Annotated in this window: 54 protein-coding genes and 2 pseudogenes (2 of these 56 only partly in view); 17 read left to right on the top strand and 39 right to left on the bottom strand. The window is 47.2% G+C overall.

What is annotated here, in order from left to right:
* From NIES2104_RS29355 to NIES2104_RS29240, 25 genes and pseudogenes are all read right to left on the bottom strand, one after another.
* On the bottom strand, positions 1 to 86 hold the 5' portion of the coding sequence (locus tag NIES2104_RS29355; protein WP_059002501.1) for an NAD(P)H-dependent oxidoreductase. 583 nt of this gene lie to the left of the window's left edge; 86 of the gene's 669 nt are visible here — the first part of the coding sequence; its start codon is at positions 84 to 86; its stop codon lies off the left edge, out of view.
* A gap of 122 nt (positions 87 to 208) precedes the next feature.
* Positions 209 to 796 (bottom strand): ester cyclase, encoded by a 588-nt coding sequence (locus NIES2104_RS29350; RefSeq protein WP_059002499.1) that lies wholly within the window; start codon positions 794 to 796, stop codon positions 209 to 211.
* 152 nt (positions 797 to 948) lie between these two features.
* Positions 949 to 1,677, bottom strand: a complete 729-nt coding sequence (locus tag NIES2104_RS29345) for an alpha/beta fold hydrolase (protein WP_059002498.1) — start codon at positions 1,675 to 1,677, stop codon at positions 949 to 951.
* Between the two features lie 73 nt (positions 1,678 to 1,750).
* Positions 1,751 to 2,068, bottom strand: coding sequence for an alpha/beta hydrolase (locus NIES2104_RS33665; protein WP_202815254.1), 318 nt, complete (start codon positions 2,066 to 2,068; stop codon positions 1,751 to 1,753).
* A complete protein-coding gene (locus NIES2104_RS33660; RefSeq protein ID WP_202815240.1) occupies positions 2,005 to 2,571 on the bottom strand; it encodes an alpha/beta hydrolase in 567 nt (188 codons plus the stop codon). The genes NIES2104_RS33665 and NIES2104_RS33660 overlap by 64 nt, the downstream gene beginning before the upstream one ends.
* Positions 2,572 to 2,834: 263 nt before the next feature.
* Positions 2,835 to 3,461, bottom strand: coding sequence for a thioredoxin domain-containing protein (locus NIES2104_RS29335; RefSeq protein ID WP_263971077.1), 627 nt, complete (start codon positions 3,459 to 3,461; stop codon positions 2,835 to 2,837).
* A gap of 184 nt (positions 3,462 to 3,645) precedes the next feature.
* On the bottom strand, positions 3,646 to 4,278 hold the full coding sequence (locus NIES2104_RS29330; RefSeq protein ID WP_059002658.1) for a response regulator transcription factor: 633 nt from the start codon (positions 4,276 to 4,278) through the stop codon (positions 3,646 to 3,648).
* Positions 4,279 to 4,283: 5 nt separating this feature from the next.
* The gene (locus NIES2104_RS29325) at positions 4,284 to 10,145 is read right to left on the bottom strand and encodes an AAA family ATPase (protein ID WP_059002496.1); all 5,862 of its coding nucleotides are present in this window, start codon (positions 10,143 to 10,145) and stop codon (positions 4,284 to 4,286) included.
* Between the two features lie 322 nt (positions 10,146 to 10,467).
* On the bottom strand, positions 10,468 to 11,319 hold the full coding sequence (locus NIES2104_RS33165; RefSeq protein WP_225895353.1) for a chlorophyllase: 852 nt from the start codon (positions 11,317 to 11,319) through the stop codon (positions 10,468 to 10,470).
* 117 nt (positions 11,320 to 11,436) lie between these two features.
* Positions 11,437 to 12,480 (bottom strand): annotated as a pseudogene (locus NIES2104_RS33160) (ScyD/ScyE family protein); the annotation flags it as partial.
* A gap of 98 nt (positions 12,481 to 12,578) precedes the next feature.
* A complete protein-coding gene (locus NIES2104_RS29310; protein ID WP_202815239.1) occupies positions 12,579 to 13,586 on the bottom strand; it encodes an alpha/beta fold hydrolase in 1,008 nt (335 codons plus the stop codon).
* Between the two features lie 110 nt (positions 13,587 to 13,696).
* Positions 13,697 to 14,107 carry a hypothetical protein gene (locus NIES2104_RS29305; RefSeq protein WP_059002491.1) on the bottom strand — a complete coding sequence of 137 codons (411 nt, stop codon included), beginning with the start codon at positions 14,105 to 14,107 and terminating at the stop codon, positions 13,697 to 13,699.
* Positions 14,108 to 14,459: 352 nt separating this feature from the next.
* Positions 14,460 to 14,783: an FAD-dependent oxidoreductase gene (locus NIES2104_RS33655; protein ID WP_263971088.1), complete on the bottom strand. Its 324-nt coding sequence runs from the start codon at positions 14,781 to 14,783 to the stop codon at positions 14,460 to 14,462.
* Between the two features lie 56 nt (positions 14,784 to 14,839).
* The gene (locus NIES2104_RS33650; protein WP_059002486.1) at positions 14,840 to 15,406 is read right to left on the bottom strand and encodes an NAD(P)/FAD-dependent oxidoreductase; all 567 of its coding nucleotides are present in this window, start codon (positions 15,404 to 15,406) and stop codon (positions 14,840 to 14,842) included.
* A gap of 35 nt (positions 15,407 to 15,441) precedes the next feature.
* Positions 15,442 to 15,762, bottom strand: a complete 321-nt coding sequence (locus NIES2104_RS32090) for a hypothetical protein (RefSeq protein ID WP_156427159.1) — start codon at positions 15,760 to 15,762, stop codon at positions 15,442 to 15,444.
* 152 nt (positions 15,763 to 15,914) lie between these two features.
* Positions 15,915 to 16,394 carry a hypothetical protein gene (locus NIES2104_RS29285; RefSeq protein ID WP_059002483.1) on the bottom strand — a complete coding sequence of 160 codons (480 nt, stop codon included), beginning with the start codon at positions 16,392 to 16,394 and terminating at the stop codon, positions 15,915 to 15,917.
* Between the two features lie 57 nt (positions 16,395 to 16,451).
* Positions 16,452 to 17,141, bottom strand: coding sequence for an alternative oxidase (locus tag NIES2104_RS29280; protein ID WP_059002481.1), 690 nt, complete (start codon positions 17,139 to 17,141; stop codon positions 16,452 to 16,454).
* Positions 17,142 to 17,161: 20 nt separating this feature from the next.
* Positions 17,162 to 17,869, bottom strand: coding sequence for an alpha/beta fold hydrolase (locus NIES2104_RS29275; RefSeq protein ID WP_059002479.1), 708 nt, complete (start codon positions 17,867 to 17,869; stop codon positions 17,162 to 17,164).
* 51 nt (positions 17,870 to 17,920) lie between these two features.
* A complete protein-coding gene (locus NIES2104_RS29270; RefSeq protein WP_225895346.1) occupies positions 17,921 to 18,391 on the bottom strand; it encodes a cupin domain-containing protein in 471 nt (156 codons plus the stop codon).
* A gap of 28 nt (positions 18,392 to 18,419) precedes the next feature.
* Positions 18,420 to 19,061 carry a DUF2808 domain-containing protein gene (locus NIES2104_RS29265; RefSeq protein WP_059002474.1) on the bottom strand — a complete coding sequence of 214 codons (642 nt, stop codon included), beginning with the start codon at positions 19,059 to 19,061 and terminating at the stop codon, positions 18,420 to 18,422.
* 244 nt (positions 19,062 to 19,305) lie between these two features.
* Positions 19,306 to 20,061, bottom strand: coding sequence for a glucose 1-dehydrogenase (locus NIES2104_RS29260; RefSeq protein WP_059002472.1), 756 nt, complete (start codon positions 20,059 to 20,061; stop codon positions 19,306 to 19,308).
* Positions 20,062 to 20,081: 20 nt separating this feature from the next.
* A complete protein-coding gene (locus NIES2104_RS29255) occupies positions 20,082 to 20,462 on the bottom strand; it encodes a hypothetical protein (RefSeq protein WP_059002470.1) in 381 nt (126 codons plus the stop codon).
* A 32-nt stretch (positions 20,463 to 20,494) separates the two neighbouring features.
* The gene (locus tag NIES2104_RS29250; RefSeq protein WP_082690180.1) at positions 20,495 to 21,070 is read right to left on the bottom strand and encodes a BBE domain-containing protein; all 576 of its coding nucleotides are present in this window, start codon (positions 21,068 to 21,070) and stop codon (positions 20,495 to 20,497) included.
* A 1-nt stretch (position 21,071) separates the two neighbouring features.
* A complete protein-coding gene (locus tag NIES2104_RS29245; protein ID WP_156427158.1) occupies positions 21,072 to 21,275 on the bottom strand; it encodes a hypothetical protein in 204 nt (67 codons plus the stop codon).
* A gap of 299 nt (positions 21,276 to 21,574) precedes the next feature.
* Positions 21,575 to 21,853, bottom strand: coding sequence for a hypothetical protein (locus NIES2104_RS29240; RefSeq protein WP_059002467.1), 279 nt, complete (start codon positions 21,851 to 21,853; stop codon positions 21,575 to 21,577).
* A 7-nt stretch (positions 21,854 to 21,860) separates the two neighbouring features.
* Here NIES2104_RS29240 and NIES2104_RS29235 point away from each other — a divergent pair.
* A pseudogene (locus NIES2104_RS29235) lies at positions 21,861 to 23,074 on the top strand (IS256 family transposase).
* Positions 23,075 to 23,094: 20 nt separating this feature from the next.
* Here NIES2104_RS29235 and NIES2104_RS29230 read toward each other — a convergent pair.
* The 10 genes from NIES2104_RS29230 to NIES2104_RS29190 all read right to left on the bottom strand — a co-directional run bounded on the left by NIES2104_RS29230 (position 23,095) and on the right by NIES2104_RS29190 (position 34,047).
* A complete protein-coding gene (locus tag NIES2104_RS29230) occupies positions 23,095 to 23,379 on the bottom strand; it encodes a cupin domain-containing protein (RefSeq protein ID WP_202815238.1) in 285 nt (94 codons plus the stop codon).
* Positions 23,380 to 23,518: 139 nt separating this feature from the next.
* On the bottom strand, positions 23,519 to 24,082 hold the full coding sequence (locus NIES2104_RS29225) for a cupin domain-containing protein (protein ID WP_059002464.1): 564 nt from the start codon (positions 24,080 to 24,082) through the stop codon (positions 23,519 to 23,521).
* Positions 24,083 to 24,203: 121 nt separating this feature from the next.
* Positions 24,204 to 24,527 (bottom strand): AraC family transcriptional regulator, encoded by a 324-nt coding sequence (locus tag NIES2104_RS29220; protein WP_072218275.1) that lies wholly within the window; start codon positions 24,525 to 24,527, stop codon positions 24,204 to 24,206.
* Positions 24,528 to 24,644: 117 nt separating this feature from the next.
* Positions 24,645 to 25,253, bottom strand: coding sequence for a DsbA family protein (locus NIES2104_RS29215; RefSeq protein ID WP_263971076.1), 609 nt, complete (start codon positions 25,251 to 25,253; stop codon positions 24,645 to 24,647).
* 178 nt (positions 25,254 to 25,431) lie between these two features.
* Positions 25,432 to 25,770: a response regulator transcription factor gene (locus tag NIES2104_RS33740; protein ID WP_304608018.1), complete on the bottom strand. Its 339-nt coding sequence runs from the start codon at positions 25,768 to 25,770 to the stop codon at positions 25,432 to 25,434.
* The gene (locus tag NIES2104_RS33735; protein WP_304608017.1) at positions 25,727 to 26,059 is read right to left on the bottom strand and encodes a response regulator transcription factor; all 333 of its coding nucleotides are present in this window, start codon (positions 26,057 to 26,059) and stop codon (positions 25,727 to 25,729) included. Before NIES2104_RS33735 ends, NIES2104_RS33740 begins: the two co-directional genes overlap by 44 nt.
* On the bottom strand, positions 26,056 to 31,962 hold the full coding sequence (locus NIES2104_RS29205) for an AAA family ATPase (protein WP_059002460.1): 5,907 nt from the start codon (positions 31,960 to 31,962) through the stop codon (positions 26,056 to 26,058). Before NIES2104_RS29205 ends, NIES2104_RS33735 begins: the two co-directional genes overlap by 4 nt.
* 86 nt (positions 31,963 to 32,048) lie before the next feature.
* Complete coding sequence (locus tag NIES2104_RS29200; protein ID WP_156427157.1) at positions 32,049 to 32,780, bottom strand: hypothetical protein; 732 nt, start codon at positions 32,778 to 32,780, stop codon at positions 32,049 to 32,051.
* Positions 32,750 to 33,253 carry a hypothetical protein gene (locus NIES2104_RS29195; protein ID WP_072218274.1) on the bottom strand — a complete coding sequence of 168 codons (504 nt, stop codon included), beginning with the start codon at positions 33,251 to 33,253 and terminating at the stop codon, positions 32,750 to 32,752. The genes NIES2104_RS29200 and NIES2104_RS29195 overlap by 31 nt, the downstream gene beginning before the upstream one ends.
* A complete protein-coding gene (locus tag NIES2104_RS29190) occupies positions 33,253 to 34,047 on the bottom strand; it encodes a DUF4058 family protein (RefSeq protein ID WP_059002455.1) in 795 nt (264 codons plus the stop codon). Before NIES2104_RS29190 ends, NIES2104_RS29195 begins: the two co-directional genes overlap by 1 nt.
* A 233-nt stretch (positions 34,048 to 34,280) precedes the next feature.
* On the opposite strand from NIES2104_RS29190, the gene NIES2104_RS29185 reads away from it, so the two are divergent.
* The gene (locus NIES2104_RS29185; protein ID WP_059002454.1) at positions 34,281 to 35,282 is read left to right on the top strand and encodes a tyrosine-type recombinase/integrase; all 1,002 of its coding nucleotides are present in this window, start codon (positions 34,281 to 34,283) and stop codon (positions 35,280 to 35,282) included.
* A gap of 369 nt (positions 35,283 to 35,651) precedes the next feature.
* On the opposite strand, the gene NIES2104_RS29180 is transcribed toward NIES2104_RS29185, so the two are convergent.
* The gene (locus tag NIES2104_RS29180; RefSeq protein WP_082690179.1) at positions 35,652 to 36,650 is read right to left on the bottom strand and encodes a ParB/RepB/Spo0J family partition protein; all 999 of its coding nucleotides are present in this window, start codon (positions 36,648 to 36,650) and stop codon (positions 35,652 to 35,654) included.
* Entirely contained in the window at positions 36,643 to 37,437 is a 795-nt protein-coding gene (locus NIES2104_RS29175) for a ParA family protein (protein WP_059002451.1), read from the bottom strand. Before NIES2104_RS29175 ends, NIES2104_RS29180 begins: the two co-directional genes overlap by 8 nt.
* 366 nt (positions 37,438 to 37,803) lie before the next feature.
* Between NIES2104_RS29175 and NIES2104_RS29170 the strand changes: the two genes are divergently transcribed.
* The 9 genes from NIES2104_RS29170 to NIES2104_RS29130 all read left to right on the top strand — a co-directional run bounded on the left by NIES2104_RS29170 (position 37,804) and on the right by NIES2104_RS29130 (position 48,668).
* Entirely contained in the window at positions 37,804 to 40,245 is a 2,442-nt protein-coding gene (locus tag NIES2104_RS29170) for a type I restriction-modification system subunit M (protein ID WP_059002450.1), read from the top strand.
* A gap of 42 nt (positions 40,246 to 40,287) precedes the next feature.
* Positions 40,288 to 41,343, top strand: coding sequence for a YhcG family protein (locus tag NIES2104_RS29165; RefSeq protein ID WP_059002449.1), 1,056 nt, complete (start codon positions 40,288 to 40,290; stop codon positions 41,341 to 41,343).
* On the top strand, positions 41,336 to 42,538 hold the full coding sequence (locus tag NIES2104_RS29160; protein WP_059002446.1) for a restriction endonuclease subunit S: 1,203 nt from the start codon (positions 41,336 to 41,338) through the stop codon (positions 42,536 to 42,538). Before NIES2104_RS29165 ends, NIES2104_RS29160 begins: the two co-directional genes overlap by 8 nt.
* Positions 42,539 to 42,555: 17 nt before the next feature.
* Positions 42,556 to 42,768, top strand: a complete 213-nt coding sequence (locus tag NIES2104_RS29155; protein WP_059002445.1) for a hypothetical protein — start codon at positions 42,556 to 42,558, stop codon at positions 42,766 to 42,768.
* On the top strand, positions 42,765 to 43,154 hold the full coding sequence (locus tag NIES2104_RS29150; protein WP_059002444.1) for a type II toxin-antitoxin system VapC family toxin: 390 nt from the start codon (positions 42,765 to 42,767) through the stop codon (positions 43,152 to 43,154). Before NIES2104_RS29155 ends, NIES2104_RS29150 begins: the two co-directional genes overlap by 4 nt.
* Before the next feature lie 6 nt (positions 43,155 to 43,160).
* On the top strand, positions 43,161 to 43,388 hold the full coding sequence (locus tag NIES2104_RS29145; RefSeq protein WP_059002443.1) for a hypothetical protein: 228 nt from the start codon (positions 43,161 to 43,163) through the stop codon (positions 43,386 to 43,388).
* Between the two features lie 111 nt (positions 43,389 to 43,499).
* A complete protein-coding gene (locus NIES2104_RS29140) occupies positions 43,500 to 46,619 on the top strand; it encodes a type I restriction endonuclease subunit R (protein ID WP_059002442.1) in 3,120 nt (1,039 codons plus the stop codon).
* Positions 46,606 to 47,343 carry a M48 family metallopeptidase gene (locus tag NIES2104_RS29135; protein ID WP_059002441.1) on the top strand — a complete coding sequence of 246 codons (738 nt, stop codon included), beginning with the start codon at positions 46,606 to 46,608 and terminating at the stop codon, positions 47,341 to 47,343. Before NIES2104_RS29140 ends, NIES2104_RS29135 begins: the two co-directional genes overlap by 14 nt.
* Positions 47,344 to 47,627: 284 nt before the next feature.
* On the top strand, positions 47,628 to 48,668 hold the full coding sequence (locus tag NIES2104_RS29130) for a YhcG family protein (RefSeq protein WP_059002440.1): 1,041 nt from the start codon (positions 47,628 to 47,630) through the stop codon (positions 48,666 to 48,668).
* A 94-nt stretch (positions 48,669 to 48,762) separates the two neighbouring features.
* On the opposite strand, the gene NIES2104_RS29125 is transcribed toward NIES2104_RS29130, so the two are convergent.
* Positions 48,763 to 49,155: a helix-turn-helix transcriptional regulator gene (locus NIES2104_RS29125; protein ID WP_059002439.1), complete on the bottom strand. Its 393-nt coding sequence runs from the start codon at positions 49,153 to 49,155 to the stop codon at positions 48,763 to 48,765.
* A gap of 195 nt (positions 49,156 to 49,350) precedes the next feature.
* Here NIES2104_RS29125 and NIES2104_RS29120 point away from each other — a divergent pair, with 195 nt between their 5' ends.
* The 6 genes from NIES2104_RS29120 to NIES2104_RS29095 all read left to right on the top strand — a co-directional run bounded on the left by NIES2104_RS29120 (position 49,351) and on the right by NIES2104_RS29095 (position 57,059).
* The gene (locus NIES2104_RS29120) at positions 49,351 to 50,622 is read left to right on the top strand and encodes a hypothetical protein (protein WP_059002438.1); all 1,272 of its coding nucleotides are present in this window, start codon (positions 49,351 to 49,353) and stop codon (positions 50,620 to 50,622) included.
* A 28-nt stretch (positions 50,623 to 50,650) separates the two neighbouring features.
* Entirely contained in the window at positions 50,651 to 52,069 is a 1,419-nt protein-coding gene (locus NIES2104_RS29115) for a helix-turn-helix domain-containing protein (RefSeq protein ID WP_059002437.1), read from the top strand.
* 654 nt (positions 52,070 to 52,723) lie between these two features.
* A complete protein-coding gene (locus NIES2104_RS29110; RefSeq protein WP_059002436.1) occupies positions 52,724 to 54,409 on the top strand; it encodes a hypothetical protein in 1,686 nt (561 codons plus the stop codon).
* A gap of 42 nt (positions 54,410 to 54,451) precedes the next feature.
* Positions 54,452 to 55,072, top strand: coding sequence for a hypothetical protein (locus NIES2104_RS29105; protein WP_059002435.1), 621 nt, complete (start codon positions 54,452 to 54,454; stop codon positions 55,070 to 55,072).
* A gap of 228 nt (positions 55,073 to 55,300) precedes the next feature.
* The gene (locus NIES2104_RS29100) at positions 55,301 to 56,422 is read left to right on the top strand and encodes a site-2 protease family protein (protein ID WP_059002434.1); all 1,122 of its coding nucleotides are present in this window, start codon (positions 55,301 to 55,303) and stop codon (positions 56,420 to 56,422) included.
* Positions 56,423 to 56,624: 202 nt separating this feature from the next.
* A complete protein-coding gene (locus tag NIES2104_RS29095; protein WP_156427155.1) occupies positions 56,625 to 57,059 on the top strand; it encodes a hypothetical protein in 435 nt (144 codons plus the stop codon).
* A gap of 345 nt (positions 57,060 to 57,404) precedes the next feature.
* On the opposite strand, the gene NIES2104_RS29090 is transcribed toward NIES2104_RS29095, so the two are convergent.
* On the bottom strand, positions 57,405 to 57,671 hold the 3' portion of the coding sequence (locus NIES2104_RS29090; protein ID WP_192843680.1) for a hypothetical protein. Its footprint extends 48 nt past the window's final position; 267 of the gene's 315 nt are visible here — the last part of the coding sequence; its start codon lies beyond the right edge, outside the window; it ends in the stop codon at positions 57,405 to 57,407.

Raw genomic sequence — 57,671 nt, 5'->3', positions numbered from 1 at the left:
TTTTGAAGTGTGTCGATCGCCCTCTGAAACAATGCTCCATTGAAACTTTTTGGTTCCGGATGGGCAAAAATAATCAAAACCTTCACGGTGTTTCTCCTGACTTCATCAGAGTAGTTTGAGTAGTAGGGTGGGCATCGCTCACCATTTTGTAAAACCCTTCACATTAAGGTTTTGTGGGCACTGCCCACCCTACTGGCTGGCTTTGAGTTCACTCGATCGCGCGATCGATCAGTGCGTTTGAAGGCAAGCTCGGATCGAGTGCCTTGCGTGCACTTTCAATCCCCGCAACGGGTAACCTACCCGGATCGAGCAAGCCGAGTTGAACCAATACACTCGCCTGATCCCAGTAGAGGTGTTCATGGGCGACCTTGCCATCCCGAAATCGAATAATGGCAACCGTTGGGACTTCAACTCGTTTCCCGGTCGGAGCAACACCGGGTAGCATCCAGTCCATCTGAATCGTATGAGTGAACTTACCCACCATTTCATCGACCAGTTGATCCATCCCGATCGTGCGCGAAATTGGAACTAGCTCGAAGTCTGGCGGGATCTGTGGAATGAAGGATTTGGAATAAAACTCACCCACTGCTGGTTTTCCGACTCCTCCGGTCATGACCGGAATGTGGTTCACGTAAGCATCTTCAACCATCGTCGCGAGAGCATCTTCAGTGCTGTGAGTGGCAAACTCGGACTGTATATGTGCTTCCCAGACTGCTTGCAAGGCTTCCTGGGCAGGTGTCAGGTTAGGATCTGCCTGTCTACTATCTGCTTGATTTACAGTTTGTTCTGTGACCATGTTAATGTAGTCTCCTGATTGGTAGTGTTGACTGTATTGTCTATGCTGGCTTTGTCTACAGCTTACTGAGTTCCAATGCGCCTAAATATCGTTCCATGAGGGACTCCTATTGCTATTCTCGGTTTGTTGGATCGACAGACAGATAAATGTTGCTAGTCACGTCCTGCCACAATAATCTTTTCGGCTAAATCGATCGGGTTAGAAAACATGACCTCATGACTACCGGGCATTTGTAGAAGCCGAAATAGCCCCAAGCGGTTAGACATTCTCGGATGCCAACCCCACTGTTCGCCTTGAGGGAGGACATTATCTTCTGTACAGTAGAGGTAACTTTTAGGAATGGGCAGCGAGTAAAACTGCTTCAAGTCCAACTTGTCAATCCACGGTTGATACGGTTCAGGGGATAGTTGTGCGTAGCTCGATCGAGCCAGTTCGAGGTCAGCATCGTTGAGAAACACTTCTCGCCACATCTCAAAAGGGATAACCATCATCTGATCGTTTGATTCTCTAACTAGCTCGTCGAGTAATGTTTGAAGATGCGGTGGAACGTTATCTCTAAGGCTCTCTCCATCGTTAAGAACAAAGGCATCGAAGAAGATGAGCCGTCGAATGCGATCAGGAATCGCTTCAGCAACTTTCGCAATGATTGTTCCGGCAAAACTATGACCTAAGAGAACAATATCGATTAAGTCTTTGCCAACAATGTAATCGACGATCGATTGCATACATTGAGCATGGTTAACGTTTTTATCTACGCTTTTACCATGTCCCGCGATCGTGGGAGCAAAAGCGTGATGTCCTTTGGCTTCTAGCTGATCGATGACAGATGCCCAAGCAGAACCATCATGCCAGGAGCCATGAACTAAGACAAAAGTTGACATAGAATTGCTCCTTAAAGTGATTCAGCGTTCCAATATGAGAAGATGCTTGTAGCCAGATGCGTTTACGCCTCGTCTATGGCGCGGTTGCAGCACGATCGATGAGCTTAGCAACGGCATCTGCATGGGAAACCATCACGACATGGGACGCGCCATTCACCACAACGGTCTCCTTTGAGTTCGCGCGGTTCGCCATGAAAGACAGTGCCGCTGGAGGAATGTTCAAGTCGCGATCGCCATAAATAAACCAGGACGGGGTAGATTTCCATGCGGGCGCACCGGAGGCTTCATTCAGCGCGGCTTCCGCGATCGGGCGCTGAGTGCTAGCCATCAGTTGCGCGTCGTTAGCGGACACATCCGCAGCAAACTGGGCGTGGAACTTGTTCTGTTGAATGTAGAGGTCTTTGCCGCGATCGGGCAGTTCAACGGGTGGCGCGAGTGTTGGTCCGAGTGTGCTGCCCGGATAACGTCCTGAGAGTTCAATGGCAGTCTCACCCGTATCAGGAGCAAGCCAGCAACGTAGACCAATGCTTTCACGTTCTTGTTGCCATTGACCGCATTGGTAATGACCGCGCCTCCGTAGGAATGTCCGACCAGCACGATCGGACCCTTGATGTCTTTAAGGGCGCTGGCAACATAATCTGCGTCGCTCTTCACGCCGCGCAGAGGATTAGCCACAGCAACCATCGGATAACCTTTCGTGATTAGCTTCGTCAATACACTGTTCCAACTAGCAGACTCGGCGAACGCACCATGAACGAACACGATCGTGGGCTTGTTGACTTGTGCATTTGCAGTACTCATGATAGCTCCTAGAGAAGTGATGGTAAGAGTTCCTAAAAAGAGGGTGACAATCAGAAGCAGGCGGATGCTGTTCCTGAAGTTAAGAATGTTCATCGTGTGATCCTCATTTGGTTGTTGACTCCAGATAATCAGTGTTATCAGCTTGTACTGGATAAGCAAGTTTTCAGCAACTCAGCTACCTCTTGTGCGATCGCAATCAGGGTATGATTCACTGAAGAATCGTGAAGAGAATCAGTCTGAGGTGTACCTTCATGCTCAGAATCATTTCTGCTTTGTACTCGTAAATGCGTCATAGAACTACCTTCAACGAAACTGTTTTCGTCTATTGCCAACGTTGATGAGTTATGGAAAAGAGCTTAGTGACTTTTAGCAACAATGGCTGCCGTCAACTCTGTTATTCTCCAGCGCCCGGTGTATCGAATGTTATTGATAAATAGGGCTGGAGCAGTCGTTATTCCACTGTTTTCAGTATCTTCATTGATGTGATCGATATGCACCTGCTTAGACAACTCTTTAAGAAATTGAGGGATATCAAGCCCTAAATTGTTGGCGTACTCTACGAGATAACCATTTTCTAACTTCTGTTGATGAGCAAACAAAGTGTCGTGCATTAACCAAAACTGTCCTTGAGCAGCGGCGGCTTCGGCAGCTTGAGCGGCCCGTTGAGCTTGGAGATGAATCTGTGCTTGCGGAAAATGACGGACGATCAAGCATAAATAATCTTCTCCAAAAGCAGCACTAAGCTCTCGTTTGATCGCTTTAATCATCTTGTAAACGTCTGCACTGACAGAGCATTGATAATCTCCATACATTACCAGCACCACGTCGGCATTGAGTACGCCTTGCATGTGATCCTGTGTTGAAGCTGGAATAGATAACAAACTACGGTCTCGGTCTTGATTCACTTGAACACCTCTGAGGGAAGCAATGGTAATCGCAAGCAATTCAACCCTCTTTCTGCGATCTAGATCAAGCAAACTCAATGCTGTAACTCAATTGCTATTTGTGTTTGCCTAGAACTAAATATAGGCAATTGCCCTCTCACTTGTCGTCACCTGAGAGTTTCGACTTTTGCAACTCAAGCGAATGATGAATCAGTCCCTCTTCCGATGTCATCATCGCTCCCACTCTGGTGGGTCTCTGGAGTCAAACTAAAGGATGACTCGCTCACAAACTGACAATCCCACGTTTCACCGCAACAATCACAGCTTGAGTGCGATCGCTCACGCCCAACTTACTTAAAATTCGATTCACGTGGGTTTTGACCGTATTCTCGCTGATACTTAAAGCCGTCCCAATCTCCAGATTGCTCATGCCTTGCGCCATTAAGCCCAGTACCGCTAACTCTCGTTCCCTCAGTTCTGGATTGTTCAGGCGCTGCACCAGTTTTGCTCCCACATCGGGTGGAATGTACTGCTGACCCCGCGCCACGATGCGAATCGCATTCAGCACCTCATGCGATTTCGTATCCTTGAGCAGATAGCCTTGAGCGCCAGAGTGCAATCCTCGGTAGATATCTTCATCGCCATCGTAGGTAGTGAGGACGATAATCCGGGCAGGCTTAAATTCAGCACAAATCGCGCGGATCGCTTCCACTCCTCCGACTTCGGGCATTCGTAAATCCATCAGCGTGACATCGGGCTGGTGTTCTCGAAAACGATCGATCGCCTGTTGCCCATTTTCGGCTTCAGCAATCACCATCATTTCTGGGTCGCGGTTGATGATTGTGACCAATCCTTGCCGAACAATCGAATGATCGTCAGCAATGAGAACCCGAATGAGCGTGGAGTGACTGGTCATAATCATTACCCTCGATCGACAATCACAATAATTTCTGTTCCTTGCCCTGGCTGGCTCTCGATCGTCAGATGTGCCCCAATCCGCTCAGCCCGTTCACTCATGCCTATCAATCCAAATCCGCCGCTCATCGGAATGCCAACCACGCCAAAGCCCTGTCCGTCATCTTTGACCTGTAAACGACACTGGACATCTTCATAGACTAACTCAATGCTAATTTCATTGGCATTCGCATACTTGATCGCATTGGTTAGGGCTTCTTGTCCAATCCGGAGCAAGTGATTTTCCACCTCGGCGGGTAAGGAATAGGCGATCCCCTCAACTGAGTAAATGAGAGCCGTATGGGTCGCCACTCGCATTTGGTTCACCAGACGCTCAAAGGCAATCGATAAATCACCGTCTTCGAGCAACTGGGGACGCAGTGCGCTCACGGATCGACGCGCCTCACTCAGTCCGGTGCGGGCTAATTCCTCGATCGTGTCTAAATGAGCAAGGGTTGCTTCTGCATCCTCGACTAGCACTTGAGTGGCTGCATCAACCTGGATGAGAATGCCTGTAAACGCCTGAGCGAGTGTGTCGTGAATCTCGCGTGCCATGCGGTTACGCTCTTCCACAATCGAGGTTGCTTCCGCTTGCTTTTGCAATGTAATATCTCGCGCCAGCCAAATCACTTGCTCGTGCCGAATCGGAGCAATGCGAGCCGAAAACCAGATCTCTCGTCCAGCGATCCACAGACTGTATTCAACGGTGAGTATCTGTTGGGTTTTCACCACCTGCTGAATATAACTCAGGAATTTATCAGCTTCTTCCTTGGCATAAAGTTGATGCAGTGTTTTGCCAATACCCTCCTCCCTACATAACAACTCTCCATAGGATGGATTCCCTTTGATTGCACAGACCAATTGCCCTTCAGTGGTGAAGATGAAAAGCGGGTCGGGAATGGCTGAAAAAAGCGCCCGCAGTTCTGCTTCAGAGGCTTGCAACGCGACTTCTGCTTGTTTGAGATCGGTAATATCCGCAATCACCCCTTCGACGTATCCATCGGCTGCATTCAGATAAGAAGAGGTAAGTCCCCAGAAAACTGTCCCATCTCGTTTTCGCAGTTGTGCTTCATAGCTTCGCAGTTCCCCATCCCGCTTCATCAACTCATGGGCGTGTTGGCGATCGCTGGGATTTACAAAATAGTCGATGCTGTGTTCTAGCCCAATGATCTCCTCTGGTGAATCAAAGCCCAACAGGTTGGCAAGGCGTTGGTTGGCATTGAGAATTAATCCATCCGAGATGCGGTTTCGGAAGATGCCAACCTGTGAGTTTTCAAAGATATTGCGGAACTTGGCTTCACTGCGTTGTAATGCTTGAGTTCGCTCTTCTACTTTCCGTTCCAGTGTTTCGGCATAGTCTTCTAGCTGTTCGTATAGGCAAGCATTTTCCAGCGAAATCGCTGCCTGAACCATCAACAGTTTGAGGACTTGTAAGCGATCGCTAGTAAACACTCCAGGACTAAGATTGTTCTCCAAATAAAGGATACCAATCATCTGACTTTGCTTGAGAATTGGCATACAGAGCAGCGATCGCGTCTGTCGAGTTTGAATATAAGGATCAGTTGAAAAAGACGCTTCGCTGACGGCATCATCCAGTACTAAAGTTGCTTGAGTGCGTTCTACCGTGTGAATGACGGAGAGAGAAATCGTTGCACAGTCAGCAATATTCAGCTTTTCTGAATCACACTGTCTACTGCCGCTGCATTGAGCAACTACCGTAAGTTGAGCATCTTCCAGAACAATCAGAGCGCCCCTTTCGGCTCCTACATTCTCTATTACCACCTGCATCAACGTGGCAATTAATTGATCAAGACGGATTGTTTCTGAGAGGGCTTGAGCCGCTTTCATCACCGCCGTCAAATTGATCGCGCTGTCTAAGCGAGCAGAAGTAGTTCCAGAAGTTGTATGAATTGGCGTGTAGGTCACACCCGATGATTGAGGAAAGAACTGCGGATAGCGAGTTTCTAAGTCTTTAACTTTAGCGATCGCGCCCCATCGTTCATAGCAATAGTGCGCCTCTTTCATATAGGTCTGAGCAAACTTTTCTCGACCTCGCGCCAGATAATGTCTAGCCGCTAATTCATAAGCGAGTGCTTCTTCCTGGATATACTCATTCTCGGCAGCACCTGCGATCGCTTGTTCATAAAACTCTTCAGCTTCAGGAAATTGCCCTAAGACTCGTGCTTTCTCTGCCTCAACCAGATGATATTTATGGAGATAATTCGTTGGAGCATGTTCTGCCCACTTTTGTATCTTTTCTTGGTTGGCACTAACAGAACTTAACCAGGCTGCTTTCTCAGCGTTTGAAGCATCAAGCGATAGGCTCAAAAGCGCTAGAGAATGGTAGAAACAGAATAGGGGTACCATCATTGCCGTTGGCATTTCTACATATTGTCTAGCTAAAACAGCATTTTGTGCAGCTTGGTGATACTCCCCAAACAGATAGCACAACACAATTTTGTATAAGTAAAAGTAGTTTACTCCAGTTCCATCTTTAATAGCAATCATCTGTGGTAGTGCTTCTTCATTGTAGGCACTACCCATTAGGCGACTAGGATTCTTAGACCTACCTAATAGATTAAGAATTGTCTGCCACAACATTGCAGTCCAACTAGAGGGAATTTCTCGTCTGATTTGCCCCATCGCTTTGCTGTAGACTGCCGTTTTTTGTTCTAGTTGAGCGAGTTCCTCGCCAACGAAAAATGAGTGATGACACACCCCAAACGCACCATAGCCAGCGAATTCAAAATCCCCAGTTTCTACTCCATTTTGATAAGCCTCAACTAGCATTGGTATTGTTTCCCTGAGATGTATCTTCCAATGCATGATCAGGAGACCCGACAGTATTAATGCTTTAGCATTACTTTGTCTAATGCTTGATCGTTCCGCTAAACTTAGAGCCAATTTGCCAAATTTATAACCGAGTTCAATATCTTGAATAACTCTGCACAGAACACTTCCGTAAATCGCGTAACTTACCGGTGACCAGACAGCATTGCCATAGCTAATTGACAAATTTACCATTTTGCACGTAATCAGTATCGTCAGTGCTGGCGACACAAAAAATGCAGTAGATATAATGCTTCCTAAGATATAAATTGCTGCCAACGGTCTTGGTGCTGTCATCTTTGGTAGATGAATTAAGTTTGCAATTTCTCGTCCAGCTAATCGTGCAGTCGTCTCCTCCAATTCGCTTTGAACATCTAACTGACTTGGATTTTCTGATAGGATTACTCCTAGAAGCTTTAACACTTCCAGTCCAATTTTAAGCACTTCTTCCAAGTTGCCCTGTGACAAAAACGCTTGAATTCTGCTATCGTAAGCCTGCACTTTGTCGATCGCGGTCTTCGCATTGTTGAGTACTTCTTCTACGAACTGCTCCATTTCATCAAAGCAACCCTGAAGATACGCTGCTCCTGCTGCTTCTGAGTACAGCGCTAAGGTAAGGTCATACTCACTCAGCCAACGGTCTGTATCGAGGAGTTTAAGCCCTGTCGTAAAGTACTGAGAAGCTGCTTCATAAGCCGTTGCTGCTTTTGCTTTCTGTCCTGCGATTAAATTCAGTCTAGCAATCTCAGATCGTTCTGCTCGATTTGTAACCAGCTCAATTCCCCGATCGAGATGATCCACAATGGCAAACAGTCGATCGGATTGTTGCTCTGGTGAAGTTTTCTCTAGTAGATTGCGACCGATTTGGAGATGAACCACTTGTTTCTGCGACTCATCAATCAAGGCATAGGCGGCTTGCTGGACGCGATCGTGCGAAAACTTATATTCCTGTACTAACAAGTTTTCATCTAATTCTGACAGCGGTTGAATTAACCCAGCTTGGACTGCTGCGAGTAAATCTTGAGAAATTGCTTGAGGAGATTTTTCACACACGGTTCCTTCGGAGTCGCGCTCTGCGCTAAGCGTCAATGTCTCTAAATCAAACTCAGATTCAACACAAGCCGCGATCGAGAGAATTTGCTGGGTTGCATCCGACAATTTCTGCAACTGACGCAGCAGCAACTCCACTACATTATCCGTGATCTCTTGAGCTTCAATCTCAGCCAAGTTCCATTGCCAACTCAACTGTTGGGCATCAAAGGTCAACAGATTTTCGTCATCCAGCAGCTTCAAAAATTCACCCACAAAGAAGGGATTGCCCTCAGTCTTACGCGCCACCGTTTGGGCAAGGGAGTGAACCGTTCCAGGAGTGTGATGCAATGTCTCAGCTAACAGGTGACTCAACGATTCTAAGGTTAAGGAAGTCAGATTGATGTGCTGAAGCATTGCTCCCTGGTTTCGCAGGCTCTCTAGGGTCAACATTAAGGGATGCGTCGGAGACACTTCGTTCGCTCGATAAGCTCCGATCAAAAACAGAGATTGAGCTTGCTCGTCAAGTAAGATCAGTTCGATGAACTTCAGCGTCGCGGAATCAATCCACTGGAGATCGTCTAGGAAGATGACGAGGGGATGCTCTTTTGCACAAAACACCCGCACAAACTTTTGAAACGTCAGATTGAAGCGATTCTGCGATTCTGTGGCTCCAACTTCAGGTACGGATGGCTGCTTGCCAATAATGAACTCCACTTCGGGGATGACATCAATGATGACTTGTCCGTTGCTGCCCAAAGCGGTGAGGAGCCGCGATCGCCACTGTTGCAACTGCTCATCCGGTTCTCCCAAGAGTTGCTGTACCAACTTTTGTAGGGCATCGACGATCGCGCTGTAGGGGATATTGCGTCGGAATTGGTCAAATTTACCCCAGATGAAATAGCCCCGCTTTTGAGTGATGGGTTTGTAGAGTTCCTGCACCAATACGGTTTTGCCAACGCCAGCATCACCAGAAACCAGCATCATTTCACGGACTCCCTCACTTCCTGCTACTCGGTTAAACGCCGCTAATAATGCTGCCATCTGGGCTGCGCGTCCATACAGTTTTTGAGGAATGCAAAACTGCTCAGACACATCTTGCACTCCCAATGGCATCGACTCAATTCGACCCACTGCTTCTAGTTGTTGAGCGCAACGTTCGAGATCAGCTTTGATCCCCCAAGCACTCTGATAGCGATCCTCCGCATTTTTCGCCATCAGTTTCAAAATCAGGTCTGAAATGGGTTGGGGAATCCTCGCGTTCAATTCGTGCGGCGGAATCGGGGGTCTCGCAATGTGGCAATGAACTAGCTCCAGAATGTCTTGAGTCGGAAACGGCAACTGTCCCGTTAACAGTTCATAGAAGGTGACACCCAATGAATAAAAATCAGTGCGATAGTCGAGCCTCCGGTTCATCCGCCCGGTTTGCTCTGGGGAAACATAGGCAGGGGTTCCTTCGAGCAGATGCAGATTTTTGAACGTGGGATTCGTTCGGCTGAAGCGAGTGGCGATGCCAAAATCAATCAGTTTGACCACGCCCGTCGTCGGATTCAAGACAATGTTGCCAGGATTGATGTCCTTATGAATGACGTGAGCTGCATGGAGTTTGCCCAGCGTATCGGTCAGCGCGATCGCAATATCCAGAAAAATCGACAACGGCATCGGGCAGAAGTCCGATTGCTGCCGCATCCAGTATTCTAAGGACTCTCCACCAAAGTCTTCTAAGAGAATCACCAGGGTGCGCTGATAGTCTTGCTGGCTGTATGTTTTGACGACACCTTCAAGGTTGAGGGAACGGGTAATTTCATATTCTTGCCGATAGCGAGTTAATTCCTGAAGCGAGGGATAATCCTGCTTGAGAATTTTGGCAATCACAGCGCAATTCTCCCGCTCTCTAGTACCGCGATACACAAGCGTTGCCAAGCTCTCATAGATTTTGCTGTGGAACGTGACTCCAGGCAGGGTAATCATGGAACGCTCCCCCGACGAAGGGTTGTCAGCCGTCCTCCAAAGTATACCGCTTGCCAAACTTCAGAAAATTAAGCTTCTTGTGGATTTTTAAGGGCGTTCCAATGACCACACGATCTCGCGATCGATGCTTCTCCCATTGGAGAGACTTCATCGCCAGTAAAAGGTTGCTTCCTCATCGTGTCTAATTCCTGTATGAAAGGCTCTAACAATCCAAACTTTACTAAGTTCCAATGTTTGACTTTTCAGATTCTTATGGTGCTGGTCAATTTCCTGAAAACAGCGTGACGCAGCCGACAACTTCAACAGATACTTCTCTAAGATTTCATATTCCCGAAGTTTGACTCGTGACATTCACGGTCGGATTAAGGTCGCCGCCTGTCTTGTAGACGTAATCGAACGCGCCTGGGTCGCCGAGTAGATGCGAACACGTACCCGTGCAGCGAAGCTCCCGCAAAAACAATCCACTCCAGCGTCCGCGCTGCGAAGCAGATACCGCAAGGGTCGCTCCGTTGGCAGTGGCTTGATCCAAGGTTGGACAAACAGAATCGCGATCGCTATCCTGATTTGTAATGCCGTAGTGGTTTGCACCTTCAACGGTGATCAACGCTTTCGACGGATCTTGAACCTTGACATAGGTTGATGCAACCTCACCGAGATCAGCCACACCATCGAGCGTTCCCGCAATCAAACCCACGGGAATGTCTTGATTGTCAATCGGTGGAAATACACGGCTACTTGGTGGAGTTTGGAAGTTCGTACCGTAGAAGATTCCTGCTTTCAGTTCAGACGGTCGCGTGTAGTTCCCGGAAGAGACAGCCGGATCATTGATATCTTGAATGGAGGCGAGTCCTGCATATCCCCCAAATGAGTGTCCCAATAGTCCAAGCTTGCTTGTATCTACAATTCCAGAAATGGGTGAATTCGTATCTGTATCTTCGATTCTCATCTGTGCTAGCACATCCGTGACTTGCTGTTGGTCTGCCAGAAATCCGGTGATATATGGTTCTGGAGATCCAGGAGGTGCAGTCAGGGTGCGCTCATTATTAGGAACTACCACCACAAATCCATAGCTTGCGACCTCTTCTGCATAGCTGGAATAGTCCGCTTTATCGACTAAAGCACCTTGTAACATCAGCGCAATCGGGAGTTGATCAGGGTTGGAGTTCGGCAACACCGGGTAGTAAACATCGGCTGGATCACCATCGGCTGAAATTGTTGTAGTGTAGTATTTCACTTGATCACAGATCGGATCAGGATTGAAACTTTTACCTTCTAGGCTCAATCGCAGCACTTCTCCTTGTCCAGCCACAAAACCTTTGTTAGAAACGTAAAGGTCGCCATCAGCACCAATTTCTAAGCCTGTGGGAGAAACAAGATCATCTGTGATTGTCGATCGCATTTGCCCATCGGGAGACAGATAGATCAATGCACCCGCATCCCCTTCATTCAGAAGCCCATTCGCATCATATTCCAGCACATACAAACCTCCAGACTGATCAAAGGCAAGATCCACGATGTTTGTAGATCCGCCTGCATAAACCTCCGGTTGACCTTCTGTATTGATGCGATACACTTGTGCTGTTTCAGGTTGAAATGGAAACCCCGTCAATTCACTCACATACAAAGCACCATCGGGTCCAACGGCGGTTGCGGTCGGAACAGACTGTTGTACGATCGCTTCCCCAGTAAATGGATTTGTCGCTTTCCGCGTTGGCAAAACAGCTTCCAAATTGACTTCACTGCTGAACGCTCGTTGACTGAGCAAATCATTCGCCCCTGCATCGACTACGTAAGCTGTATTATCGTTGATCAACAAGTCATAGAGATTCGTATCGACGTTTTGCCCGTCGGGGTTGTTCGCTTGCTCGTATGCGCCAAAATCCCTTAGTCTTGTCCAAGAGCCACCGTTTTCAAAGCTATCGATCGCAATCAACTAACTAAAATCAGGCACTTGCAGGATTGTATCTCGATTGGCGGGATTGCTGCCAAAACCGACGATCGCATAAGCATTGCCATCGGCATCAAACTCAATATCACTCACCCCTGTTGCATCCGTTCCATTTGGTAGCGCCAGTGAGGGAAGCCCAGTGACGACTCGTTCTGCTACACCGTTTTGAATGCGAGTAATCGCGCCCGTTGCGCCATAGAAAACAGACGCGCCTGGTATGGATGCAGAGGGAAGACTGGCTCCCGTTCCGCCGCGTCCGGTTTCGGCAACATAAAGTGCCCCATCAGGACCAAAGCTGAGCTTTCGTGGACTATCCAGATTCGATGCCACCACTTCAATGTGTGATAGTTTCGGCGTTTCTTGTGATGTTTCTACTGTGTTAGACATGATTTTCTTCCTTTAGTATTGATGCCAAGGATTCGATGCTGTACTTCTTTGCTCAGTCAGTTTTTTCACAACCTATAAAGGCAACCGAAATTCCGCTCTCAAGCTCGCTCTGATACCGCTTGCGACAAAAACTCAGCTAGCAATCGATTGACTTCTGTGGGGCGCTCCTGCTGAATCCAATGCCCGGTCTTGGGCAGCATCACTGCTTTTCTCAGATTCGGCATTGTTGTCTCTAGCTGATTGATCAGATCTTGATTCATCGCCGCAGCGATATCAAATTCTCCTCCGATAAACAAAGCAGGTTGCTGGAGCTTTGCAGCACTCAAAAAGGCAGTGAGTTCCCAATCTCTGTCCAAGTTGCGATATCGAGCTAATCCGCCGCGAAATCCGGTGCGCTCAAACTCGCAAGTGAGAAAATCAAGGTCTCGATCGCTGAACCAATTCGGAAGCTGCTCTGGTTCAGATAAACTGTCCAGAAAGCTCTCTGATTTGTCGAATGACAATCTCCATCTTTTCTCAGGCGGGGCTTCTCCAGAAGCAGAATAAAGCATCATGCGAAGAGATTTACGAACGTCGGCTTCTAGTTCTGCCTCTGCTACCCCTTGTTCTTGAAAGTAGGACACGTATAGCTGTTGCTCACCTGCCATTTGTTTCAAGATTTCTGTTGGAGGTTTGCTATCCCCTGCTCTAGCACGATAAGGAACACTGAGTAAGCCGATCGCGCGAAACAAATCGGGGCGTAACAATGCACAATGCCAAGCTAAAGGCGCACCTTGGTCATGCCCAATGACCATCGCTTGTTCGTGATCCAGTGCGTAAACCAGTCTGACAATATCGCTTGTGAGTTGCAAAATGTTGTATGCTTCAACGGACGTAGGCTGGTCAGTTTGTCCATAGCCTCGTAAATCTGGTGCAACCACGTGAAATCCGGCATCTGCGATCGCACTAATTTGATGTCGCCAAGCATACCAACATTCAGGGAATCCATGACACAGGATCACAAGATTGCCTTGCCCCTGTTCCGCAATGTGCATTTTGATGTTGTTCGTCTCAACGAAGCGATGATTGATCGATTGCATCATTTCCTCCATTCGATGAGTACCCATTAACTTTCCTGTTGCAGAAAATAATGTTTACAGAGTTTGCTTGATTAATCGTGGCGCAAGGCATAGAGGTTTCCTATGAATTCGATGAGGCTCAGTATTCTGACACTGAATCAAATATCGATCGCGCTAAACTCGGAAAGAATTTGCTGGTACTTCCCGCTCACTTGCTCTAAATCATAAGTGGGAATCACAGTCTCAACCTTCAATGCTTTGAGTTGTCCAACACATTCACTGGCTTCAGTTAATTGTTCAGCCGTTTGCAGTTTTGTCGTCACCGTCACTTCTGCCGAACAGACTGCTGCAAAAAGACAGGTAACTTTCCAATTTCGGGCATTGCCGATCGTTCCTGCCATGCCTGCTAAGAGTGCAGCTAGGGCACTGAGAATGATATTGGTTGTAATGTAGCGAGTGTTTTTACGCTTGAGTGTATTCTTCTGTGCTTGTGCTTTTTCAAGGCTACTAGCGATTTGCGATCGCAGCGTATTCAATTGTGTTTCTGAAACAGTAGAGTTGTCATTCATAAGATTCTGCTCAGAACTTGAAGGTTATTTGAAGGGTTGCGGCAGCGATCACAACCACAACCAAGTTACTGAAATGATGGTCATGACTCTTCTCTAACCAATTTAGCTAACAATTTTCTAGTGTTGCCGACACTGAAGTGGGCAGTAAGAGGAAAGAAGCTCATCGTTGACTTCCATTACCGTTTAAATTGTACTAAGTTCTGATGCTTGAGTTCTTTCAGATTCTTACACGTTAATCGGCTTACCGAGTGGGATAAAAAGTACGTCACAGTTTAGTTGCTCAATATCCCGAATGTTCGATGCACCGCCTATCCAGAATATCGAGCGACTGCGGGCATCTTGAAGCAACCTGTTACTGATTCAACAGTGCTAGATTTTCTGCAATCAGTACCTTATTGATGAACACGCCTGCCATTGCTCCCTCTGCGACCACAATACTGATGGATGTGAAAAGAGTGACTGTATCTCCTGCTGCATAAACTCCAGGAACAGATGTTTGTTTCTCTTCACTCACTTGGACTGCACCATTGTCAGCTAGGCTACATCCTAACTGTTTTGCCAAATCGCTATGCTGGCGCAGTTGAGGCTGCACAAAAATCCCGCGTCGAGGAATCACGTCGCCTGTCGTCAGCACAATTCCAGTCAAGGCTCCGTTCTCCTGCTCCAATCGAGCAATCTTATCCTCGCGGAGTTCAATGTCCCAAATCGATAATTGTTCCCGTTGGTCATCCGTTAAGCCGAATCGTCATCTGAGCAGAACACGAGATCACGGCTCCAGCCTGTTAGATGTTGCACCATTTCAAAGCTTGCTTCTCCTTTGCCATAAATTGCTAGCGGTTGATCCCGAACTTCCCAACCGTGGCAGTAAGGACAATGAAATACACAAGTTCCCCAAAGTTCAGCAAAGCCTGCGATCGCTGGTAATTGATCCGTTATCCCAGTTGCTAACAGCAGTTTTCGTGTGATGATTTGTTCACCTGTATCGAGCGTGATTTGAAAGCGATCGAGCTTTTCTGATTGCCCAAAAGCTTTAGCCTCAACCACTTTACCCGTCTTAAATCTGACGGTCTCATATTTCAGCAACTGTTCGCGTCCGAGTTGCAGTAGTTCTGAAGGGGAAATGCCATCTCTGGAGAAAAAGCCGTTTGCTGAATGAGAGACAGCATTGCGCGGTTTGCCAGAGTCGATCACGAGGACTTGCTCCAGAGATCGACCTAAAATCAGTGCAGCACTTAGCCCAGTCGGACCTGCACCCACAATAATCACATCTAAAAGAGCAGACGTAGCGTAAGCATTCATAGTCAACTGAAAAAAAGGTTGAGTCGTTCGGAGATTTAGGCAACGGTTCGGAGATTAGAACTGTCTTTACCTCCAATGGGATTCAAGTCTTCGACAAAGTTGAGTAAGTCCACCATCGTAAAGGTTCCCGCCGTCTTAGCAGGCAGAATCGGCTGCCAATCCGGTTGCTGTCCCAAGAACGATCGCGCATCCTCTTGCAAAATTCCAACCAACACTTCCGCCACTGGATCACGCTTTAGTACTGTGGAATGATCTAGGTAGAATTGGCATCTCCGCCCAACAGTGTGAGCAAAACCAGTAGATTTGGTGGTGCTGAAAATGCCGTAATAGCGGGTAAGAACAGCAAGGGCATTCATACATTAGGATTAACCTGACTAAGCATAGAGAACTGAAAAATGAAGTCGTCGATCGAGTCGAGTAACGTATCGTCTTGTACTACCGCCTTTGAGACCTCCAGGGTGGCTGCGATCGACAAGATTTGCAAAATCAAAGACTGTTGTTGAAACCACTACGGAAAGGCAATCTTGGGATCTGCTGCGTGTCCGAGATAGAGATAGGCAGCCGATCGCAATACAATTTCAGAGTAAAGAATCTTTTGAATCTCCAAGCTGGGGACTCGCTTTGCCGTGAAGTTATACGCCGCGATTTCTCCTTCTAAGCTGAAATCTGTATCGCTTAAGTAGTGGTCGTAGTCGTGCATCCCTTGGAAAATGAAGCCGTAAATCGGGTTGGGATAAAGGATGGAATCATAGCTATCGGCAGCGACCCAAAGTTGCCCGCGCTCAATATCGTCAAACATTTCTTTGGCATCTGCATAACGCATATAGTCTGAGAACTGTAGATTCAGTGGCAATTGCTGAAGTTCTGCCATCAGCCAATCACAGAGTTGCACGATCGCTTCATCAGAAATTTCGGCTGGCTTGCCTTCGAGGTAAAGTTTGGCAAGCTTTTCTACTTGAGTCGTTGGTTTTGTAGCTGTGAGTGTCATTTCTTTACCCTCCGCTGGAATTACGATGACTTTGACAAATGCTTTGAGTCACTGAAATCAATTTGTGTTAGTTGTGCTGGTTGCAACTACTTTTACGGGAGTATGAGGACTTTTGAACGTGAGTCGCGCATCCGGTTGCTGAAGTGCCACCATCGTTTTCACGTGTTCACACTCATCATCCCGAATGTTCACAAATACGTCATAGAGCGTATCGACATGAGGACGGCGAAAGGTAGAATCTGGTGTGGTCTGGAATTCTTCAAACATATATAAATCGCCATCTCGATAGTAATCGATCGCAACTTGGGGAGCAGGTTGTTCTTTCAGTGCTGCTTCATGGTTGTTCAAGTAGTCATCATAGGTGTGATAAGCGTGGCTCTCGATCAGTTCCATCAAGTAATAAGCATATTTGGGTAACACCATGTAGAGTGGCACGACAACCCAGTAGTATGCTACTGCAATGTGTTCTGCTACAAAGCGATCGATCCACAGTCGATTGCCGCCGAGCGATTCCATGATTAATAGATGATGCAGTTCGTTCCAGGTTTCAGCAAAGTGAACTTTTAACCAGTCTGCTTTGCGCCAGTAACCCAGCGTTTCGTACAGATGCAGCACAGATAGGTAGGAGAAGTACGGCACACGCGCGATCGTTTCTAGCACATAAAACCGAGCATAGGAACGATTGCCGTACACCCCATCCACCACGAAAACGAAAAAACTGACGATCGCTCGAATTAAAACTTTCATCTTGTTTTCCTCCAAATCAATTAAACAAGTTGAGATGACTCGACAGCAGAGCTTGCTGCTTCAATAATCAAATTGGCAACCTCTCTGGAATGGGAGATGTACGACACATGGCTGGCTTGAAGCTCAGTTGTCTTAGCACCAATTCGGCTTGCCATGAATTGCTGAAGCTTAGGGTGAATGGCTCGGTCTTCCTGAGCTAAGAGATACCATGAGGGAATAGTCTGCCAAGCTGCGCTTTCCACCGATTGCTCAAACGTGATGCTGGCGGCAGGCTTTTGTGTGACTGCTAGCACCTGTGCTTCGGCTGGCGATACATCGTGAGCAAAGACCTCGTGAAACTTCTTACGATCGATGTAAAGGAAGCCACCTGCATCTGGGACAATTGCTGTGAGCAGTGGAGGGGGCGGATATTTGCTAATTAACTGGCGAATGCTATCGCCTGGTGCCAATGCCCAACCCGCAATGTAAACCAAGGCTTTCACTTGCGGGTTGCCAACTGCTGCGCCTGTGATTACCGCTCCACCGTAGGAGTGACCCACTGCAACAACAGCTCCCGGTTGAGCATCAATCACTCGCTTGGTTATAGCAATATCATCTGGAAGAGAAATCAGCGGATTTTGCACAGCGGTTACGTGATAGCCATCCTGAATCAGCAGTGAGATGACATGCTGCCAGGATGTACCATCTGCCCAGCTACCATGAACCAGAACGATCGAGGGTTTGGACATAGAAATTACTCCTTGAGTTGATGGATGGCTTTGCTGTCTGCAATGGATTTACTAAGCTTTTGTAGCAGCGGAGGGTAAGGTTCCGGGTGGTCCCAAAATCTCGTCGCCAATCTCGGCAGAAATGCGGGAGCTTCGCTGTTGCCAAAGGCAATCGAACAGCGCCATGTCCGGTGTTTCTACCTTATTCTGCGTTCCTGTTGCTTCAATTAACCGAGCAAAAGCACTGGGCGCAGCAAGGATCAATCCACGAGCGGGTTGATCACCAATTGCAGCAACAACGTGAGGTGTACCAACCGGAATCAAGAAGTTTTCACCTGTGGTGAGTACAACCTTGTTCTCACCTGACCAAATCGTGAGTTCTCCTTCCAGCACATAGAGTTGTTCAGAATAGCGCATGTGGCGATAAGGAGGAGTCTGAGACCCAGGTGGAAAGTAACCTTCAATGAGATCGTACTGTCCTCCAGTCGTGGTGCGATCGGCAAGGATGGTGAGGTAAGGACCAAAAAGCCAGAAAGATTGCATGATCAGATCGCTCCTGTAGATTAAAATTTTATCTGCTGTAGAAGTTAATGCGTCGGTAGCCCAAGAACTGACCTAGTGCATTTTCTCCAATTGGATAGACAGTCACTCCAAACTCGTACACTCCGCCCCAACTGGGGTTCCGCTGAACTGCTAGTGCAACTGTGACGGTACTACCAGGTTGCACAGGTTGATCAAAGACAAGCGTTATTTCACCTGGACGAGCGGGTTGTCCACCAGTGCTTGCTAAGCGAATTTCAGACCTACTTGCAAATCGCTCACCGAGAGAAGCTTTACTGTTCCTAACATCAAATTTGGCAACTTCTACATTTTCAGCTTGAGCGATCGTTACAGCTTTAAGCGGTTGTCCAGCATCTTTGGGGACAGTCAATGTGAATTCATAAGTCGAGGATGCAAAGGCTCCGGTTGCAGAGGCAGCAACCCGAAGAATCCGGGGAGGATGACTAAAAAAGGCTTGTTTAGCTTGATTGGATGGTGGCTTGGGCTGGATGGTCTGAAGCTGAGCGGTTTGAAGCCCAGATTGTTCAGCAACCCAATTGTCTGTAGTCAAAGCATGAGTTGCCAATTGCTTATCCGTGCTGGTCGCGTACTGCGTCACAGATACGGCAAGAGTTGCTAAAAGAATACGAACGCTGAGTTTATGGAGTTGCATGGTTAATCTCCTTGAAGTGTTTGAGCTTGGTGATGTGCTTGTTTAAGTTAATTGTTTAGTCAATCAGACCAGAGCGGAATGCTCGAATTGCCGCTTGTGTGCGATCCTCAACACAAAGTTTCTGAAGCAGGTTGTTGTGGACAGGCTTTCACCGTATTCGCAGTAATATAAAGCTTGCAGGCGATCGCTCGATTGATATAGCCATCTACAATCATCTAAAAAACTGCTGACTTGATAGTCTTGATCAGCTTACTGTAAATCCACCGTCAATCACTAAGGGTTGTCCAGTGATGTAGCTGGCAGCATCAGAGCAAAGAAAAACGACAGCTTGAGCAATTTCTTCTACCCGTCCGATGCGCCCCATTGGAACCGTAGATGCGAAATCATCAGCTGTGAGACCCATTCGATCAAGGCTACGATCGAGCGTCTCAGTCGCAGTAGCACCGGGAGTAACCGCATTAATCCGAATGCCCTGCTTGGCATAGTCCAACGCTGCCGCTCGTGTCAATCCCATGACTGCATGTTTACTCGCGACACATGGAGATGCCCCTGGAAACGCAATCAACCCTCCTAACGAGGAGGTATTAACAATCGCCCCAGTTCCTTGAGTCGGCATTTGCTGAATCTCATATTTCATGCACAAGAACAGTCCCCGTGTGTTAATCGCCATCAGTTCGTCAAAATCTTCGATCGATTGCTCGTGCAAGGGTTTTGGAAGTGCCTCTATGCTCGCGTTGTTGAAGGCATAATCGAGCTTTCCAAACTTCTCGACGGTGGTTTGCACAAGTGCTTTTATCTCGGCTTCGTTCGAGACATCCGATCGTACAAATAAACAGTCAACGCCAGCATCTCGTAGCTGAGCTTCCGTTGCTTTACCTTCTGGTTCGCGCCGTCCTGAGAAAACCACCTTAGCTCCTGCAACACCGAATGCTTTAGCGGTTGCCTTGTCAATTCCCGAAGTTGCTCCCGTAATCAAAGTCACTTTATTTTCAAGTTTCATGATGTATTCCTCTTCAATACTTACGTGCTTGAGTACTTGCAAGTGTAGGTTTCGACGAAATGCTCCAGCGGTTGCAGTAGTTTGTTGATCGCTGGATCATCAGATTTAAGGATGCCGCGATCACTACTCCAGCAATGACTCCACCATTCAGAATTGTGATGACAAAGTGCTTGCAGTAACTGCGAATAGGAGCCATCCAATGTCTCGTTCAGGTTAGATTTGCCTGCTAATTCCGGCTTCTGGCACAGCTTGCGAATGGAGAGGCAACAGAGTCGCAGATAGGATGTCATTTTTAGCTGTCGTGGCATCTGGGTCAGTAGCTTAGTTCTTGCATAATCGAGCAAATGAACAATCTCTTTGTCGAGGTCTGTAGAGCAAAATTCAGTGGTTTCAGTTAACATAGTTCAAGCCTTCAGTACATTGCTCCTAATGATTAGGGTGCGATATGCCCGATCGTCGAATCAAAGACATCCTCTGAGTCATACCTCCGTTTCAGGTCAAGCAATCGTTCATAGTTCGACCCGAAAGCGAGCGGAACTTGTTCCTGCTCTTCCTGATCCAAGAGGTTGATATATCCTCCGTTGAAGGCATAAGGTTTAAGTGCCTGTGAGATGTGCTGTGCCCATCGGAGATGCCGCTGCTCGTCGGGAGACTGAGGGTTCCAGGCTGCGATGATCTCCATCATGAGGTGATCCTGACGCAGCGCAAAAGCAGTTTCGGATACACCCACACGACTTGCGACTCCATGAAAGTGATGAATGTTGATCGTCGAAAACAGAGTAGGAAGGGGCAGTCCTTGTTCGATCAGCGTCTCAATCATCTCAGCCTGGAACTCCTTGAACGATCGCGTTTGAATGTAATAGTGGAGACCGTGCGGTGCAAACGCATCAATAGAATGAATCAGTGCATCATACGTGACAGGTTGCACCTGATCGACTAGCAGATTGCCAAAGGTTCGTAAGGGAGCGATAGCTTCGCTACACGGGTACGTGCTCGCTGCCTCACCCATGTCAAGCGCACTCTTGCACAGTCAAACAACGAGCGACCCTTGCGGTATCTGCGGAGCAGCGCGCAGCGGGTTGAGTCTTCGCCCTGCCACTCCAGAGTTGGCGTACCTGTTCATAGGCAGTGTCATCCGGTAGAAAAAGCTGTCCTGTAAGTAGTGCTGCGAGATCTTTGAACAAAGTATTGCTCTGACCATACATTGTTGTCATGATTTCTCCTTTCCATATTGCAGATTGAATAACTCATTGGTATGCAAGTTATCCTTTCTCTTGTTTGTTGAAGAGTTAGTGATGTGAACACTCTGTTGTTTGATTTAAGTCGTCATTCCAAATTCTGAGTAGTTCATCGTTGCGTTGCAAAACCTGATTGAGGATAGTCTCCTCTTCGTGGAAAGTATTGGTAGCAAATAACAGAAGCCAAGCACTTGCATGTTAAGCTTTACCTGACGCTGACTGCATTAGATGGCCATTGCTTGCTAGGGCGCTGCTAACAAGGAAGTTACGTCTTTTCATCGTACTCCAAAGCCGGGGTAGTGCGGCAGTTCTTTGGCGGTTTCTTCCAGCGACAAGAAACGAACACCGTTTGCAGCACCCAAGCGGATAGCATGGTTAGGATCGTCCATCATATAAGTAATCGCCTCAGTGGAAAGATTCATGCTTGTTGCAGGTTCAGCCATTTCAACGAAGTAGCGATCCAGCCCAACCGCGTGTTCACCCACCGGGTTTATAAAATGTTTTGTGTCAAAGGTTCCAAAGTTTGATCTAATAGACCCTTGAACCAAAAACACAACACATATGACATTCCGACCTGAATTGCTCGATGAATTGCTGAAAAACTATCAAAGTCCCGAAGATTTAGTAGGAGAAGGAGGCATTCTCAAACAGCTAACAGCAGCGCTCGTAGAACGTTGTCTAAATGCGGAAATGGAGCACCATTTGGAAGAAGAACGGGCTGAGCTAGTTGAAGAAGATGTCGCTCGTAATCGTCGCAACGGGCATAGCAAAAAGACGATTAAGGGCGAGTTTGGGCAAGCCGAAATCTCGATTCCGCGAGACCGCAATGGCGCATTTGAGCCAGTGATTGTGGCAAAAGGGCAAACCCGATTTGACGGCTTCGATGGCAAGATCTTGTCACTCTATTCACGTGGCATGAGTGTGCGCGATATCCAAGCGCAACTGCAAGATTTATATGGGGTGGACGTGTCTCCTGGCTTGATTTCTAAAGTCACCGATGCGGTGGAAGAAGAACGCAAACTCTGGCAAAATCGCGCCCTTGACCGGGTGTACCCGATTGTCTACTTGGATGCGATTGTGGTCAAAGTGCGGCAAGACGGCAGAGTGATCAACAAAGCGATTCACTTAGCTTTGGGAGTCAATTTGGCGGGCAACAAGGAGCTACTCGGCATGTGGATGACGCAGAACGAATCTGCCAAGTTCTGGTTGTCAATTCTGACTGAGTTGCAGCAACGCGGACTCAAAGATATTTTCATTGCTTGCTGTGACGGGCTGACTGGGTTTCTTGATGCCATCGAAGCGGTGTTTCCCAAAACGCAGGTGCAACTTTGCATTGTGCATATGGTGCGAAATTCGCTCTCCTATGTCTCCTACAAAGACCGCAAACAGGTCGCTGCTGACTTGAGATGATTTATACTTCAGCAACCGAAGAGCAGGCAGAAGAGCAATTGGTGGCATTTGCTGAAAAATGGGACAAGCAGTATCCGATTATCAGTCGCTCTTGGATGAATCACTGGAATCGCGTGATTCCATTCTTTGCTTTCCCAGATGAGATTCGACGTGCCATCTACACCACGAACGCCATTGAATCATTGAACATGACCTTGAGAAAAGTCATCAAAAATCATCGTGCCTTTCCGACCGATGAATCGGCGCTCAAAGTGATCTATTTGGCAATGCACAACGTTGCAAAAAAGTGGACAATGCCAATTCCGAATTGGAAGCCTGCTTTGAATCGATTTGCCATTGAATTTGGCGATCGTTTAAATTGCTAATTTTGAGCTTTGACACAAAACTATTGACATACCCCACCCACCGCTTGAACCAGGATCAATGTTCGGAGGTACGGGGAGCGAATATAAAAAGCGTGCGGCTTGCCTTGAGGTAAGAAGATTGTTTCCCCTGCATGTGCTACTAAAACCTTGTCTTCGCAGTAGAACTCCATCTCGCCCTCAAGCACGTAATACAACTCATGCTCCCAGTCATGGACATGAGGCGGCGGTTCATTGCCAGGTTTCGCCTGGTATTCCATCAGGGCAAAGCGACCTCCAGTGTCCTCGCCTTTGGCAAAGAACGACATGAGACTTCCCATGTAAAACATGGACGAGTCGAGCGTAGAGGTGCGCTTGTATGCTTTTAATGATGCCGATTGAACTTGTTTCATCATTCTCCTTAATGACTAATTCTGTTGCAAAAACTTCTGCCAATTTACGCAGCCGTTAATGACTCTGGCTCTTTCGCGTTACTCCGAAGCCGGGGTAGTGGGGCAACAGTTGCGCTGTTTCTTCCGGGGTCAGCAGCTTGACTCCGTACTTGGCAGCTAGCGCGATCGCGCTAGCTGGATCGGAGAGTGCATATGTGGTTGCGTTCTCAGGGAGTTCCATGCTGGTGGACGGACTCGACATCGCTTCAAAGTAACCGTCCAGACCATACCCGTCCGGACCGCCCGGTTGCAACAGAGCGAGGAACCGGAGGGTGGGCGACAGGTAGTAGAATGCGTGCGCCTGATTCCGGGGGAGGAAGATCGTTTCGCCTGCTCGCACTGTTCGGACTTCGCCCATGCAGTACACCTCCAGTTCGCCTTCTAGAATGTAATACACCTCATCCTGGTCATAGTGGAGATGGGGCGGCGGCTCATTTCCCGGTTTCATCCGAAGCTCCAGAAGGAAGAAGCGGTTTTCGGTTTCGGCAGATGTCACAAGAAAAGACATGAGACTGCCCATGTAGGATCGAGTGGTCTCCACGATCGCGCTACGAACAAAGAAATCTGCTGACTGTTTCATGATTTGACCTCTGATATTAAAAAGTGTACTAAGTTCCAATGCTCAACGTCTTTCAGATTCTCACGGCGCTTTATCAGGTCTTACAATGTTAGCGAACTTGCTTTGGTGTCAGTCCGGTGACTCACTTAAACTGTTGCGTCAAATGACTTTGACTGGAGAAGCCGACTTGTGTAGCAATGTCTGCGATCGTCAAATTCGTTTTCGACAGCATCACTCTCGCTCGTTCTACCCGCTGTTGAATCACGTACTGATGTGGCGCAATTCCCGTAGCTCGTTTGAATAAACTCGCGAAGTAAGTTGGGCTGATACTGATCACGCTTGCCAGTTCAGCTAGGGATAAATCTCGATTCAGGTGAGTGTGAATATAGTCGATCGCTTGCTGCAATTGATTGTGCGTTAAGCCTCTGCTCTTAAATTCAATGGTTGGCGTTGTAATTGTCGTCATGGTTCAAAAATTGGTAATATTGTTCAGCAAAAAGGCAAAAGCTAGCCATCAGAACTAGATAGCTTACTAGCACTAATAAACAAGTCAGATATGAATTGGGAGCAAGAATCGGGAAACTTAATGACTTGCAGTAACAATAGTTGCGATTAATTGCTCAACACTCCAACGATCGCGATAGCGAATTCCGTTAATAAACAGTGCTGGTACAGTTGTTACTCCGCTGTGGTGCCCACTGGCAGTATCTTCGTTAATGCGATCGACGTGCCTGCGCTTTGATAAATCTTGCAGAAATTGGGAGATATCGAGTCCTAAACGATCGGCATACTCCACTAGATATCCGTTTCCCAACTCTTGCTGGTGGAGAAACAGCATATCGTGCATCTGCCAAAATTGACCTTGCACTGCTGCTGCTTCCGCTACTTCTGCTGCCTTCTGTGCTTGAGGGTAGATTGAATTCTGGATAAAGTGGCGAAACACGACACATACCCGATTCTCCCCAGAAAATACGGAGTCGAAATGTTGCTGAATTGCCTGAATCAACCGATGCACTTCCCCACACTGAGGAGATTGATAATTCCCATATTCCACAAGTACGACTGGGGCATTGAGTATCCCCTGGTAGTGATCGCGTTGTGAGGGTGGGACAAAGAGTTGATTAAAATTACTATCTTGACTCATCAAACTTTTTAGCGAAAAGAATTTCTTATGGCAATCACTTGATGCCATGATTCATACCTGTGATTTTTGTTGACTGGAATGTTTGAACCTCGTCCTGTTATTGGTATGACTTCATCCTATGAAATTAATGCAGCGCTGTCGCCAACTTATAGTTGAGTGTTTGAAGGGATAAAATAGCAGTTGCGACCTAGCTCTACAGCGAATCATCAACCGAACTTAAGTTCAGTTATAAATTGGTGAGTCCCCGCTTCAACGCTGTGACGACTGCTTGAGTGCGATCGCTCACGCCCAATTTACTCAAAATTCGGTTGATGTGGAATTTGACCGTACTTTCAGTGATATTCAAAGCCGCACCAATGTCATGATTGCTTAATCCGTCAGCCATTAGATGAACGATCTCTTGCTCTCGCTGGGTCAACTCTGGATTTTTCATGCGTTGTACCAGCTTGGCAGCAACTTCAGGCGGGATATATTGTTGCCCGCTGTGAACGATATGAATGGCATTGAGAAGTGCATCTGGCTCAGCGTCCTTGAGCAGATACTTTAGCTCCGGCGTGTAATCCACGATAGATATCTTCGTCACCATCATACGTAGTTAGCATAATGATGCGGGCACGGGCAAATTCAGCACAGATTGCTACGGTCGCATCAACACCACTCATCTGCGGCATCCGTAAGTCCATTAAGGTGACATCGGGCTGTAATTGTCGATATTGCTCGATCGCCTCCTGCCCATTACCCGCTTGCCCCACTACTGTCATGTCCGACTCGTTTTCAATCATCGCGGCTAGTCCTTGCCGGACAATGGGGTGAGCATCGACAATCAAAACACGGATTGCTACAGATTGACTCATACGGTTGCCTCCCGGTGTACAGATACACTCACTTCTGTTCCCTGTCCTGGCTGGCTATCGATTGAGAGTTGTGCTCCAATGTGCTTCGCTCGTTCGCACATACCCAGTAAGCCAAAACCTTGACTTAGGGTTGTGTTGTTGACTTCAAATCCTTGTCCATCGTCTCTAATTCGCAAGCAGCATTGTGTCGGTTCATAGACTAATTCAATCCGGATCTCGTTCGCTTGGGCATACTTAACCGCATTCGTAAATGCTTCCTGTCCAATTCTCAACAGGTTATTCTCAGCGAGAGGGGGTAACGCATAGGGCGTGCCAATAATTTCACAGCTCAAGCGGATTTCGGTTGAGAATTGCATACTAGAGACAAATCGCTCCAGCGCAGTCCACAAGTTGCCCTCTTCGAGCAATCGGGGACGCAGTGCTGCAACGGATCGTCGAGCTTCTGTCAGCCCGCTGCGAGCGAGATCGCGCACGGTTTGAATATGTGATTGTATTGCTTCTGGGTTGGTTTTTGCTAATCGAGAAATGGCTCCCATGTGAACCAGGACACCTGTGAAGGCTTGAGCGAGCGTGTCGTGAATTTCGCGTGCCATACGGTTACGTTCTTCTAGAATGGAAGCCTCTTCAGCTTGTTTACGATCGCGAATATCACGAATCATCATCAGAACCGTGTCTTCTCCAGTTGCAACAACCCGAACTTCTTGGTCGTAAACATGATCGTCACCTACAATTTGCTGTTCATAAATCTGCAATTCACCCGTTTGAATCGCTTGCTGAGTATACTCCAATCGCGTTTGAGCAAGACTGAGGGGCAGAACATCGCAAACATTAATGCCAGCTTTCAAGAGTTGAGGATTAAACGACTGAAAGTTTCCACTTCTCATCACTTGCAGATAAGTTCCATCTTGACTCATGCGGATCAGCAGATCAGGAATCGCACTAATGATGGCTCGATTTGTAGCTTCACTGCGTCGTAGTGCTTCTTGTTCTCGCTCTAGTTCTAGTGTTCGTTCAGTAACCTGTTGTTCTAAGGTTTGGTTGTAATCAGCCAGTAGTTGCTCTGCTTGTTTGCGCTTGGTAATGTCTTGAAAGGTCGCGATCGCATAAGCCACATCACCCTGTTCATCAAAAACGGGTGTTCCCCATGCCTCCACTGGAGTCGCTACATTGTTTCGACGAATTTCCATATCATCAATCATCGTGCGATCGCCACTCAACGCCCGCACAATTGGCATTTTCTCAGTCAGATAGGGTTGATCGGTTCCGGCGACATAAATTTGATAACTCTCCGCAAATTGATCCGGTGTTGCAGTAGGCTCGATCCCTTTACCTAGTAGCTGAATTGCCCGCTGATTGCAATAGTAGGGGCGACCTGTTGCGTCCACGACTCCAATTCCCACTGGCACCGCTTCAAAAAATTGCATCAATTCATTTTTGCTAGCGCGTAGCTGTGCGTAGAGTTTAGCATTTTCAATCGCGATCGCTGCTTGGGTAGAGAGGAGGTGGAGAATTTGCGATCGCTCTGGTGTGAATGCTCCCGCCGCTAATTGATTCTCTAAATACAACACGCCAACTAGCTCACCTTGATTGAGCAGTGGCAAACAGAGCAACGATTGAGTTCGGTGACGTTGAATATAGGGTTCATTGATAAATATTCCTTCGCGAGACGCATTGCTTAAAGTGATAGTCTCCTGAGTCCGAATGACATACTGAATAATCGATTCAGGAAGTTGATTGGAGATCGGAGTCGATCGCAGTACTTGTGTAGCACAACCATTTTCGCCATCATTGAGTTCATAAGAAGCTTCAACGAACCATTCCCCTGAATTTTCTAGGATTAGATACCCAGCTTGTGCGCCAGCATTTTGAATTAGGATCTGCATCAACGAATGAAGCAACGGCTCTAGTTCAACTTCACGAGAAATCGCTTGTGAAGCTTTCATCACCGCCGCTAAATCGAAAGCAATGGGAGAGGTATTAGCGGTAGTTTTAGAAGGGGTGGGGATTGACGTAGGAGCGACTCTAGACGACTGAGAGAAAAACTGTGGATAGCGAGTTTCTAAGTCTTTGACCTTTGCCGCTGCGCCCCATCGCTCGTAGCAGTAATGGGCTTCTTTCATGTAGGTCTGAGCAATTTTTTCTCGACCTCGCGCCAGATAATGTTTCGCCGCTAATTCATAAGCAAGTGCTTCTTCCTGAATATAATCATTTTCAGCAGCACCTGCGATCGCTTGTTCATAAAACTCTTCAGCCTCAAAGAGTTGCCCTAAGACCCGCGCTTTCTCTGCCTCGACTAGATGAAACTTATGTAAATAATTCATGGGGGCATAACCTGCCCATTTTTGCATCTTTTCTTGGTTGGCATTAACACAATTGAGCCAAGCTGAGTTTTCAGAATTTGAAGCATCGAGCGGTAAGCTCAGAAGCGCTAGAGAATGGTAGAAACAGAATAAAGGTAAAACCGTTGTTGCTGTCACCGCTTCAAAATGTTGCCTTGCTAAAACAGCGGTTTGTATGGCTTGACGACATTCTCCAAATAGATAACATAATATAATTTTGTGTAGATAGAGCATTTGAATTGCAGTTTCATCTTTAACTGCAATTGCGTGTGGTAACGCCTGCTCTTCATTGTATAGCTTACCAATTAAGCGGTTGGAATTTTCAGACCGATCTAACAAATTAAGAATTGCCTGCCACAATATTGCAATCCAGTTAGAAGGGCTTTCTCGTCTGATGTGATCGATCGCTTTGCTGTAGGTTGCTGTTTTTTGTTCCAATTGGGTGAGTTCCTCACCAGCAAAGTACGAGTGATAGCATACGTGATATGCAGCATAACCAGCAAATTCAAAGTCTCCAGTTTCCACTCCATTCTGATAAGCATCAGCTAGCATTGGTATTGTGTTCTTAAGATGCACTTTCCAATGCATGACATGGGCACTCGATGCCATTAATGCTTTCGCATTTCCTTTTTTGGTATTCAATCGTTCTACCAAACTGAGAGCCAATTTGCCGAACTGATAACCAAGTTCGATGTCTTGAACAACTCCACATAGAACAAACCCGTAGGTAGCATAGTACAGTGGCGACCAGGTAGCATTACCGTAGCTAATGGATAAATTTACCGTTTTACAAGTAATCAGTATCATCAGTTCTGGTGACACGACAAATGCAGCAGCCAATATATCCGCCAGGATTGACATTGCTGCCAGCGGTTCTGGTGCGGTCATCTCTGGTAAATTAATCAAGTCTTCGATTTCTCGTTCAGCTAATCGTGCAGATGTTTTCTCTAATTCTTTCTGAACGTCTAACTGATTTGGAGTTTCGATTAAGATTACTCCCAAAAGCTTCAACACCTCTAAGCCAATTTTGAGGGCTTCTTTCAGGCTGCCCTGTGACAGATATCCTTGAATTCTGCTTTCGTAAATCTGCACTTTATCAAGGACTGTCTTAGCGCGATCGATTACCACTTCTACGAATTGTTCCATCTCGGCAAAGTTACCATAGAGATACGCCGCTTCTGCTGCTTCTGAGTACAGCGCTAAGGTAAGGTCACACTCACTTTGCCAACTCTCTAGATTGAGGAGTTTCAGTCCTGTATTGAAATACTGAAGTGCTGCTTCATAAGCCGTTGCTGCCTTTGCTTTCTGACTTGCCATTAAATTCAATCTGGCAATTTCAGTTCGTTCTGATCGAGCAGTGACTAGCTTAAGTCCTTGATTGAGATGATCGATGATTTCAAACAACCGCTCGGATCGTTGCTCTAGTGAAGTTTTTTCGAGCAAATTGCGACCGATTTGGAGATGAACAACCTGTTTCTGCGATTCATCAATCAAAGCATAAGCCGCTTGCTGAACGCGATCGTGCAGAAACTTATACTCTTGAACCAACAAATCTTCGTCCAATTCAGACAGAGGTTGAATTAATCCCGCTTGTATTGCTGCTAGTAGATCCTGAAAAATTGCTTTCGGTAATTTCTCGCAAATGATGGCTAACGTCTCTAAATCAAATTCAGCCCCGACACAAGCCGCGATGCAGAGAGTTTGCTGTGTTGCTCCCGGTAATTTTTGCAACTGACGCAGCAGTAACTCCACCACATTATCGGTGATATCTTGAGCTTCAATCTTAGCTAGGTTCCACTGCCAACTCAACTGTTGGGCATCAAAGGTCAACAGGTTTTCGCTATGCAGCAGCTTCAAAAATTCACCAACAAAGAAAGGGTTGCCCTCGGTTTTACGTGACACAGCTTGGGCTAGGGAGCGAACGATGTCAGGATTGTGATGTAATGTCTCAGCCATCAGTTGACTCAACGGTTCCAGTGTTAAGGGGGTCAGGATGATTTCCTGAAATACTGCTCCCTGGTTTTGCAGGCTCTCTAGCGTTAAGACCAACGGATGCGTTGGAGTCAGTTCGTTATCTCGGTAGGCTCCGATCAAAAACAGATACTGGATTTGCTTATCAAGTAAGATGAGTTCGATTAACTTCAACGTCGCAGAATCGATCCACTGTAGATCGTCTAAGAGAATGACTAGGGGATGCTCTTTTGCACAAAACGCCCGCACAAACCTTTGAAACGTGAGATTGAAGCGATTCTGTGCTTCTGTTGCTCCAACTTCGGGCACAGGCGGCTGCTTGCCAATAATGAACTCAACTTCGGGAATGACATCTATGATAATTTGTCCGTTGCTTCCCAAAGCAGTGAGTAGACGCGATCGCCATACTTCCACCTGTTCATTGGGTTCACCCAAGAGTTGCTGCACCAATTTTTGCAGGGCATTGATGATCGCGCTGTAGGGATCATTGCGCCTGAATTGGTCAAATTTACCCCAGATGAAATAGCCGTGCTTTGCGGTGATCGGTTTAAAGAGTTCCTGTACCAATGCTGTTTTGCCAACGCCAGCATAACCAGAGACCAGCATTATTTCACGGACTCCCTTACTCCCTGCCACTCTGTCAAACGCCACCCATAATGCTGCAATCTCCACTTCTCGCCCATACAGTTTTTGAGGAATGCGGAACTGCTCAGAAACATCTTGCAGTCCCAACGATATGGCGTTAATCTGACCCATTTCCGCCAGTTGTTGGGCACAGCGCTCTAGATCTGCTTTAATGCTCCAGGCACTTTGATAACGATCCTCTGCATTTTTTGCCATCAGTTTCAAAATCAGGTTTGAAACAGGTTGGGGGATCGTGGCATTCAATTCATGCGGGGGAATCGGCGGTGTAGCAATGTGACAGTGAACTATTTCCAGGAGATCACTGGTGGGAAACGGCAATTGTCCCGTCAACAGTTCGTAGGAGGTTGCACCCAGTGAATAAAAGTCGGTGCGATAGTCAAGCATCCGGTTCATTCGTCCGGTTTGCTCTGGCGACAAATAGGCGGGGGTTCCTTCTAGAAGATAGAGACTTTTGAATGTGGGATTGGTGCGACTGAAGCGAGTGGCAATGCCAAAATCAATGATTTTGGCCACGCCAGTCTTCGGATTAAAGACAATGTTGCCAGGATTGATATCTTTGTGGATGACATGAGCCGCATGGATTTTGCCTAGAGTATCAGTAATGGCGATCGCGACATCCAGAAAAACCGACAGAGGCATGGGACAGAAGTCAGATTGCTGCCGCATCCAGTATTCTAAAGACTCCCCACCAAAGTCTTCCAAGAGAATCACCAGGGTGCGCTGGTAGTCTTGCTGACTGTGTGCCTTGACTACGCCTTCGATGTTGAGGGAACGAGTAATTTCATATTCGTGCCGATAGCGAGTTAATTCTTGAGGAGAGGGATAATCCTGCTTGAGAACCTTGGCAATTACTGCACAATTCTCCTGCTCTCTAATGCCCCGATACACCAAAGAAGCCAAACTCTCATAGACTTTGCTGTGGATCGTGACTCCAGGCAGGGTAATCATGGAATTCTCCCCCGAAGGACTGTCAGCCATCTCCCAAAGTATACCGCTTGCCAAACTTCAGAAAATTAAGCTTCTTGGTGGATTTCTTAAGAACTTTCCAATGCTCTCGTTTCAGACGGACTGCTCGACTGGAGAATCCAAACCTGCTCAAGATCATAAAACTCTCCACGCTGTTGGATCGCAAATCCATTCAATAATAGCGCCAACCACACTTGCACCAACGGCATCTTGATCGATCGCTGAAGTCGCACCAATGGAACTGCCTGATCTCGTTGACTCAGCCAAGCTTGAATTGCGGCTCCCCACTGGGAAACATCTTCTTCGTGCGCCAGTGCTAAAGCTTGTTCATATGCCACTTCAGGATCAACCACTTGCATCACTTCATGCAATGCCTCAATCAATCGGGCTGGCTCCACTTCTGCCACAATCGACTGTGACTCGTTCTCCGAGATCGAGATTGATTTGCGCGGCAAGCGATCCAATGGCTCGATGTACTCGTCAAACTCGATTTGCATCGTCTGCCGCACATACTGATCAAACGCGGCTTCACTCATAATCGGACCGTCTTGGCTTGCCGTCGCTAAAATCTCTTCAAACGCTCGCTGAGATCGCGCTGCAAACACAGCGGTAATCTGCGAGATTGCTTCTCCCGCCACCTGCAACTGTCCCGCACATTCTAAATCAACGATCGACGCTTCTACCTCCCGCCACAGTTGATCCAACTCTGCTGTCTCTGGTGACTGAGCCGCTTCCTCTAGCACCTTCCATAGCGGCAATTGAAGCTGTCTCATGCCACCCCCAACGGATGATGCAGACACGGACGCATCGGGCATTGCTGCGGGTCAACCCGTTCCAGACTCGCAAACTTACGAATTCCGTATTCTTCATCTAACAATGCGAGTAATTTACGAACATACAGATGAACTTGACTCGGAACCATGCCGACACAGTGAATCGGTTCGACGATCGCAATCTGTTGCTGTCCCTGCCAAACCTGCGCCGAAATCGCATGAACCGGAGTATCGCCCCCGGCTACTCGATACACCACTAACACCGCATAGTAAAGATACGCAAATTCTGGAATCTCCACTTCTAAGGTCTTCAGCACCGATTCTTGACGAGAACGATTGCGCTGCTGATTTTTACGATCGCGATGTCGGGCATAGGAGCGCCGACTGTAGCAGACCTTCGGATTCCAGCAACCATCGCCTTCTGTCCCATGTAAAACTTGTGCCTGCGCCGCATCGAGCATCGCACATTTTTGGCATTTCAAGGGAATCGACTTCGCCACTACCGCCCCCGTACCGATGCTAACAGCGTCTCCACCCACTGTTGCTTTGCAGGGGACAACTTCGGTGGCGGTAAGGGTTGCCGATAGTCAATCCGATACTGATAGCCTGCTCGATCGTACAGCCCGCGAAAAATCGCTTGTAAATCCACGTCCAGATCCGCATCCTCAGATTTGAGCGGCAACGGAAATCTGGGTATGGCTTCGGTTAAATCAAAACCATAAAGCGTTGCTGCAGGACGTTGCTCGCTGTGACTCACCACAATGCGATAATCCCAACTTGTCCCCCCGCGCAGCGGCAACGGCGGATGGGCGCGTAACAAATCAATTTCAATCAGGTGCGCTGGGCTACTTAACACCCGCTGACGCTTTTCCTCGTATGCTAACCGTCCCGTTCCAGCGCGTTTGTTCTTCGGTGAAAGCACTTCGATCACTGTGGTTACTGCATCGGTGGACAACTCTCGCACTTCCAAAAAGCGCTCCTTCAATTCCAACCCCATCGGAATTTCAACTTGCTGCGGGCGGTTTTGAGTCGCGACCCCAGAAGATTCCATCACTTCAGTTTCTGGCAGCACTTGAAACTCGCTGGAGTCTGAAATGATTAAATCAGGAATGCCGACCAACAGTTCACCATCGGTTTCATCGCGATAGGTGCGCGTTTCGATTTCAATATAGTACTTGGGTAAAATCTGAGGCGCGATCGTATCCGCGATCGCCACCATCAGGCGACCGTGAAACGACGACCAGAACACGCCGTATTCTAGATAAGGGTCCATGCCAGGAAAAGGCGGAAACATCGGCTGACCTTGATGTGTTGAAACGAACTGAGACCTCAATTCTGAGGGATCGCTCAAATTTTAACCGTTCAGAACGGGCTGCATAGACCTGATTAAAAACCTGAACGGTAGACGCAGCAAGAATTTGCAATTTTTTCTACTTCAATCCTACCACGGCTTCCCACGTTGTCTTAGACTCATCTTATTCGGCAGAAGAGTTATTATCTCGAATATAAAATCAGAGCAAATGTATTATGCAGCGTGACCAGGGCGTTCCACAACCCAGACTGCTTCATATCGAGGCGGATTATTCTCCAGCAGTTTCTAAAACTGAGCCGTGGGTTGATTTGCGATCCATCAGAATTGACGAGTATTTGCAGGCGCGATCGTTAGCGGTGAAAACTCAAAAAGCCTATCGGCAGGATCTACAGCACTTTTTGCGCTGGACGGACAAAGCTTGGTCTGCGGTGACGGCACGGCAAATTGCACAGTTTAAGACGCATTTGGTCAGAAAAGAAGAGGGGCAACGGGTGTTGTCGGATGCAACGGTGAAGCGGATCTTAGGGACAATGAAGGCGTTTTATGGCTGGTTGTGGCGGTGTGGGTATGTCGATCGCGATCCGACGATCGAAGTGCAGTTGCCCAAATTGGCAGAACCGGAAGCCGATAATTTGAGCGATGAACAAGTCGAAAAGATTTTGGCAGCGGTGGCAGGGACGAAATTGTGCGATCGTAATCTGGCGCTGTTTGCCGTTTTGCAGCATGGCATCCGAGCCGAAGCCGCAACGTTGTTGAATGTGGGCGATTTTGATGGGCAGCGCTTGTGGGTGCGTCAGGACAAGGGCGGTAGTAAAGGGGTGGTGCCGCTTGATGAGGAGGGGGTACAGAAGATTCAGGCGTATTTGGGGTGGCGAATGAGTCAAGGAGAGGTGTTGCTGCCGGAGAGTCCGTTGTTTGTGTCGGCTTCGCGGCGCAACCGGGGGGCACGGATTGGCTATGACACGATCGATAAGCTCGTCTGCCAACTGCGCGACATTACGGGGATCGACTTTCACGCCCATCAGTTTCGGCATACCTATGCGACGAATTTGGTGCTCGACGGCATGAATCCGTATCATGTGATGACGCTAACGCGGCATAAGTCGGTGCAGAGTTTTCGCCGCTACACGAAGGCAGCAGACCAGCAGGCGGCGGAAGCGGCGTTCTATGAAACCAAGCGGCGCAAGCGCAAGACGGAACCAGGCTCAGAACAGTAGCAGGTTGACTTTACACATTGGTAAGCAGCCGGAATAAGGGTCTATGACAAGGCGGGTTGAGCAAAATTGGAGATAGGGTTTCGTCGATTGAGTTCCGGATCTCGATCTATTTCGACATCATCCTGTGAAACAATTATCCTGTAAAGATTTCAGCCAATAACGTGCAGAAATTTTGTAATTGAGCGGTTTTGAAGGCGGCTCATAGCAAGACTTTCAGAAACGGTCGATCGATTTAGTTTCGGATCTCGTATTTAAATCAATGCCTACACACTTGGATTTGGATCGAAGTTGCTCTCCACTTTGTCTGGAGAAATGGTCTACTATAGTGCCGAAAGAGCCTTACGGAGCCAAGATCCTGTTTCAGAAACATTAGTCTTTTGCTGAATTGGACAAGGAGTGAAGTTTTTCCTCTAGTTTGGTCAATAACTTTTCTATTTCTTTCTGACTGGTTGCATCCCACTGCTGAATCTGTCCGACTTGTTGATAAATCGCTTTGACTCTTCGAGTCATTACTCGACGCGGTGAGACAGATTTGCGGGGTTGGTCAGATGCTAATGCGGAAACGACTTGCTCGACGCGATCGGATAAATCACTAATGGATAGGCTGTCAGCGATCGCATCTTGTAATAACGCCTGCCGCTCTTGGTCAAATTTGCTTTGTTTCAGTCGGATCAGCTTTTGCGCCTTGGTGTAATGCAGTTTTCCAGAACGAACAGCATCAAGCAAATCTTGAGGCAGTTTTCTTAAAGAGAGATAGTGACGAATGAAAGAGTTAATCGTTACGCCTGTCACTGTGGGCATAACCGTTTCGATCACCTTCCACTGGGAGCTTTCAGGGTCGATCGTTTTATTGCTGTGCTGCCAGAGTAGGGATTCTACTTCTGTTTCAGGTATTTCTAGTTCTAGTGCCAGTACTTCTAGCACCATGTCCGCTTCTTCTAGCGCGTTGAGCTGATTACGGTGGGCATTGGTTGCGCCAGCAATTTTTGCGGCTAGTTTATCATCAACCTGAACAATTTTTGTTGGAGCGAGAATTCCTAACTGAATGCAGGATTCGCGGCGGTGGCTACCCGCTAGAAGCTCATATTTTCCGATTTCGGTTGGATGGGGTCTCGCAATTAGGTCTTCCAAAACTCCCATCTCTCTAATGCTCTGCATTAAAGCATTGATTTTTTCTGGATCAAGAGGGCGATTTTTTGCTCTGGATAGCAACTGATGAGGATCGATTTCCTGAGTCGAGACACCGACTTGGGTTAGAACCTGATTGAGATCTTGTTTTGTTTTTAGTCCACCTTCTAATGCCGAGAGCACCTGAATCGTTTTGGTGTCTCCGAGCATATTGGACATATCTAGCTTGGGCTTAGGCATGAGTCACCTCTAGGGACAATAGGTGGTCAACGACGGATTGGTACGGTTCAATTAGCTTTTCAGTTAGGTCGTCGCGTTCCTTGGTGCTGTGATTCTCTTGAATGTAACGATCGATAGGAACGCCCGCAAGCTGTGACTCGGTGAATTTGATCGATCGAGGAACGGAATGAAAGACGTTAACGCCCTCAACTTTTGTGAGTGAAACTAAAGCACCTTTACTGATGTTGGTGTTGTCGGACATTGTGGGAAGAACGCCGAGAATTCTTAACTGGGGGTTCGATCGTGCCTGTACCGCTTGAATCGTGCTGAGAAGCTGTTTGTAACCCTTAGCTGAGAAATACTGGCATTGAACTGGGATAAGAACGAGATCAGCAGCGGTCAGAGCAGAGTAAGTTAAACGTCCGAGTGAGGGGGGACAATCGATCAAAATATAGTCGTATTGATTTAGCTTGCTTAATTGCTCTTTTAGGATGTAATGAGAGTCAGGAAGGGCAACTAGCTCGGATTCTTTCTGAGCGAGTCCAATATCGGTTGGAATCAGATCAATTCCCCAAGGAGTTGAGAGAATAATGGCGTTCGGGTCTTGCCGCAGATCCAATAGGTTGTAAGCTGTGAGTTGGTCATCTGAAATTTCGCGCACTCCTAATCCGTCTGTGAGATTTCCTTGTGGATCGAGGTCAATCACAAGACAAGACTTATTCTGACTGATGAGAGAAGCATTTGCGATCGTCGATGAGGTTTTCGCAACGCCTCCTTTTTGATTCGCGATCGCGATAATTTTGGTCATCGGCTACAGGCTCCTAATTCTAGACTGCTCAGGGTTTTGAGAGGATTGATGGAAGATTTTAGAGTGAGAAATTTGAGGTACTGACAACGTTGTCAGTAGAAAATTATGGCGCTAATTTTGCGAATAATGACAACGTTATCAGTAGAAGATTTTTGGTGGAAGTTAACGTTTCTCGTGCTGGTGAAATCATAAAAGATTTTGGCATAAATACGAGAATTTGCTTCAAGATTTGTGGATTGATTGCGCCATGAGTCCCAAGCCAGGGATTGTTGCTCTAAAACGATTGAAATAAGGTAGAGTCTTTGATTGAAGATTTTAGAGGGCGTTCTCTGAATCTCGAACTCTTGTTGAATGGGCTAAAACTCAATGGCAGTTAAGAAGACTGAACTTTACCGCTCACTGTGGTCTAGCTGCGATGAACTGCGTGGCGGGATGGATGCGTCTCAGTATAAAGATTACGTTCTGACGCTGTTGTTCATGAAGTATGTCTCGGATAAGTATGCAGGCGATCCGCATGGAATGATCGTCGTGCCAGAGGGCGGATCATTCAAGAATATGGTGGCGCTGAAGGGTGACAAGGAAATTGGTGACAAGATTAACAAGATTATTGGGGAACTGGCAGAAGATAACGGGCTGAAGGGCGTGATTGATGTTGCAGACTTCAATGATGAGGACAAGCTGGGCAAAGGGAAAGAAATGGTCGATCGACTCTCGAATCTGGTCGCCATTTTTGATGGCATGGATTTGAGCGCAAATCGGGCGGAAGGCGATGATTTGTTGGGCGATGCGTATGAGTATTTGATGCGGCACTTTGCGACGGAATCGGGCAAGAGTAAGGGGCAATTCTACACGCCCGCAGAGGTTTCGCGAATTCTGGCGAAGGTGGTCGGGATAACGGAAGAGACGCGGCAGGATCAGACCGTTTATGACCCGACTTGTGGATCTGGATCGCTGTTGCTGAAGGTGGCAGATGAGGCTCCGCGTGGGTTGACCATTTATGGACAAGAAATGGATAACTCGACTTGGGCGCTGGCGCGGATGAATATGTTTATGCACGGCTATCCGAGTCATGAGATTTGGCGGGACAATACGCTGGCGGCTCCGTATTGGAAAAATGCAGATGGAGGCTTGAAAACATTCGATTTTGCGGTGGCGAATCCGCCTTTTTCTTATAAGTCTTGGAGCAATGGCGTGAATCTGAGCGCTGATGAGTTTCAGCGGTTTGAATATGGTGTTCCGCCGGATAAGAATGGCGATTATGCTTTTTTACTGCACATTCTTAAATCGCTCAAGAGTACAGGAAAGGCAGCGGTGATTTTGCCGCATGGAGTTCTATTTCGTGGGAATGCAGAAGCCAGAATTCGACGGAACTTGGTGCAGCAAGGATACATTAAGGGGATTATTGGACTGCCTGCGAATTTGTTTTATGGAACCGGGATTCCGGCGTGCATCATTGTGATTGACAAGGCAGGAGCAAGCGATCGCACTTCTCTCTTTATGATTGATGCGAGTAAAGGCTTCATGAAAGACGGCAATAAGAATCGATTGCGGAGCCAGGATATTCACAAGATTGTGGATGTGTTTACTCGACAGATTGAGATTCCGCGCTACAGTCGATCGATTAGTCTCGAAGAGATTGCCAGCGAGAAGAATGACTATAATCTCAACATTCCGCGCTATATCGATTCGAGTGAGCCAGAGGATTTGCATGATCTCGATGCTCATCTCAATGGTGGAATTCCGAATGTCGATATCGATGCGCTACAAGCTTACTGGCGAGTGTTTCCAAATCTGCGGGAAACGTTGTTTTCGCCCAGTGGACGAGAAGGATATAGCCAAAGTTTGGTCGAAGCGAGTCAGGTGAAAGCGACGATTCTGAATCATTCGGAATTTAGCGAGTTTGCCGATCGCACTCTCGCAATTTACACAGACTGGCGCAACGATCACGACGATCGCTTAAAAGGAATTGCGATCGCAGATAAGCCCAAAGAACTGATTTATCATCTTTCTGAAGATTTGCTCGATCGATTTGTCGCGGCGGATTTGCTGAGTCGCTACGACATCTATCAGATTTTGATGGATTACTGGGCGGAGACGATGCAGGATGATGTTTATGTGTTGGTGCAGGATGGCTGGAGTGCGGGTAAAGTGTTGCGGCAATTGGTAGTGAAGAAAGGCGAGAAGCTGAAAGAGACACCGGACTTGATCATTGAGAAGAATAAGTACAAAGCGGATTTGATTCCGCCGAGCTTGATTGTGAAGCGGTATTTTGAGCCACAGCAGCAGGAACTCGATCGACTGCAGGCAGAGTTGGACGCGATCGCGCAGGAGTTGGAAACGCTGGTCGAAGAACAGAGCGGGGAAGAGGGGCTATTGAGTGAGGCTCAAACCGATGCGGGAAAGGTAACGAAAGCGAGTGTGATGGCGCGATTAAAGGAAATTAAAGGGGATGTTAGTGCAGAAGAGGAGCAGGCAGTATTAAAGCAATGTTTGGGATTCATCGATCGAGAAACTGAGGCAAAGAAAGCGGTAAAAGATGCCCAAAGCGAGTTAGATCAATTGGTGTTTGCTCAGTATCCGAGATTAAGCGGGGACGAGATCAAAGCGCTGGTAGTTGAGGATAAATGGCAGGCGACTTTAAAGGGAGCGATCGCGTCTGAAATCGAGCGGGTGACGCAACAGTTAGCAAATCGGGTGAAGACGCTAGAAGAAAGGTATGCGGAGCCGTTGCCGCAGATTGTGGAAACGGTGGAAGCGTTATCGAGTAAGGTAGATGAGCATTTGAGGCGGATGGGGTTGACTTGGTAGAACCCATTGCAGAGAGAATCATGCGATTAAATCGGAGAAAAAATGAGTTCAATCACTCCATCTTCTGATCCAGCTTATCAAGACTTTTTGCGAGAGATTAAAGCCCAAGTCGTTCAAAGTCGAATCAGTGCGGCTCGATCGATTAATCGATCACTGATTGGGTTGTACTGGGCGTTGGGGAAGCTGATGGTCGATCGACAAGAGGCGTTGGGATGGGGTAATGCGATCGTAGAGCGGCTATCGGCTGATCTAAAGACCGAGTTTCCGGAGATGACTGGGTTTTCACCTCGAAATCTCTGGGATATTAAGCGGTTTTATGAAACCTATGCGGATGCGCCTGAATTTCTGCGACAGCTTGTCGCAGAAATTCCTTGGAGTCATAACATCCTGATTATGCAGAAGGTCAAGGGTGAAGTAGCGCGTCGTTATTATCTAGAAGCAACGGCTCGGCTTGGCTGGACAAGGAACGTGCTGCTGAACCAGATTAAGGCTGGAGCGTATGAGGTAAGCCTGCAAGATAAGAGCCATAATTTTTCGACAACGCTACCCCAACATTTCGCAGAACAAGCTGAGGAAATGCTCAAAAGTCAATACAGTCTAGAGTTTTTAGAAGTGACTCAGCCGATGTATGAGCGGGCGCTGGAACGGGGGTTAGTCACTCGGTTGAAGGATTTTCTGGTTGAGTTGGGCTATGGATTTTGCTTTGTAGGTAGTCGGTATCGATTGACGCTGGGAGAAAACGAGTATTTTTTGGATTTGTTGTTTTATCACCGCTTTTTGAAGTGTTTGGTAGCGATCGAGCTAAAAACGGGGCGTTTTCGTCCTGAGTATGCGGGCAAAATGGATTTTTATTTAGAAGTGTTGAACGATCGAGAACGTGCGCCGGACGATAATCCTTCGATCGGGATCATTCTGTGTGCTGAGCGCGATCGCTTAGAAGTGGAGTTTAGTCTGAAGTCGAAAGCGAACCCGATCGGTGTGGCGACCTATCAGCTTTATCCAGAGGTACCGGAGGAGTATCGAGGGCTATTGCCAACTGACGACGATTGGCAGCGGTTGTTAGATTCGGCGTTATCGGAGGGGGAAGAGAATGAGTAGCGATCGTGCAAGAACAGGATACAAAGAAACGGCGATCGGTCTAATTCCCGAAGATTGGGAAGTAAAGAGCATTGGTGATATTGGATTTGTAAGTTCAGGAGGAACGCCTAGCCGTACTAATCCTCTTTATTGGAATGGTGATATTCCTTGGATAACAACAACTCAAATCGATTTCAATACTATTCACAGCGCAGAGCAATTCATTACTCAAGACGGACTGAATAACTCAGCAGCGAAGATCTTTCCTTCAGGTACTTTGCTAATGGCAATGTACGGTCAAGGTAAAACTAGGGGGAAAATAGCAAGACTTGGTGTTGAAGCGTCAACGAATCAAGCTTGTGCAGCCATAGCACTAAATCAAAATGTACATCACGGTTACATATTTCATTATCTAGTAAGTCAGTACGACACAATTAGACTTTTAAGCAATACAGGAAATCAAGAAAATCTGAATGGGCTGATTATCAAATCCATACGGGTTCCGTTTCCGCCACTCTCCGAACAACGATCGATAGCCGAAGCCCTTTCTGATGTCGATGCCCTGATTGCTTCGATCGCTTCTCTCATCACCAAAAAGCGCCACCTCAAAACCGCCACAATGCAGCAGCTTTTGACAGGCAGAAAGCGATCGCTGGAATTTAGTGATGAATGGCAAACATTGAGGCTTAGCGATTTATTTGAAATAACCGCTGGTAGAGATTTGGTAAAAGGTAATTATTCTGAAATTGATGACGATATTCATCCATATCCCATCTACGCTAATTCTGTATTCAATGGTGGCATCTACGGATATAGCAAAGTTAAAGAGTACGAAGGCGATTGCATCACTGTAACAGCGCGGGGCACTCTTGGAGTTTCATATTACAGAGCTACACCTTTTGTAGCGATTGGTAGATTGATCGTTCTAAAGCCCATAAGTAAGGTGGATAGCTTTTTTCTGTCTGAACTAATCAATCATCAAATCAAGTTTGCTAATGAAAGTACAGGCGTTCCGCAGCTAACTGCTCCTCAGATTTCCAAATGTGAGCTAAGTGTACCTAGACTAGAAGAACAACACGCGATCGCAAAAATCCTCTCCGACATGGATACCGAAATCGCCGCGATCGAAACCCGCCTCGCCAAAACCCAAGCCATCAAACAGGGCATGATGCAACAACTCCTTACTGGAAGAATTCGCTTTAAAATTGAAGCATAATCGTATCAAACCAAACCATGATCGACTCAGAAACCCTCGAAAAGCTGCAAAAATCCTCAGTTCAGGATCGAATCGCCATCATTGAGATGATTTTGCACTCTCTTAAGCAAGACATACAATCTTCTCCAAAACAAAACGCATCAGAACAAAAATCTCTCAGAGGAAAAGTACTTCGATATGACGATCCATACGAACCTGTAGCCTCGGATGATTGGGAAGCAACATCATGATCATCCTCGATACACACATTTGGATCTGGTGGGTTGACGAGAATCCTAAACTTTCTTCACAAAATCTAGAAATCATTCAAGCAAACCAATCGAGTGGACTTGGAATCAGCATTATCTCCTGCTGGGAAATTGCCAAATTGGTTGAGAAAAACAAACTAAACTTAGATTGCTCTGTAGACGAATGGTTAGAACTCGCTTTAGCTTATCCTGGCATACAACTACTAGATCTCAGCCTTCCAATCGTTCTCCAATCCACTCGACTGACCGGATTTCATCCTGATCCAGCCGATCAGATCATCGTTGCAACAGCTAAAGTCTACGGTTCAACCCTATTGACTCAAGATCAGAGGATCTTGGACTACTCAGGTGTCGAAACATTCTCATAATCTCCAATGCCTAAAACACAGCAGGAAATTATTAATCAAGGTTATCAAGCCCTAATCAGCTCATTAGGAGTGGTGGATGCTATTCGATTTATTCAATATTTCACGCTTGGGCAGGGAGATTACACCGGCGATCGACATCAGTGGCTAGACCAAACACCGCTAGAAGAAATCTTGGAATCGATGCGGCAGCGCCAGGAAACAGATACAGACCAGTACGATGAAATCATTGAGTAGCATTCTGCTGAATTTTGGGCAGGGGAAGCGATCGCAAAAGAAAACCGTTGTTATAAATAAGACGTTAGCGATCGACGATCCCCCTTCTGAAATTCAAAAGGAAAAGAGCTTGTGAGTAACGTTGGACAAAAAGAGCGCGTCACCCAAAACCGTGTCATCAAGCTATTTCAGCAACTTAACTACACCTACCTCGGCAACTGGGAAACCCGCCCCAACAATCGCAACATCGAAGCCACACTCTTAACCGCATGGCTTCAAAAACAAGGCATCACCGACACCCTGATCACCAAAGCCCTCCGCGAACTCGACCAAGCCGCCACCCTCAAAGAAGGACAAAACCTCTACGATGCCAACAAAGCCGTTTATCGCCTCCTGCGCTACGGCATCAAAGTCAAAGAAGGCGCAGGACAACAAAATCAAACCATTTGGCTGATCGACTGGGAAGATCCAGAAAACAATGATTTCGCGATCGCCGAAGAAGTCACCGTCCAAGGCGAACACAAAAAACGCCCCGATCTCGTTCTCTACATCAACGGCATCGCCCTCGGTATCCTCGAACTCAAACGCTCCAGTGTCTCGATCGGTGAAGGCATCCGCCAAAATCTCGACAACCAGAAAAAGACCTTTATTCGTTCCTTCTTCACCACGATGCAACTCGTGATGGCAGGCAACGACACCCAAGGCTTACGCTACGGCACGATCGAAACCCCCGAAAAATACTATCTCACCTGGAAAGAAGAAAACCCCAACTACAACCCCCAAGCCGATCCCAAAGCTCAAAAATACCTTTCCGGTTCCACCTGCGAACAATCCGATAATCCGCTCGATTGTGCCCTCTCCCGCCTCTGCAACCGATCCCGCTTCCTCGAAATCATCCACGATTTCATCGTCTTCGACTCCGGCATCAAAAAAACCTGCCGCCACAATCAATACTTCGCCATCAAAGCCGCCCAGCAATTCATCCCACAGCAACAAGGCGGCATCATCTGGCATACCCAAGGCTCAGGAAAAAGCCTCACTATGGTCTGGTTAGCCAAATGGATTCGGGAACACCTCACCGATGCACGAGTTTTGATCATCACTGATCGCACCGAGCTAGACGAACAAATCGAAAAAGTTTTCCTCGGTGTAGACGAAGAAATCTACCGCACCCAAAGCGGCGACGATCTGATCACTAAACTCAATCAAACCACTCCCTGGCTCCTCTGCTCTCTGATTCACAAGTTCGGCATAGACAACACCGAAAAAGCGATCGCTGCCTTCATCCAAGACTTAGAGCGCAACATCCCTAAAAACTTCACCCCTAAAGGCAACCTCTTTGTCTTTGTCGATGAATGCCACCGCACCCAATCCGGCAAACTCCACACCGCCATGAAGACCCTCCTGCCGAAAGCCGTCTTCATCGGTTTCACCGGAACCCCGCTGCTCAGAGACGACAAACAAAGAAGTATTGAAACCTTCGATCGCTATCTCCACACCTACAAATTCGATGAAGCCGTCGCTGATGGGGTTGTCCTCGATCTGCGCTACGAAGCCCGCGACATCGATCAGCACCTCACCAGCCAGCAAAAAATCGATCAATGGTTTGAAGCCAAAACTCGCGGCTTATCTGAACTTGCCAAAACCCAACTCAAACAGAAGTGGGGCACGATGCAAAAAGTTCTCTCCAGCCAATCGCGCCTCGATCAAATCGTCAAAGATATCCTCTTCGACATGGACACCAAACCTCGCCTAATGGATGGGCGCGGTAATGCAATGCTCGTGTGTTCCAGCATCTATCAAGCCTGCAAAGTCTATGAGCTATTGAGCAAAACCGAACTCGCCGGAAAATGCGCGATCGTCACCAGCTACAAACCTGCTCGCTCTGACATCAAAGGCGAAGAAAGCGGCGAGGGATACACCGAAAAACTGAACCAATACGCCATCTACCGCCGGATGTTAGCCGACTACTTCAACGAATCCGAAGATCAAGCCATGAGTCGGGTCGAAGAATTCGAGAAACAAGTCAAAGATCGCTTTATTAAAGAACCCGGTCAAATGCGCCTGCTCATCGTCGTAGATAAACTGCTCACAGGCTTCGATGCGCCTTCTGCCACCTACCTCTACATCGACAAACAAATGCGCGATCACGGTTTATTTCAAGCCATTTGTCGTGTCAATCGCCTCGACGGAGACGACAAAGAATATGGGTACATCGTAGACTACAAAGACTTATTCAAACGGCTTGAAGGAGCGATCACCGACTACACCAGCGGTGCACTCGATGGCTATGACCCCGAAGATGTCGCCGGACTTCTCAGTGATCGACTCGAAAAATCCCGCGATCGACTCGAAGAAACCCTCGAAATTGTCAAAGCACTCTGCGAACCCGTTGCCCTTCCCCGCGACACCCAAAACTATCTGCATTATTTCTGCACTACAGACACCACCGACCAAGACACCCTTGCCCACAACGAACCGAAACGAGTTGCACTCTATCAAGCGATCGCCGCTCTCATCCGCGCCTACGCCCAAATCGCTAACGAACTAGAAGCCGCAGAAGCCGTCAAAATTAAAGCCGAAGTCACCCACTACACCAAAATGCGCGATGAGGTGAAATACGCCAGCGGCGACTACCTCGACATGAAACGCTACGAACCCGCCATGCGTCACTTACTCGATAGCTACATCCGCGCCGATGAAAGCACGATCGTCTCTAAATTTGAAGACCTGGGACTAGTCGAACTGATTGTTAAACAGGGCATCGGTGCATTAGATGCTTTGCCTGCCGGACTGAAAGAACCTACTGCAATGGCAGAAACGATCGAGAACAATATCCGCAGAACCATCATTGATGAAAACCCAGTCAATCCCAAGTACTACGATCAAATGTCGAATTTGCTCGATGCACTAATTTTAGAGCGCCGTAAACAAGCCATCAGCTACCAAGACTATCTCGAAAAAGTCAAACAACTCGCTCAGCAAGTCAATCAACCCGGCACCAAATGCCAAAACTATCCCGCTTCACTCGATACTCCAGCAAAACGATCGCTCTACGACAATCTCGGTCAAGATGAAGCGTTAGCCCTACAAATCGATACAGCCGTGCGTGTGACCAAAAAAGAAGGCTGGATCAATCATCGATTTAAGCAAAGAGAAGTTGCAAATGCGATCCGAACTGCGATCGCAGACCGTAATATTAATGTTACTGAAGTATTGGAACTGGTGAAGAACCAACGTGAGTATCAGTAACCCCGTCGCTACCAATCATTTCGTTGTCAGCGGTATTCCAGTCCAGGTCGTTCGCAAGGACATTCAAAACCTGCACTTATCGGTCTATCCACCCGATGGTCACGTCCGAGTCGCAGTCCCCTCACATATGACCGATGACAACATACGGCTTGCGGTCATTTCTCGTTTGAGCTGGATCAAAAAACAGCAGGCAAACTTCCAGGCACAACCGCGCCAGTCCACGCGAGAAATGGTCACAGGCGAAAGTCATTACCTATTCGGAAAACGCTATCGGCTAGAAGTAATCGAGCGCCGGGGTCGTCATGAAGTCGTGATCAAAAACAACAGCACTCTACAGCTATTTGTGAATCCTGGCACTTCAACAAAGAATCGATCGCTTGTCCTAAACGAATGGTACCGCGACCAACTAAGAAACCGAATTTCTGACCTGCTCAACCACTGGCAAACTGTGATCGGCAAGCAAGTATCAGACTGGGGTATCAAGCGGATGAAAACGAAATGGGGAAGCTGCAACATCAGTGAGTGTCGAATCTGGCTCAATTCAGAACTAGCAAAAAAGCCGATCGAATGCCTAGAATATGTTGTCGTGCATGAATTAGTGCATCTACTAGAGCGACATCATAACGATCGCTTCAAAACGCACATGAACAAGTACCTTCCCCAATGGCAGCGCTACCGCGACCTCTTAAATCAAGAACCACTTGGAGATGAGCATTGGGTTTAGAAGATCGTGACAAATGGCTTTCGGTTCACTGATTTAACTTAGCTGAAGTCGAAATTATACGATCGCTGGCAGCAAGCCGAAGAAGCGATTTACTACTCGCGCAGTATTTGAAACCCGAAAGAGTTTTGCAGATTTGACACCTGTTTGAGACTCGCCTGCTCAATCAAATGTGAGTTGGAAAAGTAGCATCGTATGGACTCAGGCAAGCTTCGGATTACGATGAGAACCTTGAATTTGATACACTTGCTCAGTCGTACTTGTGTTCAGAGTGGGAGCATTGTTCGGTGGCAAAGTCCTCTTCTTTAGTGCCAGAAGGCTATTCCCAACTGTTGAGCGATTTGAAAGACCGCATTCGGACAGCTCAAGTTCGTGCTGCTGTCTCGGTCAATCGTGAGCTAGTGCTCCTCTACTGGCAAATCGGACAGATGATCCTCGATCGTCAAGCCCAAGCCGGATGGGGCGCAAAAGTGATTGACCAACTCTCGAAAGATTTGCGACGAGAATTTCCAGAAGTTAAAGGCTTTTCGAGTCGCAATCTCAAGTATATGCGAACCTTTGCAGAAGCTTACCCAGAGTTGTCAATTGTGCAAGAGGTGCTTGCACAAATTACCTGGTATCACAATCTTGCACTGTTAGAAAAGCTGAAAATAACAGAAGACCGTCTTTGGTACGCGCAGCAAACCATCTCTAACGGCTGGAGTCGTAATGTTCTCGTAATTCAAATCGAAACTCGACTGCGCGATCGACAAGGTAAAGCGATTACGAACTTTGAGCAAACTTTACCCAAACCTCAATCGGATCTTGCAAATAGCTTGCTGAAGAGTCCCTATTCTTTTGACTTTCTTTCGCTGGGTCGAGAAGCACAGGAGCGGGATTTAGAAAACGCGCTAGTTGCTCACATTCGGGACTTTTTACTCGAACTGGGTGTGGGGTTCGCGTTTGTCGGCAGTCAGTATCATCTTCAAGTCGGCAACGAAGATTACTATATTGACCTTGTTTTTTATCATTTAAGACTGCGGTGCTTTGTAATCATCGACTTAAAGATGACCGAATTCACGCCGGAGATGAGCGGCAAGATGAACTTCTACTTAGCCGTAGTCGATGATCTATTGCGGCATCCTGATGATCAACCAACTGTTGGCTTAATTTTATGTAAGTCAAAGAACCAAACGATCGTGGAATACGCCCTCCGCAGCATCAAACGACCGATCGGCGTTTCTACACACGAGATCTGGGATAGCTTACCGGAGCAGTTCAAAAATAGCTTGCCTTCGATTGAGCAGCTTGAGTCAGAGATCGAAGCCGTACTTGAAGATGAACCTTAAGAATTATAAAAGTTTCCGCGTCATTGGAAACTTTTATAAAAACAACTGAAATTTATGAAAGTTTCTGCGTCGCTGGAAACTTTTATAAAACCGTTCAACTTGCGATCGCGGATTGCGTCAAAACTCTTGGAGTCTCAGAATTGAGCCAATTGCCAGTTTTTGGATCGAACAGTCCACAGTTAATCGCTTTAATTTCTTCGATCGTAAGGGCGCGTTGTTCGATCGGATGATTCAGTAATTCTAGAACCGCGATCGACTCAAACAACAGCGGATCGAGCACAGGCTGACCGCGTTCTAAAACACTCAACTGGGATTTACTCACAATGTAAGGCTCGATGCCAGAATCACTTCGATAAGAGACATTCTGAGCAATCTGCTCTTTGAGATCATCGAGCGTCCAACCGCGCATCGCACGAGCAGCCCTAACCATTCTGCCGAGCAATTGACGACCTGCTTTAATTCCCGTTGGTGCATTCAGAATGTACATCTTCGACGGCTCATCCTTTAACCTATCTACCAGTATACAAGCGACTTCTCATTGAGACATCAAGCCAGAAAAGCTATCTTAGATTCTGCATTTTTTCCAGAATTCTAGATATAATATAAAAAACTAGACCGGAGCTAAGTTCTAGTGTCTTTACCGTCCCAAGACGATCGCGCGCTCACCACAACGACTGCACAAATGGCTTTATCTGCGGCTCAATGCGATCGCTTAGAAGAAATCGCCAGCAACATTCAAAACCGCTTCGGACGACTTTTCTATGATATTTACGAAACTGGAAAAGAACTGCTCGAAGTCAAAGCTTTATTTGGTTGGGGGCAAAACAGCGAGTTTTTGGTCTGGGCACGCGAGAGAACCGGGTTAAGCACTTCTTTGTGTTACTGCATGATGTCGGTCGGACGCGCTTTTTTACCATTTGAGAATCAAGATGCACTCACGGTGTTAAACCAGGTTGAAACGAAAGTGTTGTATCGAATTTCAGCCGACATTACACCAAGATCGGCTCGGACTGAATTTGTCGATCGCGTTCTCAAAGGTGAAACACTCGATTTAGAGCGGGTCGAAGCCCTGATTCAGCGTCATCAAAAAACGGTAGATATCGAACAGAGTCAGCGATTCTTACACTATCGGGAAGCCGTGCAAAATTGGGGACTATTGCAACGGTGTGAAGACGACGAAGAAGGATTTAAGTTCTACTTAGTCGATCGAACAAATATTGCACGATTCTTCCGCAACTATCAGGATCTGATGAATCAGTATCGCGATTGGAAAGTGCAAACCTTTCGCGAACAATTCTCACAGCTACAAGCTTTACTCTCACCGCATTGGTCGATCGAGCATTGCCCCGTGCCGAAACAACCTTATCGCCTCAATGTAAGCTGTGAAATTGCTGGAAAGTCAACGAGCTTCGTTGCGCCGAATCCACTCACACTCGAACGCTGGTGGTACGAAAAAGGGCAAGCACTCACTCAACAATTCATTGAAACGACCTCAATCCAGCGCAATGCAGAAACGACGATCGCACCAGAAGATCTTGATGGCTCACTCCAGTTGAAAAAGCCAACTTGTCGAACTTGTGAATGGCACGATCCAACTCATGAAGGAAATCAGTTTGGCGTATGGTGTAGCTACTATCGAGAATCGTTCGGAGACGATCGCATCCAAGCCATGCCGCAACACTGCCGCAAATGGCGTATTGCTGCAATGCCCCGATTAGACCCTGTGCTGAAAGAAGCAGAATTCGTTCAACGCGAAATCGCACTAGCGCAACCAGTGAATACGATCGAGGTCAAAGCCACGTCGCTCGATCTTGAGTCAGTTGATGCTAAAGTAAATCACGCGATTCATCACCTCGACTTACAGACTGTTTTACAGTATCTAGAGCAACTGTCAGAGGCTGAGTTAAAAAAAGTTGAGAAAGTGATCCAGCGGCGTTTGAAAGCGAAAGTCTGATCGATTTCAAGTTCAAGAGGGAAGCAGCATGGCTCGTCAAAAAAAGAATGCAAAATTAACTGAGACTTCTGCCGTACCAAAACCTGCTCGAACTCAAAAGGCAAAACAGAAACCGAAGCCAATCAGTGCGGTCGAGCGACCGAAAACTAGCCCGGATCTCTTTTCTGAACACCACGCAACCCGGATGGCATCGGCTCTACCCATTTGGGAGGCAGGCAACATTCTGACTCAGCGTAAGCATCTTCCTTGGGATAACGACCCAGATGGCAAGCTGTACTATGCGCGAGACATTGGAGATGGGCAGGGTGCAATTCATTTCTGGGTGACAGAGAATCTAGAAGACGAACATCCCGCGACGCTTGCAGGAGCGGCAGCGCTGGCAGTGATTGACACCTTTGATATTCGTGCAGCTTGTATGCACTTGATCTACGCAGCACACGCAGCACAGTTAGAACGCCCTTGGGAGCAAGAGTTAATTATTGACGATCGACAAATCGAAGCTTACTTGGGACTGAAAAAACGGACTGATAAAAACCGCAGGGAAAAGCTCGCGCTCATCGAGGAATTAGTCAAACAGCCTTGTAAAATCACTACTTTCATTTCATTGCCCACTCAAGGACGAGTCAAAGGGTTCACGGTTGAAGAAGGGCGACTGTGGCACATTATGGGAACACGCTATCACTATCAGCAAGACCTCTTTGGCAATAAAGAACTCACGGGAATGACGTTTATTGTTAAACCGGGATTGTGGGCGAGATACTTTCTGAACGAGGAAGGAAAGCGCGATCGCACTGCGTATCATCAGCTTGGAAACCTGCCACAAACCTTGCTTGAAAGTGTCATGAGCCTTTGGCAGCATCGAGAAGGAGCAGCGCGATTGATTGTTTGGCTTTTGTTCAAAGCTCAGTTCAATCGTCAAGATCCGCTGAATGTTCAAACCCTGATGGAAGTAGCATATGGCAATCAGAAAATCCAGCAAGCAAAACAAGGCAGTGAGTTTCGCAAGAAATTAGCGAGTACTTGGGATGAAGATTTGCTGACGTTGCACGATCGTGGATGGTCGATTCAGTTTGATGCAGAAACCTATCCTTTAGAGCTTCAGCCGCCTGGATTTGGGCGCGATGAGATTCAACGTCCTCGTGGCTTCTTCGATCGACTACTCGCCGCAAAACTCTGGATCACACCTGCCGAAGATTGGCAAACTGAAGCGATTACAGCCACAACCGTTGAAGAGCATGAAGAGTCTGGGACTACGATCGTTGAAGATCAGAGATTGACCGGGCAACAGGTCAAGATGTTACGTCAGTCAAAAAAATGGAGTCAGCGCAAGCTCTCTCAACTAAGTGGCATGAGTCAGGGGCTGATTTCGCTGATCGAGAACGAAGAGCGATCGATTAGTTCTGAAAACGAACAGACTTTGCGGCAATTATTTGAGCAAGACTTGTAATTTTGCTTGTTATTCGATCGAGATGATTACAGATGATTACAGCGTTTGATTACAAGATTTGATTACAGGTGATTACAGCGTTGTAATCACGATCGGCGATCCATCAAAGTGATTACAACGCTTCAAAGCCGTTCTATCTCGTCATTCTGCTTGTTAATTTTAGGAATCTTCTTGAAATTAGATCGAGAATGCAACCTCATGTTAAAACGCTCAAACCTTTTAACGGTGAAACTCTTAGCCGATTACACACGAGTCTAGATCCCCCACCCCAAACAATTGATTACAGCTTGTTCTAGAACCTCATACCCAAACAACTGATTACAACTGCCCCTAGACCTGCACCCCCGAAAAACTTCTAGAGCGTCACCCCCAAACGCTCTAGACCCTACTCCCCAATTCTTCTAGATCCCCCTCCCCAATTGACTCTAGAGCCGCATTCGATCGCACTAGACCCCCTAACCCAAAAATTCTAGATCCCCCTACCCGATCGCTCTAGAACCTCTGCCCCAATCGATCGCTACACTACCGATTACATCGTGATAACTTCGCACAGTTGTAATCAAAGCGATTACAAAACAGTCAGATCCTAAGCCGGATCAGCGATCGAGCATCTGATATAAACGATCCCGATCGGATGTGAGTTGTTCTACAAGCATGAGTGATCGATTACAACAATCTCAAAGGGATGCAGGGAAGTTCTCTTCATCGTTTGTGCAGGAATGGAGCGACGAGTTTCTGGCACTTTTTCCGCATCGCTATGATTTCATTTGGGCAGATCACGCCCAACCCAAAGAGAAACCCAGTTGGAAAACAGAAAGCCGCTATCCCCTCAGCGATCGCGTCATTCAGCAATCGACTGGTTTGTACGGTGTGCGCTTTGGTAGTCAAACACAGTACTGTTTACTCGACATTGATATTCAAAGCTTCTATCATCCGGCTCATGATCCCTTTGCGATCTCCCGGATTGCCGCAACTCTAGAAGTGCTTGGATTGGTACAGTATCTCGCTTGTACTTCCAGTTATAGCGGCGGACTTCATTTGTACTTTCCTTTGTCGCAGGCTGTGAGTTCCTGGCAGTTGGCGATCGTCATTTCTACACTGTTGGAAAATGCTGGCTTCAAGATTCGGTCGGGACAACTCGAAGTCTTTCCAAATCCAAAACCTTATTCCGCAGATGGAACTCTGAGCTTGTTCAATGCTCATCGACTCCCTCTGCAAGTAGGTTCTTACCTACTCAATCGAGATCTTGAACCGATTTGGAGTACACAGCAACAATTTGCAGAACAGTGGAAGTTTGCTCAACAACAGAATGAATTAGATTCGCAACTCTTTAAGCGGATTCTGAAGCAAGCAAAACACCGTCTGCTTCACATTTCAGGAAAAGCAGATAAATTCATTGCGGATCTTAATGCTGAGATTGAATTGGGTTGGACGAGTTCGGGACAAACGAATCGCTTGCTAGGTCGAATTACGATGCGCGAATACATTTTTCATCATGTTTTAGCCGGAGGTGAGCCGCTCATAGGAACAGCACTTGTGAATCGCATTGTGGAAGTTGCACGATCGCTTCCAGGCTACACCGAGTTTTGTAATCATCAACATGAAATCGAACACAGAGCAGAAGAATGGGCACGGTGCGTTGAGAATAGCCATTACTTTCACTATGGAGAACAGAACGGCAAATTCAGGCAAAAGTCAGAGCTAATTGATCAAGCCGTTGAAAAAGCTCCCACTTGGAATCAGCAACAATCAGAAAACGCAAGAGATCGAATTAGAAGTGCGATCGCTGATTTGTTAGAAAAAGAATCATTACCTACAAATGCAACTGCTCGGTTTAAAGTTCTGCTGCACTACAAAATTGGAGGTGGATCACTCTATAAACATCGAGATCTCTGGCATCCTGAATATCTTTCAATTAGCTCGGAGTTGACCGATCCAGATTCTTTAGATTGTGAGAACTCTAGAAATATTTCTACTCAGCTAGAAGCAGGTAGCGCTCAAGAATTGCTTGTGGATTCTACAAGCTTATTACCTGGTCATGGCGGTAATTCCTTTCTACATCCTGCTTCTAGCGATTGTGTTGATGTTGATTCTGTTTCATTAGGCAGTAATTTTACGACTGAGCAACAAGCTGAAATGGATTGTGTCCATCTCGCAGCAATTGAGGATCTGTCAAAGACTTTTGAATTAGAGAACGCAACTGATTCAAATCCTCCGCCTGCGCCCCATCAAGTTATGAAAATGCAGCGATTTCTTGATTCAGGTGATCCCATCTTGCAGGCGGAGGCGTATGCCTGGTCTCACTATTATCCAGGTTGGTTAAGATTTCCGAGTGGCTAAAGATGTTTTAGGATAAACGAAGCTGTTGATGCTCTGTTTGTTATGTCTTCATCTAAAGGCTTTGGTCAACCAACTTCCTCGATTCGGGCAAGACAACGTGCCAATCAAACTGAACAATCTAATCAATGGCAAAATTTTCCCACTATTGAAGCAGCAGAGCGAATCGCGCTTTGGGAAGCAGGCTTACTTTACCTCCAGCTTCCAGATTCGCTTCAGCCTCGATCGTTAACCGCCGCTGAACGAGATTGGCTCGATCAAGTGGTAAAAGCTGAATATCTCACTTCCGAGAACAACGGACGAACTGCCCTCTTCTACACGGCTCCGCCCCCTGACTTTCGGCTGACCGATGCCGATTGGTATCTTCACCCTGATCACTATTGGAATGCTCGTCCGCTGCCCCTTTCAACCGCAATGCAACAGTTTCCCGTCGCCTGCTTTCAACTGAGTGCAACTGGACAAGCCCCAGGATTTTATCCTGATCCTACTTCCGGCTATTCGATGCAGCAAGAAACCGTGATGCGACAAATCTTTCGCGAAACGGTGCGATTAGGGTGGTCGTTGGCGGATTATAAGTGGTGGGTCATGAGATCCCTGCACAAAACGACTGCACAGGTTGCCGTAACTGAAGCAAATCAGCTTCTAGAGAGGCTGCAAAGTCTTTGAGAAAATTTGCTCAGCTTGAATTCTCGATCGAGCTGCGTTTTCTTTCAAAACTGCGACGACTTTATGCAGCTTCAAAGCGGTCTTTGATTCAAAATGAGATCGTTTTAGTCAACTTCGCTCAGGGTGTGAACCGTCATAAATAGCACGGTCTTCACCACCTCACGATCCTGAGTTCTTGCTTCATATTCCGTTACATTAGAGTCATCCACTGAAGTTCAGGGATTACTTATGAACGGTAATATTCGCATCGGCAAGCTATTCGGCATTCCCTTTTATGTGCATCCTTCCTGGTTTCTGGTACTGGGATTGATTACTTGGAGCTACGGCTCAGGGATTGCAGCTCAACTTCCAGAACTTGCTGTAGGACTGCCTTGGATACTTGGACTTGTGACGGCACTTTTGCTGTTTGCTTCAGTCCTTGCCCATGAGTTGGGGCATAGTCTGGTCGCAATGCGCCAAGGCATCCCAGTGAGATCAATTACGCTTTTCCTATTTGGTGGACTTGCCAGCTTAGAGAAAGAATCCAAGACACCCTCTGAAGCCTTTCAGGTTGCGATCGCAGGTCCTGTCGTCAGCTTGATTCTATTCGGATTTCTAAGCCTATTCGGGTGGGCAATCGGAACTGGAATTGGGGCAGAGATTTTAGGTGTGATTGCTTCGGTGAACCTGGCACTTGCTTTATTTAATTTGATTCCAGGTCTGCCGCTGGACGGTGGGAACGTTCTGAAAGCTTTGGTTTGGAAACTGACTGGAAATCCTTATCGTGCGACAGTAGTTGCGAGTCGATCTGGACAAGTTCTAAGTTGGATTGCGATCGCATCAGGTTTAATTCCACTGGTTCTGTTTGGCAGTTTTGCGAATATCTGGAATCTGCTTATTGGCGGTTTCTTGCTTCAGAATGCAACTCAATCGGCGCGATCTGCACGGGTGCAAGAGCAATTAGCTCAATTCACGGCTGAAGAGGCAGTGATGGCAAATCGCTCGGCTGTGGATGCAGAATTACCGCTAAGAGCATTTGCTGATCAGCAGATTTTGAATCGTGACCCAAATCAGAAGTTTCTAGTGACGGATGCAGAAGGGCAATTAGTAGGAGAAATCTCGATCGATTCACTCAGAAGTGTTCCAGTTGAGGACTGGTCGAATCAGCGGGTGCGAGACGTAATGAGTGAGATCGCAGTCGAGAGAACAGTTCCAGCTCAAGCATCTTTGCTCGATGTGGTGAAACTGCTAGATGAAAAACATCTTTCAGCCTTAACGGTCATTCGTGAGAACGGCAGCTTAGTGGGACAATTGGAAAAGCCTTCAATCCTCGCGTTTCTTCAGCGTCAGGCTCAGCCGAGTGCTGCTTAGATGACTTCCATTTTGCAATTTTCAGATTCAAGGAGAACAGTCAAGCGATCAGCAGTTTATTCTGCTAGTCGCTTCTTGCACTTTGTGATTGATCTAGGTTCAACAATCTGTGAATATCGACATTGCGAATTCTCATAGCGCAGTGTCTCAGTCATTTCACAGTCTGCTATTCCCAGTACTACAATCAAAACACGCTGAATCTGTGACAGAACAACTAGGACAAACTCCAACTGACCTCCAGCCTACGTCTACTCGTGCATCACAGACCTCGCGTAAAACAGGTGCGAAGAAAGCAAAACTCAAAGAACCAGCGGCGGAACCCACCGCAGTGAAAGCGTTTGATGCAAAGCAACTGACGCGTAAATTTAAGGGGATGAATTCGAGTGAGGCGATGCTTCAAGCCATGCAGGAAGACCCAGGGCAGATTTATACAGGCGATGATTTGATCAATGCGTTGTATGACGAATTTGATGCGACGGAGATACCGAGAGCCAGAAAAACACTGGATGCAACCCTGATGCACGCGACTCGTGCCGGAACGGTGAAACGAGTTGGAGACAAAACCCTCGCGCTTTCAGCTTGCTCCATCTTCGGCAGTGTCGGGGTGATGGATACCTGCAATTTCTGGAGTGCTTGATCCAATCACGATTAGAATCAACCAGATTCCTGACGCGAGCAGGTTCCCTGTGCCAAAGGCAGCGAGATCGAGAATGGCTGGCGTAGTTTCACGATTGATGTCACCCGATGCTTTTCTGGCTCGCTGGACACTCTCCTCTCTCGAAGTTAGCCAGATTTGCTGCTCGATCTCGACCGTCGAACATTGGTTTAGTAGTGGGCAGGGCGGAGATCGCCGGCTGTGTGCTACCAGAAACTGCTAGCGATTGCAGATTTTCTATTGACTCATGGTGAGGCTTTACATTGGCGCTAGCTGCAATCCTGATCGAATGTGTTGCTGTCATCAGTGATGCGCTGTCCAACCCAGTTAATGAAGAACCTCGAAGACTGGCTCTAATGGAAGTTTACTAATGTAGGGCACGAAATCTTGCGTGTTAAGCAGCACAGTTTCTGGTTCAGTCTCCTGAAACTGTCCGTTGATTTGATGCAAATTCACCACCAGAAACGTTTCTGGGGAAAGCGCCTCAAATGAAGAGAAATTGCCGTAGTGAGCAAGCCAGGTCAGGGTATCGAGGTTCACGCTGACTCCCTGCTGTTTTAAGCCACTCCAGACGACATCTGCGATCGTGCCAAA

It is taken from the genome of Leptolyngbya sp. NIES-2104 (assembly GCF_001485215.1).
In the GTDB taxonomy this organism is placed as follows: Bacteria; Cyanobacteriota; Cyanobacteriia; order Leptolyngbyales; family Leptolyngbyaceae; genus Leptolyngbya.
The sequence above is the reverse complement of the archived record's forward strand: the minus strand, read 5'-3'. Positions and strand labels throughout refer to the sequence as shown.

Excerpts from the sequence above, each read along its gene's own strand:
- NIES2104_RS29350 (WP_059002499.1), bottom strand. The coding sequence starts at position 796 with ATGGTCACAGAACAAACTGTAAATCAAGCAGATAGTAGACAGGCAGAT.
- NIES2104_RS29345 (WP_059002498.1), bottom strand. The coding sequence starts at position 1,677 with ATGTCAACTTTTGTCTTAGTTCATGGCTCCTGGCATGATGGTTCTGCT.
- NIES2104_RS33660 (WP_202815240.1), bottom strand. The coding sequence starts at position 2,571 with ATGAACATTCTTAACTTCAGGAACAGCATCCGCCTGCTTCTGATTGTC.
- NIES2104_RS29330 (WP_059002658.1), bottom strand. The coding sequence starts at position 4,278 with ATGACCAGTCACTCCACGCTCATTCGGGTTCTCATTGCTGACGATCAT.
- NIES2104_RS29325 (WP_059002496.1), bottom strand. The coding sequence starts at position 10,145 with ATGATTACCCTGCCTGGAGTCACGTTCCACAGCAAAATCTATGAGAGC.
- NIES2104_RS29310 (WP_202815239.1), bottom strand. The coding sequence starts at position 13,586 with ATGGGTACTCATCGAATGGAGGAAATGATGCAATCGATCAATCATCGC.
- NIES2104_RS29305 (WP_059002491.1), bottom strand. The coding sequence starts at position 14,107 with ATGAATGACAACTCTACTGTTTCAGAAACACAATTGAATACGCTGCGA.
- NIES2104_RS33650 (WP_059002486.1), bottom strand. The coding sequence starts at position 15,406 with ATGAATGCTTACGCTACGTCTGCTCTTTTAGATGTGATTATTGTGGGT.
- NIES2104_RS32090 (WP_156427159.1), bottom strand. The coding sequence starts at position 15,762 with ATGAATGCCCTTGCTGTTCTTACCCGCTATTACGGCATTTTCAGCACC.
- NIES2104_RS29285 (WP_059002483.1), bottom strand. The coding sequence starts at position 16,394 with ATGACACTCACAGCTACAAAACCAACGACTCAAGTAGAAAAGCTTGCC.
- NIES2104_RS29280 (WP_059002481.1), bottom strand. The coding sequence starts at position 17,141 with ATGAAAGTTTTAATTCGAGCGATCGTCAGTTTTTTCGTTTTCGTGGTG.
- NIES2104_RS29275 (WP_059002479.1), bottom strand. The coding sequence starts at position 17,869 with ATGTCCAAACCCTCGATCGTTCTGGTTCATGGTAGCTGGGCAGATGGT.
- NIES2104_RS29270 (WP_225895346.1), bottom strand. The coding sequence starts at position 18,391 with ATGCAATCTTTCTGGCTTTTTGGTCCTTACCTCACCATCCTTGCCGAT.
- NIES2104_RS29265 (WP_059002474.1), bottom strand. The coding sequence starts at position 19,061 with ATGCAACTCCATAAACTCAGCGTTCGTATTCTTTTAGCAACTCTTGCC.
- NIES2104_RS29260 (WP_059002472.1), bottom strand. The coding sequence starts at position 20,061 with ATGAAACTTGAAAATAAAGTGACTTTGATTACGGGAGCAACTTCGGGA.
- NIES2104_RS29255 (WP_059002470.1), bottom strand. The coding sequence starts at position 20,462 with ATGTTAACTGAAACCACTGAATTTTGCTCTACAGACCTCGACAAAGAG.
- NIES2104_RS29250 (WP_082690180.1), bottom strand. The coding sequence starts at position 21,070 with ATGGGTGAGGCAGCGAGCACGTACCCGTGTAGCGAAGCTATCGCTCCC.
- NIES2104_RS29245 (WP_156427158.1), bottom strand. The coding sequence starts at position 21,275 with ATGACAACAATGTATGGTCAGAGCAATACTTTGTTCAAAGATCTCGCA.
- NIES2104_RS29230 (WP_202815238.1), bottom strand. The coding sequence starts at position 23,379 with ATGTCGTTCTTTGCCAAAGGCGAGGACACTGGAGGTCGCTTTGCCCTG.
- NIES2104_RS29225 (WP_059002464.1), bottom strand. The coding sequence starts at position 24,082 with ATGAAACAGTCAGCAGATTTCTTTGTTCGTAGCGCGATCGTGGAGACC.
- NIES2104_RS29220 (WP_072218275.1), bottom strand. The coding sequence starts at position 24,527 with ATGACGACAATTACAACGCCAACCATTGAATTTAAGAGCAGAGGCTTA.
- NIES2104_RS29215 (WP_263971076.1), bottom strand. The coding sequence starts at position 25,253 with ATGGCATCAAGTGATTGCCATAAGAAATTCTTTTCGCTAAAAAGTTTG.
- NIES2104_RS33735 (WP_304608017.1), bottom strand. The coding sequence starts at position 26,059 with ATGAGTCAATCTGTAGCAATCCGTGTTTTGATTGTCGATGCTCACCCC.
- NIES2104_RS29205 (WP_059002460.1), bottom strand. The coding sequence starts at position 31,962 with ATGATTACCCTGCCTGGAGTCACGATCCACAGCAAAGTCTATGAGAGT.
- NIES2104_RS29190 (WP_059002455.1), bottom strand. The coding sequence starts at position 34,047 with ATGTTTCCGCCTTTTCCTGGCATGGACCCTTATCTAGAATACGGCGTG.
- NIES2104_RS29185 (WP_059002454.1), top strand. The coding sequence starts at position 34,281 with ATGCAGCGTGACCAGGGCGTTCCACAACCCAGACTGCTTCATATCGAG.
- NIES2104_RS29180 (WP_082690179.1), bottom strand. The coding sequence starts at position 36,650 with ATGCCTAAGCCCAAGCTAGATATGTCCAATATGCTCGGAGACACCAAA.
- NIES2104_RS29175 (WP_059002451.1), bottom strand. The coding sequence starts at position 37,437 with ATGACCAAAATTATCGCGATCGCGAATCAAAAAGGAGGCGTTGCGAAA.
- NIES2104_RS29170 (WP_059002450.1), top strand. The coding sequence starts at position 37,804 with ATGGCAGTTAAGAAGACTGAACTTTACCGCTCACTGTGGTCTAGCTGC.
- NIES2104_RS29165 (WP_059002449.1), top strand. The coding sequence starts at position 40,288 with ATGAGTTCAATCACTCCATCTTCTGATCCAGCTTATCAAGACTTTTTG.
- NIES2104_RS29160 (WP_059002446.1), top strand. The coding sequence starts at position 41,336 with ATGAGTAGCGATCGTGCAAGAACAGGATACAAAGAAACGGCGATCGGT.
- NIES2104_RS29155 (WP_059002445.1), top strand. The coding sequence starts at position 42,556 with ATGATCGACTCAGAAACCCTCGAAAAGCTGCAAAAATCCTCAGTTCAG.
- NIES2104_RS29150 (WP_059002444.1), top strand. The coding sequence starts at position 42,765 with ATGATCATCCTCGATACACACATTTGGATCTGGTGGGTTGACGAGAAT.
- NIES2104_RS29145 (WP_059002443.1), top strand. The coding sequence starts at position 43,161 with ATGCCTAAAACACAGCAGGAAATTATTAATCAAGGTTATCAAGCCCTA.
- NIES2104_RS29125 (WP_059002439.1), bottom strand. The coding sequence starts at position 49,155 with ATGTACATTCTGAATGCACCAACGGGAATTAAAGCAGGTCGTCAATTG.
- NIES2104_RS29120 (WP_059002438.1), top strand. The coding sequence starts at position 49,351 with ATGGCTTTATCTGCGGCTCAATGCGATCGCTTAGAAGAAATCGCCAGC.
- NIES2104_RS29115 (WP_059002437.1), top strand. The coding sequence starts at position 50,651 with ATGGCTCGTCAAAAAAAGAATGCAAAATTAACTGAGACTTCTGCCGTA.
- NIES2104_RS29110 (WP_059002436.1), top strand. The coding sequence starts at position 52,724 with ATGAGTGATCGATTACAACAATCTCAAAGGGATGCAGGGAAGTTCTCT.
- NIES2104_RS29105 (WP_059002435.1), top strand. The coding sequence starts at position 54,452 with ATGTCTTCATCTAAAGGCTTTGGTCAACCAACTTCCTCGATTCGGGCA.
- NIES2104_RS29100 (WP_059002434.1), top strand. The coding sequence starts at position 55,301 with ATGAACGGTAATATTCGCATCGGCAAGCTATTCGGCATTCCCTTTTAT.